This window comes from Streptomyces sp. NPDC127119 (assembly GCF_042677425.1).
Lineage (GTDB): Bacteria > Actinomycetota > Actinomycetes > Streptomycetales > Streptomycetaceae > Streptomyces.
In genome coordinates, this window is the sequence record NZ_JBHXTO010000038.1 from 21,659 (window position 1) to 70,054 (window position 48,396).

Below are 48,396 nucleotides of genomic sequence, written 5' to 3' on the forward strand. Positions count from 1 at the left end.
CCCCTTCTAGGTGCCCCGCCGGCTGGGCACTCCCCCCGGCTCACCCAAGCGGGGCGGCCAGGGGGCGCCCCCGCCCCCCCCCGGCGGAATCTGTGCAAGGGCGGTCGAAACGGTTGCGTAGGCCGCGGCCCATCGAGCACGATGCCTAGAACACCCCGAGTCCTCGAGCGACATCCGTATTGCACCGCCCTACTGCCATTGGTCGAGACCACGCGCACTCCCCGAGTGCGCCGGGCGCAGACCGGCGGACAAGCCATGGAGCGGCGCTACCCCCCGGCGCCGCCTCCCCAGGCACCGGCGCTGCCCTGACGTCGGTGCTGACCACGAAGGGCCCCGTGGATCGTCCCGCGGGGCCCTTCGCCTGTCCCGACGCCCGGTGGCCCGACTCCCGGCTTCCGACTTCCCGCTGCGGGCTCTGGGCTCAGGGCTCAGAGCTTTCGGCGGGCTAGGCGGTCGTCGTCGCCAGTTTGGCCAGCTGCGCCTTGACCAGCTCGGCCGGGACCTCGATCTCGTCCGCGTCGAGCATGTTCATCGAGCTGAAGGCCACCAGCGTCGTACCGTCGCGGACGACCGTGTACGCGGCGGGCACCTGGGCCCCCTCGATCGAGGCGACCAGCCTGAACGCGACGGACTCGTCACCCAGGTCCGGATCGGCCGTCGCCTCGATGTCCTTGTAGTCGTAGTCGGCGTGCCGGTACGCGGTGCACTCCTTGATCGCCGCACGCAGGCCGTCGATCGCCCTGTCCGCCTCGCGGGACTTGTAGGCGAGGAGGGCGAACGTGATCACCGAGGCGTTCATCTCGTCCTTCGGCACGGCACCGCGGCTGACTCCCGCCCGCGAGGCCGGATCGGTGGAGAACAGGAACATGTCGGCGACCGGCTGACACTTCGACGGGGTCGCCGGGACGGTCTGACCCAGGAGGTCCGCCCCTTCCGACGCCTTGACCTCAAAGCCCTTGGCGTCACCCGTCACGAGCGCGGCCTTCTTCAACTGCGCCTCGGTCAGGGGCCGGCCGCCCTTGGACACGCCCCCGCCCGAGGAGTCCTGCGGGTCGCGTGTGTCCTGCGGGGACCCTGTGCCCCGCGAGGCATCGCCGTCCTCGCCGTCCTCGCTCCCCTCGGCGGGTGCCTTCGTCTCCTCGCCACCGTTCGTCGGTCCGCTCGTCTTCGACCGCGACGACTTCCCGTGCCGATCGGCGCCGTCTCCGCCCCCACCGCACGCCGCGACGCAACCGAGGGCGACGACGGCCGACGCGGCCACCAGAGGGCGCGAGATCTTCATCTTCATCCTTGTCGTCATGTGCGCGACACCGACCCGCACGACTCCCCGCCGGAGTCGGTGGAGTCGCCTGCGTCGGTGGAGTCGCCGGAGTCGTCCCCGATGTCCCTGCTGCGGTCGTACGGGTCGACCGCGGGCCCGCTCGGAGGCGCGCCCGTCGGGCCGCCGGAGGACAGCCGCGGGTGCAGGAAGCCGTCGTGGACGTCGCAGGCGGAGTTGGCGATGTCGTCGTCGTACCTGATGACCGCCAGTCTGCCCGGCGTCGCCTTGTACTTCGCGGGGTTGAGCAGCCGCAGGTCGATGACGCGGCGGACGATGGTGCGGGCCACCTCGGTGGAGTCCGGGTCGGCGGGGGCGAGCGCGTACACGAAGGTGTAGTCGGTGTGGATGTCCAGCGCCCCTTCCTCGCCCGCCTCGAACGTCGTACGGCCACGGGTCTTGACCACGTCACCGACGAGCCGTACCTCGTCACGGTCGAAGCGGCTGAAGAAGCGCAGTGGATCGTGGCCCCTGCCGGGCTTGCGCAGCCGGGACTTCAAGTCGTCGATGAGTTCGGGCTGTTCGGGGTCGAGCACCTTGCCGAGCACGGTCTCGGGGGTGTCGCCGAGCAGCGTCCCGCGGTCGACGTTGGCGTCGACGAGCAGGGTCCTGCTCTGCTCCAGGGCCCCGGCGACCTGCTCCTTCGAGAACGCGCCGACCGCTTTCGCCTCCGGCAGCACGATCCCGGCGGCGCCGTCGGCGTACCGCGCGGCCGGGGAACCGGCGAAGGGCTCGTCCAGGGTGGGCGAGCCGGGCGCGGAATCCGGAGCCGCGGTCTCGGGCGCGGTCTCCGCGGGCAGCGGGGAGGTCTGCGCGCCCGGGCCCGAGGTCGAGTCCGTGCCGAAGGGGTCGCCCGGCAGCAGGGACGGTTTCATGGCCACCACGGCCACCGCGAGGGCGAGCGGGATGCCGATGACCGTCCACACCTTGCGGCGCCGGGCTGCGCGCCCGTACGCCCGCTGCCCGACGGGGTCCGCGCGCCAGGCCGGGGGCAGTTCACCGCGTGCCTCCTGCTGCCGCAGGCGCTCGGTCACCATGCGGGCGCGCGCGGACGGCTCCTTGGGCGCCTCCGAGATCCGGATGTCCCGCTCGCTGTCCCGGACGAACCGCTCCCACACGTCGTCGGGTATCGGCTCCCCGGACCCGTCGGGTTCCCTGGGCTCCCCGGGTTCCCCGGGCTCTTCCGGCGCCTTCCCGGACGGCTTCTCACTCACGACGCTCGCGCCTCTCCCCCGTGGCTGACGTGCTGGTCGATGTACCTGTCGACATACCTGTCGACGTACTCGAACAGTCGACCGAGGGTCAGTTCTAAGGCGTGGGTACGGGAGTTCACAAGTCGAGCCCGCGTGTGACCCAGCCCACATAAGAATTCTGTGAGTTTAAGGACAACCCTTCACAGGAGTCACAGGTCTCACTTACGGAACCAATGGCCGTACCCGCGACCGCCACGCGGAGGCCTCCCGAATCTCGTGCCGTGACGCCACGGCACACCGGACTTTCCGAGGTCTTCATGAAGCTTCGCCGTGTCATGGTCGCTGCGGCCACGACGGCTGTCATAGCCCCGCTCGCGCTGCTGTCGGCCCCGGCCGCGTTCGCGACCGACCCCGCGCCCACCGGGACCGAGACCACGACCGCGTCCGTGACGCCGGGTGCGACGGAGACCGAGACCGGGGCCGCCGAGACGACGACGCCCGCCGCGACACCCGCGACGACGCCGCCGGCCTCCACGACCCCCGCGGGTACGCCGACCTCGACCCGGCCGGCGACCACCCCGGCGCCGAGCACCACCCCGCCCGGGGAGTCCGAGACCCCGGACCCCGAGCCGTCGGTGTGCGAGGACACCAAGGTCGACGTCAGCATCACCGGCCTGCCCGGCAAGATCTCCGTGGGCAGCGGCTGGCACAAGTTCTCGCTGAACGTCCTGAACTCCTCCGACTCGACGCTCCAGGACCTCGACTTCCTCGCCGGCGCCTCCTCCGACGTGGACGGCACGGACCTCTTCAAGAGCAAGCAGGTGCAGCTCCAGGCCTGGAACCCGGACGACAAGGTCTGGGAGAACCTCGACGAAGAGGGTTACGCGGTCGGCTTCGTCGGCTACACCGACGAGCTCAAGCCCGACTACGAGGTCCACGTCCCGCTGCGGATCAACGTGAAGTCCACCGCTCCCGTCGGCGCGGGCTTCTCGCTCGGCGCGACGATCTACGGTGACGACGACGCGGAGTGCACCGGCTTCGGCGAGGTCGCGTACAAGTTCCGGATCGTCGCCGCGGGTACGGACACCGGCGGCACGAAGCCGCAGGAAGGCGGCAAGGCGCCGGTCAGCGACCAGAAGCCGGACAAGGCCGATACGCCGCAGGTGACCGGGAACCTTGCCGAGACCGGGTCCAGCTCCGCGCTGCCGACGATCGGGCTCGTGGGTGGGGTTGCGCTCGCCGCTGGGGTGGGGGCCGTTGTCGTTGCGCGGCGTCGTAAGGCTGGCGAGTAGCTCCGCTTGGAGGGCCGGTGTTTGACTGCGGGCCCGGTGGGGGCTTGTCGCGCAGTTCCCCGCGCCCCTCAACAGGGCCCTGACGGGCCCGTTGACGGCGCATAGAACACATGACGCGTCACGCATGACCGACTTGCTGTATGTGCGACAAGACGTAAGGACCTGCGCTCGGAGGGGGGCGCAGGTCCTTCGTCTTTTTCCTTTCCTGCCGCTACTTCTTCTCTTGCCGCTACTTCTTCACTTCTTCGGTGGGATCGTCGGCATGCCGAGGAACGGGAGTTTCAGGGCGCCGAAGGCGTCCGCCGGGACCGCGGGGGTGCGCGGCTCGACCGCTTCGAGGCGCTCGTACGCGGCACCGGGCGCGGGACGCGGGTCCGTCTCGCCCTTGTTGGGCCAGTAAGACATCGCGCGCTCGGCCTGTGCGGTGATCGTCAGCGACGGGTTCACGCCCAGGTTCGCCGAGACCGCGGCGCCGTCGACGACGGAGATGCCCGGGTGCCCGTACAGCCGGTGGTACGGGTCGATGACGCCCTCGTCGGCGGAGGCGCCGATCGGGCAGCCGCCCAGGAAGTGGGCGGTCAGCGGAGTGCCCATCAGCTCGCCGACGTTGGAGCCCGGGAAACCGTTGATCTCGGCGGCTATCGCGGAGGCGCCCTCCGAAGCGGTCCTGATCTGCTTGGGGTTGGGGGCGCCGTGCCCCTGGCGGGCGGTCAGCAGTCCCTTGCCCGCGCCCTTCGGCTTCAGGTACGTCGTCAGGGAGTTGTCGAGGGACTGCATCACCAGGCCGATGATGGTCCGCTCCGACCAGCGGCGGTTGGAGAGCGAACGCGCCACGAGGGTGGGGTGCTTCACCGCGTTGACCAGCCAGGCGAGCGCCCTCGACGAGCCCTCCGTGTACGGCACCTGGAGGATCGACAGGCTGCCCATCGAGTTGGAGCCCTTGCCGTAGCGGACGGGCTCGATGTGCGTGTTGGCGTCCGGGTGGATCGAGGACGTGATGGCGACACCGCGCGTGAAGTCGGCCCTCGCCTCACCGGTGGCCTTGCGGTAGCGGCGGTCGCTGGTCTGCGCGCCGACCAGCGCCTCGGAGTTCGTACGGGTCAGCTCCCCCAGCCGCTTCGACAGGTACGGCAACTGGCCGCCGTCCTTCATCCGGTGCAGCAGGGTCTGCGTACCGTACGTGCCGGCCGCGAGGACGACCCGGCGGGCCTTGAAGACACGCCCCTCACGTCCTGCGCTCTTGCGTCCGCGGTCCGTGGGGAGCGTCGAGACGGCGAACCCGCCCTGCGAGTCGTCCGTGACGGACACGACGGTCGTCAGGGGGTGGACGACCGCGCCCGCCTTCTCGGCGAGGTACAGATAGTTCTCGTTGAGGGTGTTCTTCGCGCCGTGCCGGCAGCCCGTCATGCACTCGCCGCACTCGGCGCACGCCTTGCGGGCAGGCCCGGCACCGCCGAAGTACGGGTCGTCGACCTGCTCCCCCGGCCGCGCCTTCGCGGTTCCGTCGGCATCCTCGCCGTCACCGAAGAAGACACCGACCGGCGCCATGTGGAAGGTGTCGCCCACCCCCATCCGCCGGGCCGCCGCCTTGAGATGGACGTCCGAGGGGGTCATGGTCGGGTTGAGCCGTACGCCGAGCATGCGCTGCGCCTGGTCGTAGTACGGCTTCAGCTCCTCCTGCCAGTCGGTGATGTCCTTCCACTGCGGATCCTCGAAGAACGGCTTCGGCGGTACGTAGAGGGTGTTGGCGTAGTTGAGGGAACCGCCGCCCACGCCCGCGCCGGCGAGCACCATGACGTTGCCGAGCAGGTGGATGCGCTGGAGGCCGTACATGCCGAGCTTCGGCGCCCAGAGGTAGTTCTTCAGGTCCCAGGAGTTCTTGGGGAGCGTGGCCGGGGTGAAGCGGCGGCCCGCTTCCAGGACACCTACACGGTAGCCCTTCTCCGTCAGGCGGAGGGCGGTGACGGATCCGCCGAAGCCGGAGCCCACGACGATGACGTCGTAGTCGTAAGTGTCCTGGGGCACGATGCTCCTCGTTGAGTGTGCGTGCGGGTGGTGCGTGGTTGCTCGCGCTCACGCGGCGGAGCCGCATGTCGATGCGGCCCCGCGCCCCTGACAGGGCGCGAGCCTCTGGCGGGGCGCCCTACCGAAACCGGAATGCCTTCATGAGCCGCAGGCTGCGGCTCATGAACGCTGCGTACTTCTCGTCGTCCATTCCCAGGGACGGGGCCATCGGCAGCAGGCGCTGCTGGGCGACGGTCTGGGCCTCCGTGTACTTGAGGATGCCCTCGGAGCCGTGGCGGCGGCCGAGGCCGGAGTCCTTCATGCCGCCCATCGGCGACTGGACGCTGCCGTACGCGGGCCCGTAGCCCTCGTTGATGTTGACCGTCCCGGTGCGCAGCCGGGCCGCGACCTTGGCGCCGCGGCGGCCGTCCTTCGTCCAGACCGAGGAGTTGAGGCCGTACGCCGTCGCGTTGGCGGAGGCGATCACCTCGTCCTCGCCCTTGAACCGGTAGATCGAGACGACCGGGCCGAAGGTCTCCTCGCCGCAGACCGCCATCGGCGACTCGACGCCGTCGAGGATGGTCGGCTCGAAGAAGTACGGGCCGATGTCCGGGCGCGCGACACCACCGGCGACGACGGTCGCGCCCTTGGCGACGGCCTCCTCGACGTGCCGGGTCACGGTCTCCAGCTGGCGTTCGCCGACCAGGGAGCCCATCTCGGCGCCGTACGCGAGGGACGTACCGAGGCGCATCGCCTTCGTGCGGGCGGCGAACCGCTCCAGGAACGTGTCCGCGATCGACTCGTGGACGTACAGCCGCTCGATGCTGATGCACAGCTGACCGGCCGACGAGAAGCAGGCGCGGACCGCGCCGGCCGCCGCCCGGTCGATGTCGGCGTCCTCAAGGACCAGCATGGCGTTCTTGCCGCCGAGTTCGAGGGAGACGCCGACCAGCCGGGCCGCCGCGCCCTGGGCGACCTCGCGGCCGGTGCGGGTGGAGCCGGTGAAGGAGACGTAGTCGGCGTGCTTGACGACCTCCGGGCCGATGACCGGGCCCTCGCCGAGGACGACCTGGAAGACGTCGGCCGGCAGGCCCGCCTCGATCAGCAGGTCACGGGCCCACAGGGCGGTGAGACACGTCTCGGTGTCGGGCTTCATCACCACGGCGTTGCCCGAGACGAAGGCGGGCAGCGCGTCGCCGACGGAGAGCTCAAGGGGGTAGTTCCAGGGGGCGATCTGGCCGACGACCCCTCGCGGGTGGCGCAGCTCGGTGACCTTGGTGAGGGTCGGCATGGCGCCCGCGTGCCGCTTGGGCCGCAGGTAGAAGGGGGCGCGGCGGCCGTAGTGGCGGGCCGCGACGGCGACCGCCTGGACCTCCTCGTGGGCGTGCAGCCGGGCCTTGCCGGTCTCCAGCTGGATCAGGTCCAGCACCTCGGCCTGGCGGGCGAGCACGAGGTCGTGGAAGCGGAGGAGGACGGCCGCGCGCTCCTTGACGGGGATCTGGCCCCAGAGGAACTGGGCGGCGCGCGCCCGCTCGTAGGCCAGTTCCACGTCCTGCGGGGTGGACTCCGGCAGGTCGGCCAGCTTCTCGCCGGTGAACGGCGTGTGGTTGGCGGTGCGGCCCGAGCCGACCACGCCACGGGTGAGCTGGGCGATCAGCTCGGGCGTGACCACGTCAGCGGCCGTACGGGCGCCTTCGGGGGCGGGCGCGAGAGGGTTGGTATCGGTCTTTTCCGGGGCCTGTGCCGGGGCCTGCGAGTCCGTCATGAGCCGCAGGGTATGCCCGCCCGAGCTCTTTGGGTACCCGTCGGTAACAGGGTTTCACCGAGTACACACAAGGCGCCAGTGATCACTGGCAGTAAATGGCCTGATCAGGGTGTTGTCCGGTGACGATCAGAGAGGATCGGAGCCCTGCGGAGATTTCCGGAGCGGGTCCTCGCGCCTCACGCCCCGGACGTCACGGCTCGATCTCAAGACGGTCCCGGGCCCCCTTGAACACCGCGGTGCCCCTCTTCTCGTCCGCCGTCCCCTTGGGCATGTCCACCCGCAGCTCGTACATCCGGCTGTCGTCGGTGAGGATCATCAGCTCCATGACCCGGGTCAGATTGCCCTCGGTGTCGTAGGTGGTGTCGGCGAGCACGGCCTCGAACCCGTGGAAGGACGTCGGCGTGTACTGGGTCCTCGACTCGCCGTAGCCCGCCCAGGTGTCGCCCTGGTGCCGCGCCCGGGCCATCGGCGAGCTCGGCGCCCTGTCCCACTGGGTGAGCCGGACCTGGACGACCTCGTCGTTGTCGAAGATCGCCATCCGCGGCTGGTCGTCGGCGCCACCCTGCTCGTGGAAGCGCACGAACTGGCGGGGGAGGTGGAGGACCGCCTTCAGGTCCTTCTCCGGACGGGCGGTCCACACCTCGTCGGCCGTGGGTCCGGTCGCGGTCTCGGGAGAGGTCACGGACGAGTTCACGGGGGCCCTGTCCCCCGCGCTCCGGCCACCACCGTTGTCGCCGTCGCCGTTGAGCGAAGTACCGAGCCAGACCCCGCCCGCGAGGAGCAGGGCGCCTACGAGGGTCCCGCCGATGAGACGCGGGGCGTGGCGGCGAGTCGGTGACGGAGGTGGGGATGGTGACGGGGACGGTTTCGGTTGTGGTTCCGGGAGTACGGCGTCGGGGTGGGTGTTGTCCGAGGCGGGGGTGGCGGCTCGGGCGGGAGCCGGGTCCGGGCCGGCGCTTCCGCCCTCCCCCGTCTCCTCTGCCTCCTCCGGCTCTACGGGCTCTACGGGCTGTGCGGGCTCCACGGGCTCGACGGATGCCGCAGGTGTGTGCCCGAGCCGGACCGTTCCCGAGTCGTCCGCGAACTCGCGTAAGAGGGACGCGTCCTGTGGGGTCGTCAGGTCGCCCCTCGGTGTCGGCCAGCCCTCCGCCACCGCCTCCAGCGAGGCGGCGACCTCGTCGGCGTCCGGCCGCTGGTCCGGGTCCTTCGCCAGGAGCCGGACGATCAGCGGCCCGAGCGGTCCCGCGTGCTCGGGTTCCGGCGGCTCGGCGGACAGGATCGCGGCGAGGGTGGACTCCAGCGTCGTACGCCGGAACGGGGACCAGCCCTCGACGGCCGCGTACAGGCAGACGCCAAGGGACCACATGTCCGCGGCCGGGCCCGCGCCCCGGCCGGACATCCGCTCCGGCGCGATGAATTCGAGGGAGCCCACGAACTCCCCGCTCATGGTGAGGGATTCCTCGCCCTGGATGTGCGCGATGCCGAAGTCGGTGAGCACGACGCGGCCGTGCTGTCCGAGGAGGATGTTCGCGGGTTTCACATCGCGGTGCACGATGCCCTTGGCGTGCGCGGCCTTCAGCGCGCCCACCACGGACAGCCCGATCCGCGCCGACTCGGTGGGCGGGAGCGCGCCGCGCTGGAGCACCTCGTGGAGGGACTCGCCGCGGATCAACTCCATGACGATCCAGGGCAGTCCGTCCTCCACGACCACGTCGTGGATCGCCACGGCGCCGGGATGCTCCACACGCGCCGCCGCCCGTGCCTCGCGCTGCAGCCGGTGGTACGCGCGCTGGTGGGCCGCGTCCCGCGGATCGCCGGGCAGCCGGGGCTCCTTGACCGCGACGTCCCGCCCCACGAGTTCGTCCGCGGCCCGCCATACGGTGCCCATACCGCCCGAGCCGATGCGCTCGGTCAGCCGGTAACGGCCGCCGACCAGGCGCCCCCCGTCATCGCTCATGTCCCATCAGTACCGCGCTGGGACGGAGCTTGTCGATGTTCGGGCCGTGTACGCGGTGGATCAACCGTGGGTCAGGCCGTGGGAGGTGTCCGGTTCGCGGGCAGGGGTTCTTCCCGGGGCAGGGCCCGGTGTTTGGGGAGTGCCGTACGGCCCACCGCAGCCGCGAGTTTGCGCAGCCGGCGCCAGTCCATGGGCGGCTTGGTCTCCGGTACGCCCGGCCGGTTCCCGGGGACGCGTACGCGCAGGGCGCCGGGCTCGATCCGGCACCGTACCGGCGTGGGCAGCATGAGGGCCTCGCCGTCCACGCCGACCTCGATCTCGGGGCGGTCGGCGTCGACGACCACCTCGCGGGCGGTCAGCACCGTGAGCCCGGTGGAGTGCCTGCCCAGCAGCAGCCCGGCGGCCTCGGCGGCGTTCTCGACCCTGACGCCGAGAACGCCGAGGACGCCGGACTCCAGCCGCTCGCGGTAGCCGAGACCCGCCGGATCGTCCATGCGGTAGGGGTTGTTGCTCACCAGGAGGGCCTGCGGCCCGTCGACGACGGTCGCCGCGGTGGCGCCCCCCGCCTCCGTACCTGCCGTCCCGCCCGTCTCCTCCACACGGGCGGTCAGCCGCGGCCCCCGCTGGTGCGTGAGCAGTTCGGGCAGCAGCTCCAGCGTCGTACGGACCTTGTCGTCCCGGTACTCGGGGCTCTGCACGACGACCGCGTACGCCCCGAACGAGGCGTTGTTGACGAAGGGGTACGTGTCGGCGAAGCCGAGGTCGACATGGAGTTCGACACCCTCGTCGGTGAGGGCGTCCAAGCTCGCCGCAGGATCGTTCCGGTCGAGTCCGAGGTCCATGGCGAAGTGGTTGCGGGTTCCGGCGGAGACGACGAGGAACGGCATGCCGTGCTCCGCGGCGACGGCGGCGACCAGCGCCTGCGTACCGTCCCCGCCCGCGACGCCGAGCAGATCGGCGCCGTCCGCGACGGCCTGCCGGGCGAGTTCGGTCACGTCCTCGTGCCGTTCGGGGTCGAGGAGGTGGACCCGCGCCCCGAGCTTCTCGGCCTTCTCCTTCAGCCCGAACCGCTCGACCTTTCCGCCGCCGGACCGCGGGTTCATGATGAGGAAGGGGCTGGTGGGCGCCGGAGTCCGGTGCTCCCGCACGCTCACCGTGTGCGACTTGGTGCTGCTGAGCGCGAACTTGCCGGCCCAGACGGCGAATCCCCACAGGGCCAGGGACACGATGACGACCCAGAGCAGGTTCTCGGCGGCGAAGAACCAGACGACGGCTGCGGGTGTCGCGACGGCCAGCGCCACGGCCGCCGCGCGGGACGGTCCGCGGAGGGTCAGCACCCACCACAGGGCGGCCACGGTCACCGCCGTACCGAGCGCTCCCACCACTACGAGCAGCAGGCTCGCGAGTCCCCCGAACGCGAGCGGCAGCAGCACCGCGGTGCCGGCTGCGGTCAGGGCGCTGCGTGCTGCCCAGCGCTGCCGGGCATGTGCCCGCCCGTCAAGATCCAGGCCCACGCCTGCCGCCTCTCGTGTCCAAACCTGCGCCGTTCCCCGCGCCCCTGAAAGCCAAAAGACTGCGCAGTTCCCCGCGCCCCCAAATAAGGGGGCCCGGGCTGCCGTTGTTTTCAGGGGCGCGGGGAACTGCGCGGGCAACCCCCACCGGGCCGCACCCGACGATCGACGACCCGAGGCAGCAGTATGCCGCTACCGACGCCCGCGTGATGCCACGCCGAGTCACCCACTAGGCATCCGCAGAGGTTCACAACCTGTCGATGTCCAGGTTCGCGATGGCCGTCGAAGCGACCACCCGGCCCCGCGCGGTGAAATCCCCCTTGCCCGGGTAACCGATCATGAGCTTGTACATGTCCCCCGACGTCGTCCTGTAGTACAGGACCTGCATCTCCCGAGGCCGCGGATTCTCGGTGTCCGTGCTGCGGTAGGTGACCGTGTTCCGGGCCGCCTTGCGGTCCTTGTACTTGACGTCGTTGGGGTCGCTCGTGGGCGCCGGTTCCGAGTCCATCCCGAGCCCGTACGCGCCGCTCCGCTTGTACGTCGCGTCGTCCTCGTACATCTCCGCCGACGCCGTCCCGGCGATCTCCCCCGAGGTGTCCTCGGACTTCTTCTCCAGCGACAGGCTGATCCACAGCGTGCCGCTCTGGTCGGTGAACTGCACCCAGTGATCGTCCTTGGGCGCGTCGGGCTTGGGCACGCTCTTCTGGTAACCCGCCGGCACCGCCATGGTGGCGCCCAACGCCTTCACGTCGGTCTTCTTCCAGCCGTCCGGCAGCGGCCCGGCGAACGGATCAGCGATCACCAGGTACGCCGCCACCGCCGCCGCGACGACCACGGCCCCGAGGCCGATCCATCCCTTGCGGCCGACGCGGAACGGCCTGCCACCGGGGTGCGCCCCGTCGGACGCGGGCCGCTGGACGACCTGGGTGGGCGCGAGCTGCGGCGGTCGCGCGGTCTGCTCCAGGAGGGCACGTACCCGCGCGGCGTCCGGACGGCGGTTCGGGTCCTTGTCGAGGAGGCCGTTGATGGCCTCGGCGAGCGGTCCCGTGGCCGCGTTGGGCGGGGCGGGCGTGGCGTTGAGGACCGACTGGAGCGTCGCGGGCGTGTTGCTGCGGCGGAACGGCGACACGCCCTCCGTGGCCGCGTACAGGACCACGCCCAGCGACCAGAGGTCGGAGGCCGGGCCGGGGCGCTGTCCCAGCACCCTCTCGGGCGCGATGAACTCGGGCGAGCCGACGAAGCCGCCCGTGTCGGTCAGATTCGTCTCGCCCTCGATCTGGGCGATGCCGAAGTCGGTGAGGACGACCCGGTCTCCCGTGCCGAGCAGGACGTTGTCCGGCTTGACGTCGCGGTGCAGGATGCCCGCCGCGTGCGCGGACTCCAGCGCGCCGAGCACCTCCAGGCCGATTCTCGCCGCCTCGCGCGCGCCGAGCGTGCCCTCCTGGAGCGCGGCGCCGAGCGAGCGTCCCCGGACCAGTTCCATCACGATCCACGGCCGGCCGTCGACCACGGCGACGTCGTGGACGGTGACGACGGCAGGATGGTCGAGCCGGGCCGCGGCGCGCGCCTCGCGGCGCATCCGCTCGGAGACATTGGCTCGTTCACGTTCGGGAAGATGGTCCGGGACGCGCGGCTCCTTGACGGCGACCTCCCGGTCCACCGTCTCGTCCTTGGCCCGCCACACGGTCCCCATGCCCCCGTGGCCGAGCTTGTCGAGCAGCCGGTACCGGTCCGCGATGAGCCGGCCGGAGCCGGGTTCATGCGGCGCCTGTTGCCCGGGGTGCGCCTGAGGTGCCGGGTACGCCTGCGGTGCCGGGTGCGCCTGCTGCTGCGGTACGGCCTCGGGCACGACCTGCGGAGGTGTGGCGTACGGATTCCCGGGGTGGGGCACGGCGACCGGTGGTCGTGGCGGTTGCAGACCGAAACTCGTCGGTTCGTCGGGTCCGTAAGGGGCTCCCCCGTTGCTGCTCATGGGGTCCATCCTTATCGCGGCAGGTGTCTCCGCTCCACCCTGGATGCTTTCCGGTCACAGACCCGTGACGCACAACGCGTGCTTTACGGTGAAATGCGGCTCATGAGCCCGTACGGGCCACGGTGTCCACCGCGACGTCGAAGTACTCCCGTGCCTCGCGCGCCTGGCCGACCGGCGACGACACCAGCACGTCGTACATCCGGCCGCCCTCCTCCCAGCACAGTTCGTAGATGTGCCGCGCGCCCTCCGCCGCGCTGAAGCCGTCCCAGGTGAACTCCCAGAGCGCGGCGGGCCGCCCGGAGCGGGTGGTCTCGGTGACCCGGCCGTCGCGGTACCCGGGGTAGGTGTCGGGCCCCTTCCCGGCCGCGCGCTCCAGCACCGCGAGCGGACCGCCCGGTTCCGGTGCGGACACCTTGACGCCGATGCGGAAGGTCTTCCCGGCCGACATGTAGTAGACGCGCTCGCTCTGCGCCTCGCGCGTGAAGCCCACGGGGACGGCGAGCGAGAAGCCCGCCGCGTCGTGGACGAGCCGGTATCCCGTGGGCACCGTGCGGCCGGCGGAGGCCGTGGGCCGGGAGCCGGTGCCGCTGGAACCCGGCGTCGGGCCGGTGGCCGTACGGGACGAGGACACCGAACCCCCCGGCGGGGTCGGTCCGTTGCCGCCGTCGCCCAGCAGCAGGGCTGCCGCCGACACGCCCGCCACGGCCATCGCCGCGACGAGGGCCGCCGCGATCAGCACGTTGCGCATCGACGAGGAGACGGCGAAGGGGGCTCTCAGCGGATGCGGCACGGCCGGTTCCGGAACCGATGCCGAGGTGCCGGAATCCCGCCCGGACGCGTCCCGCCGCGGAGGCCTGTAGCCGGGCGGGACCTGCGGCATACGGCCCGTGTCCAGGAAGACCCGTAACAGCCGCTCCGCCTCGATCGCGTCGAGCCGCCGCTCCGGATCGCGTTCGAGCAGGCCGCGTACGACGGGCAGCAGGGGCCCGGCGGCGGCGGGCGGAAGTATGTCGTCGACGACCACCGCGTGCAGTGTGCCGCCCAACGAGTCGCGGCGGAACGGGGATTCGCCGCTGAGGACCGTGCAGAGCAGTGCGCCCAGAGACCACAGGTCGGACTCGGGCCCGGTCCTGAGGCCCGCCATCCGCTCGGGTGCGGTGTACTCGGGCGAGCCCACGAACGAGCCGCTCTCGGTGAGCGTCGTCGCGCCCGCGACCTGCGCGACCCCGAAGTCGGTGAGGACGACGATGCCGGACAGGGTGAGGAGTACGTTCGCGGGCTTCAGGTCGCGGTGCAGGACACCGGCGTCGTGCGCCTTGCGCAGCGCGCTCAGGAGGTCGATGCCCATCCGCGCCGCCTCGACCGGGCCGACGGGCCCCGACCGCGAGATCCGCTCGGCGAGCGAACCTCCTTCGAGGAGGTCCATGACGATGTACGGGCGTTCGTCCTGCTCGACGACGTCGTGCACGACGATGATGTGCGGATGGCGCAACTGCGCGATCGCACGCGCCTCGCGCAGGGTGCGTTCCCGCTGCAGCCGGGACTCCGCCGCCGAGAGCGAGGCGTCGACGGCGAGTTCCTTGACCGCCACCTGCCGGGCCAGCAACTGGTCCGTGGCCCGCCACACGACACCCATGCCACCGCGGCCGATTCTGGCTTCCAGGCGGTAACGCCCCGCGATGACGCGGGCGTTGTCCTCCGGTCTTTCCCCCTCGGTCGCCATGGGCCCCATCATGCCGCAACGGACGGAACCCTTCCGGGTCCCGCCAACGCCGATTGGCCGACAACCGACGCTTCAGGGCCGCGGGGAACAGCGCGGCCCTTTGCCTCCAGGGGCACAGGAAACGGCGCAGCCTTTTACCTTCAGGGGCACGGGGAACGGCGCAGTCTTTTGCCTTTACGCGCGCAGGGAACGGCGCGGTCTCCTACCCCTAGGGGCGCGGGGAACGGCGCAGTCTTTCAGGGGCGCGGGGAACGGCGCGACCAGCCCCCACCGGCCCGCAGCCGACGAACTCCGCACCCCCGCCCTCCGTCCCCACCCCCCCCCGGCAGGGGCGAGCGCACGCTAGGACTCCGGCGGCCGCCACCCGCGCAGAACCGTGTCGAACTGCGACCGAGCAGTCTCCCAGTCCTCCGCGGGCGCGGACATGTAGATCACGCACTCCACCCCGTCCCGGCCGAGATACGCCTGTTCGATGGCCCGCCGCGGCCCGGGAAACTCCGTGTCCTTGCCCAGCGCGGTCCAGGTGAATTCCCACAGCGCCCCAGGACGGTCACGGAAGGTGTTGGACTCCAGCCCGACCTGCTGGTACTCGCTCAGCCGCCCCGATATCTGCTGTTCCAGATCGACGAGATGCCGGTACGGATTGTCGAAGTCCGGCGAGTCGTCCACGGCGATGCGTACGAAGTGCTCGCCGGCGTCGGGCGTGTAGTCGACCTGCGTGCCCTCGACCTGCCGCTTCCAGCCCTCGGGCAGGACGAGGCTGAAACCCCCGGGGTCGTCGACCCGCTCCCACCCGGCGGGCACGTCACCGGTCTGGGCCGCCTCGGTCTGCTTTCCACCGCCCTCGCCGCCCGAGCCCGAGGGGGACGGCGTCCCGGGAGACGAGGAGTGGTTGGAGGACTTCGACGCATCGTCGTCCCCCCAGCCGTCCGCGAGCAGCATCGCCGCGACGCCACCGCCGCCGACGAGCGCCGCCGCCAGCACGACCGCGGCGACGGTACGGAACCGTCGCCGGCCGGGCCCGCCGGCCACCGCAGGCTGGTTCGCGGTGGCGACGGCCGGATCGGGGGCGGGCCGGCCGTGGCTGCCGTACGTGTCGCGGCCGTCCGGGCCGCCGTAGGGGCCCGGCGGATACCGGCCGCCCTGGGACCCGTTGAAGCCGTGCGACCCGTGGGCGACGGCGTGGGTGGCGTCCTCTGACCCGGGAGCGGCGGCGCCCTGCCCGGGCCCGTACGCGCCCGGCAGTCCCTGGCCGTACGTTCCCCGGGGGTCCCGCGCGCCGTCCCCGTGCTGCGTCGGCACGTAGGCCTGCGCCGCGTCGGGTGCCCGCCCCTCCGCGGCCTCGGCGAGCATCTGCTCGGCCTCTTCGGGACCGGGCCGCTCGGCGGGGTCCTTGCGCAGCAGGGCGGTGATGACGGAGGTGAGCGGGCCCGCGTTCTCCGGGGCCTCGGGCTCCTCGCCCACGACGGCCTGCATGGTCGTCAGGGGTGTCGTCCGCCGGAACGGCGATCTGCCCTCGACGGCCGTGTAGAGCGTCGCGCCGAGCGCCCACAGGTCGGCGGACGGGCCCGGGTCCTGGCCGCGGATGCGTTCCGGCGCCAGATAGTCGACCGAACCGACGATCTCGCCGGTGCGGGTGATCGTCGTGTCGCCCTCGACCTGGGCGATCCCGAAGTCGGTGAGCAGCACGCGCCGGTCGTGGGAGAGCAGTACGTTGCCGGGTTTGACGTCGCGGTGCAGTACGCCGGCGGAGTGCGCGGCCCGCAGAGCGCGCAGGACCCACAGCCCGACCCGGGCCGCCTCCCTGGGCTCGATGCGTCCCGCGTCCTTGACGGCGTCGGCGAGCGAGCCGCCCTCGACCAGCTCCATGACGATCCACGGGCGGCCGTCGTGTTCCAGTACGTCGTGCACGGTGACGACGGCCGAGTGGTTGATGCGCGCGGCGGCCCTGGCCTCGGCCCGGGTTCTGGCGAGGAGGACGGCCTGCTCGCTCTCGGACACGTAGAGCGCGGCCGTCAGCTCCTTGATCGCCACGGAGCGGTGCAGCACTTCGTCGCGCGCACGCCATACCCGGCCCATGCCGCCACTGCCGATGGAGTCGGCGAGCCGGTAGCGGCCTGCGAGAAGCAGGCCCTGCATCTGATTCACGTTTCCCCGCAATGCTCTTGACAGGGTCAGACTAAGGACCGATACGCAGCCAGGGAACCGGCGGGGTCCTACGGAGACAGCACTGTGACGGTTCCCACGGATATGAACGAACGGTTGCCGCCCGGTGATCGGGCGCTGGCGGCGAACCGATGTCACGGCCCCACAAGGCCCCTGGCTGCACGGTGTGATGACGCCACATCAACCGGTGACCCGGTACGGCATCGACCGGTGCCCCGGTACGGCATCGACGGGTGGCCCGATACGTCGTCAACCGCCGGTCCGGTACGTCGTCAACCGGTGATCTGGTACGTCGACGACGCCTGCTCGTAGAGCCGCGTCACCTCGTCCCGCTCGGCCTCAGGACCGCGCAGCTGCACCACGTGGTACTTCCCGCCGGCGATGATCACGAGGTTCCGTACGTAGACCTCGCTCCCCGTGGAGTCCTGCCAGGTGAACTGCCCCTCGGCCATGGCCCGTCCGCCCACGTCGATCCGCCGCATCCCGCTGGACGTGGCCCAGGTCGAGTCGCGGAACGGCTGCAACTCCCGCTCGTCCTCACGCTGGTAGGACATCGGATCGCTGCCGAACTCCTCGGTCGTGTCGCGTCCGGGCACGACCAGCAGCTCGAACTTGCCGTGCGAGTAGACGACCTGACCGCGTCCGTTCTTGCCGGTCCGCTCCCAGCCGTTGGCGACCGCCACATGGAACCCCGCGGAGTCCTTGCGCAGGGTGAAGCCCTGTGGGAGGTCGGGGCCGGTGGTCTGGGTCGTCGAACTGGACGAGCGCGTCGGACTCGGACTGCTCTTGCCGCTCGACGTCTTCTCGCCCTGCGGATCGGAGCTCGCGTTCCCGTCCGACCCCGCGCCGGTGTCCCCGGAGTGCCCGGGGGTGGGGGCGACGACGTCCCCCGCGGACCCGGTGCGCTCACCGCCGGACCCGGACTTGGGCATGAACGCCATGGCGTACGCGACGGCCGCGGCCATGACGAGCAGGATCAGCAGCAGCAGTGTCCTGCCGAGCCTGCGCGGCTTGGCCTCCTTGCCCTGCTTGCCCCGCTTGTGGCGGCCGTGCGGGGTGGTCGCGGGCAGCCCCGCCCGACGCCTGCGGACCAGCTCGCCCCGACGGCGTACGACAGGGAGCCGGGTGGGGTCCACCGGCGGTGCCGCTATGACGAACGTGCCCGCCTCCGGCTCGGGCGCCGACCGCACCAGCGAGCGCAGCCAGCCCCGCAGCTCCTCGAAGTCCAGTCGCTCGGTGGGGTCCTGGCGCAGCAGCGACTCCACGACCGGCCGCAGCGGACCGCACTCCTCCGCGAACGCGGGCGGCTCCGCGCACACCAGCTGCACCAGCTCGGCGGTGCTCTCCTCGGGGTAGGGCGCATGGCCCTGTACGGCGCGGAAGAGCAGCGCGCCCAGCGCCCACAGGTCGGTGGCGGGCCCGATCGGGGCCGCCAGCTGCCAGTTCTCGTGCACGGGTCCGGCCTGCTCGGGCGCCCAGCGCTCGGTGACGGGCCCCACGACGGCCATCCGGGCCTGCCGGGCGCGCTCCGCCGCCAGCGCGGTCGCCGGGCCCCGCCGGGCGGCGGAGTTGGAGGCGAGCTGGCTCCACTGTGTGGGAGCCCCGCCGGTGCCGGTGCCCGTCCCCGTGCCGGGGTCCGCGCCCGCGTCCGTACCGGGGGCCGCGGAGGTGTGGTCGGCCGACGGCGCGTACCCGGCGCCGTACGCGGCGACCTCCGTCGCGCGGCCGTCGCCGGTCCCGGCGGCCCCGCCGTTGTTTCCATGGCCGCCGGTGCGGCCGTCGGGGAGCGCGGGAGGCCGGACCTGTCCGGGACTTCCGACGGCCGGGGCCCCGCTGCGCGGCGCCGCGCCGTGCCACGCGCCCGGCATCCCCGCTCCGCCCACCCCGTAAGGGTCGGCGATCTGGCCCGGCGGCGAGGTGTGCTCCGTCCCTTGGCCGGCTATCCGGCCGGAGATCGGCCCCGAGGCCTGACCGGCCTCCGTGTCGCTCCCCCCGGGCAGCGACCGCGCGGCGGGCAACGCCGCGTTCCCGCCGCCCCGCTGCTCCTCCTGCACCCGGGCCGCCGCTCGCGCACCCGCGCGGTAGGCCGCGATGGCTCCGGCCCGCGCGGCCCGTACGTCTCCGCCGGCCTCCAGCGCCCGCTGCGCCATCTCGGACGCGTGCGCCTGGGACTGTGACTGCGTCCGGCTCTGTGCCTGGGTCTGGGACTGGGCATGCGCCTGCGGGACGGGCAACGCGCCTGTGCCGCCGCCTCCGCGCACGGCTTCGACCGCTCCGCGACCGCCGTCCAGCCCGCGCGCTCCGGGCACCGCCTGTCCCACGGCGCGGCCCGGAGTACCGGACTGACCGAGCTGCCCGGCCGCACCCCCGGCCCGGCCCGCCTGCCCGGACGAACCGCCCGCACCCGCCGGACCGGCCTGACCCGCATGTCCTGCCTGGCCTGTCGGCCCGCCCGCCGTTCCGGGCGCACCCTGCCGGCCCGTGCCGCCTTCACCTTCGGCGGGCGGCACCGGGTCGTACCCGCACAGCGCCTCTTCCGCGGCCCCCGCGGCAAGGCCCGTGAGCATCACCCGGCCGTCGTCGCAGACGAGCACCGTGCGCTCGGTGATGTTCCGGTGCACCCATCCGTGCGCGTGCAGCACCCGCAGGGCGGTCAGCACGTCGGAGGCCACCTCGGCGGCCCGGTACGGGCTCAGCGGCCCGTCGGCGAGCAGCGCCGCGAGCTGCCGCGCGGGCACCAGCTCGCTCACTATCCACAGCGAGCCGCCCTCGGCGAACACGTCGAAGACCTGGTCGAGCCGGGGGTGGTCGGGTATCTGCGCCGCGGCCTGGGCGGCCTCGATCGCCCGTCGCACGGCGGGCTCGGTGGGCCGCCGTGTGGTCCGCGCGGACGACCGCCGCACCCCGCCGCCGCGCGTCCCGGCGTCCCGCGCCACGAACCCGTCGGGCAGTCCGTCCGCGTCGAGCACCTCCGCCTCGACGACCTCGGGCAACGGCACCTGCCGGACCAGGACTTCCTGTCCGCTGTAGGTGTCCCAGGCCCGGGACTCGGCCGGCTCGTACTCGTCCGTCGGCGGGAGCGGCAAGCGGTAGCGGTCGGCGAGCACCCGTCCCGCATAGTCGTCCACGATGCCTCCCCCGGCCGCCCGGTTGGTCAAATCCGTTCGCCATGCGTCCCGTTGTGGCTGCAGTTGTGGCTGCGTACGGTCCGCAACCACTCACGATACGTGCCGGAGGCAACCCGTCATGAGGAGATACGAGATCTCAATTGACCCGTGACCCTCAGGACTTCGGTTCGAACGACTTTGTCAGCGTGCGCCACGTGTCCTTGCGAAGCCCGGTGTCCCACTTCGAGTCCTTCGCGGTGTACATGAGCGCATATCCCTGACTGTCATTGACGACGAAGCCGCGGTCTATGGACCGGTATTTCGTGCCGCCGTCCACGTAGGTGAATTCCCAGTCGGCCGTGTTCCAGCCGCGGTAGTCCACCTTCTCTATTCGGATCCGCTGATACTGCGACCGCTGCATGAACTGCTCTTGGTTCTTCCAGTCCGCCACCGGGTCGTCCTTGGGCGTCGTGGTCCAGCCGACCAGCAGCTTCTGTCCGTCGGGACCGGCGAACCGGGCGCCGGCCGCACTCGTGGACTGGTATTTCCAGCCCTTGGGCAGGCCGATCTCGAAGCCCTGTCCGTCCTTGTGCGTCGACTCGACCCCGCTGCCCGAACCGCCCTCGGAGTCGTCTTCCGACCCACCCGATCCACTCGACTCCTCGGAAGCGCTCGGACTCGGCGAACTCTCCTTCGTCGCGCCCCCGCCGGAGGAGTCCGTCTTGTCGTCGTCGTCCGAATCGGTGCCGCTGTTCTCGTCCTGTTTGGTGTCGCTTCCCGCGTTCGCGCCACTGGACGTCGACTTGTCGTCGCCGCCCTTGTTCTCCTTGGCGCCCGAGCCGTCGTCGCCACCCAGCGTGACGGCGAGGATCGTGCCGAGCACGGCCAGCGCCACGACGACCGCGATGATCACCATCGTCCGCCGGGACACCACATCGGTGAGCGGCGCCCTGGACGTGGTGCCCCGCGAGTACGCGGGCCCGGAATCGCCCGGACTTCCGCCCACCGCACTGGAGTTCAGTCCTGAAGCGGCAGCGTCCCGGTTCTTCGCGGAAGCGGGCACACCGGTACCCGCGGCGCCACCGGCGGCGGAACCGGACCGCGCGCCGGAAGCAGCACCTGCTCCGGAGGGCGGGGCGGCAGACGCGGGCGCTGCGGCCGACGCGACCCCCGCGGAAGCCAGGGCCGCCGCGGCGGCCTTCTTCTTGCCGCCGCCCGAAGTCCCCTTCTTCGAGGGGCCCGAGGGCTTGTCCGAGGGCAGGTCCGGCAGCGGCACGACCTTCGTCGCGTCCACCGGCTCCGGCTCGTCCTTGGGCTCGGGCGTGTTGATGATGTCGGTGAGCAGCGCCCGTGCCCCGGCGTCGTCGAGCCGCTGTTCGGGGTCCTTGACGAGGAGCCCGTAGATGACGTTCTCCAGCGGGCCCGCGTTCTTCGGCTGCTCCACCGGCTCCGTCATCACCGCGGTGAGCGTCGCGATGGCGGATCCCTTGTCGTACGGGGGCACGCCCTCCACCGCCGCGTACAACAGGCCGCCCAGCGACCAGAGGTCGGCCGCGGGGCCCGGCTTGTGCCCGCGCGCCCGCTCCGGCGAGATGTACGAGGGCGCGCCGACCAGCATGCCGGTCGAGGTGATGGACGGGTCGCCCTCGACCTGGGCGATGCCGAAGTCCGTGAGCACGACCCGGCCGTCCTTGCCGATGAGCACGTTCGACGGCTTCACGTCGCGGTGCAGGATGCCCTCGCGGTGCGCCGAGCGCAGCACGTCGAGGATGGCGAGGCCCACCTCGGCCGCGCGCCTGGACGTGAGCAGCCCGTCCTCACGGATCACCTCGGCGAGGGACTTGCCCTCGACCAGTTCCATCACGATCCACGGCCGGTCGTCCTCGTCGACCACGTCGTAGACGGTCACCGCGCTGTTGTTCCGGATCCGCGCGATCGCCTTGGCCTCACGGAAGGTCCGGGTGATCAGCCGGCGCTTCTCGTCCTCGTCGATGCGCGGCGGCAGCCGCAGTTCCTTCACGGCGACCGTGCGCCCGAGCGTCTCGTCCTCCGCCCGCCACACGGTGCCCATGCCGCCGCGGCCGAGGACCCCTCCCAGCCGGTACCGCCCGGCGAGGAGACGTCCATCATCGTCCTGACGGGATGCTCCCGACTGCTCCGCCTCCGACATGCGTCCCCTCATGCAACCCGCCCTGACAGAGCCTCCATTGTCACCCACCCGGACACCGTCCGATGCCCCGGGTGCCCCTCCTGGAGGCAACGCTTCCCCGAACCGCCCCTCATCCGTTCCCCACCTGCCCCTCGGCCGGGCTTCTCCCCCGTCATGAGCTGCGACAAGGAAGGATTTCGCTGCCACCGCCGGGGGTTCCGCCTCCTTCGACACCTTCAGGCCGGGTACCCACTTCGCCCGGGCGGAAGCCACCACGAAAGGCCCGGTCGCGGACACGGCCGTGCACAAGGCCGCATACACGGCCGCTTCCGGCGGCGGGCACCTGCGGGACACCGGCCCCTGCCCGCCGCCGAGTTGGACCCCTGCGGCGGCTACCGCGGCTACAGCGGCACGATGTCCGGCGCTCCCAGCCGCGCCGCGTCGGCCGTCAGGTCGTCCGGCTGGCGCTGCGACTCCCGTTCCGCCTCGACGCGCTTCTGGTAGTGCTCGACCTCGCGCTCGATCTGGTCCTTGTCCCAGCCGAGCACCGGCGCCATCAGTTCGGCGGCCTCCCGGGCGCTGCGCGTGCCCCGGTCGAAGGTCTCGATCGAGATGCGCGTGCGCCGCGTGAGCACGTCGTCCAGATGCCGCGCGCCCTCGTGGGAGGCGGCGTAGACGATCTCGGCGCGCAGGTAGTCGTCGGCCGCCGGCAGCGGGTCGCCCAGGGTCTGGTCGGCGGCGATGAGGTCGAGGACCTCCTCGGCGAGTGACCCGTACCGGTTCAGCAGGTGCTCCACGCGCACCACGTGCAGGCCGGTCCTGGCGGCGATCCGCGCTCGCGCGTTCCACAGGGCCCGGTAGCCCTCCGCGCCGACCAGCGGGATGTCCTCGGTGACGCACTCGGCGACCCGCTGGTCGAGGCCGTGCACCGCCTCGTCCACCGCGTCCTTGGCCATCACCCGGTAGGTCGTGTACTTGCCGCCCGCCACGACCACGAGCCCGGGGGCCGGGTGGGCCACGGTGTGCTCGCGCGACAGTTTGCTCGTGGCCTCCGACTCACCGGCGAGCAGCGGCCGCAGTCCCGCGTACACGCCCTGTACGTCGTCGCGGGTCAGCGGGACCGCCAGTACCGCGTTCACATGCTCCAGCACGTAGTCGATGTCGGCGCTGGACGCCGCCGGGTGCGCCTTGTCGAGGTCCCACTCGGTGTCCGTGGTGCCCACGATCCAGTGCCGGCCCCAGGGGATCACGAACAGCACGGACTTCTCGGTGCGCAGGATCAGTCCGCTCGACGAGGTGATCCTGTCCTTCGGTACGACCAGATGGATGCCTTTGGAGGCCCGGACGTGGAACTGGCCCCGCTCCCCGACCATCGCCTGGGTGTCGTCCGTCCACACGCCGGTGGCGTTCACGATCTGCTTGGCACGGATCTCGTACTCCCCGCCGCCCTCGACGTCCTGCACCTTGGCACCGACGACCCGTTCGCCCTCGCGCAGGAAGCCGGTCACCCGCGCGCGGTTGGCGACCTTCGCGCCGTACGCGGCCGAGGTGCGCACCAGGGTCGCCACATAGCGGGCGTCGTCCATCTGCGCGTCGTAGTACTGCAGCGCCCCGACCAGGGCGTCCTTCTTCAGCGCGGGGGCGACGCGCAGCGCGTGCCGCCGTGAGAGGTGCCGGTGCACGGGCAGTCCGCGGCCGTGGCCGCGCGCCATCGACATCGCGTCGTAGAGCGCGACGCCCGATCCCGCGTACAGCCGCTCCCAGCCCTTGTGCTGCAAGGGGTACAGGAACGGCACGGGCTTCACGAGATGCGGTGCGAGCCGCTCAAGGAGCAGCCCGCGCTCCTTCAGCGCCTCCCGTACGAGCGCGAAGTCGAGCATCTCCAGATAGCGCAGGCCGCCGTGGATCAGCTTGCTCGACCGGCTCGATGTGCCCGACGCCCAGTCACGCGCCTCGACCAGTCCGGTGGACAGGCCGCGGGTCACGGCGTCCAACGCGGTGCCCGCGCCCACCACGCCCGCTCCTACGACGAGCACGTCCAGTTCGTGCTCGGCCATCGCCGCGAGTGACCCGGCGCGCTCCGCCGGTCCCAGTGTCGCTGTCCGCACAGTTGCCTCCAGCTGTCTGTCGCGCCGGGCTCACCCGTACGGCGAGGCCCTGCTCACATCCCCCATGCCCAAATTCTGACCGTGATGCCCGCCATCGGCCACCACCGGCGGTCCGCCTGTGGACAACTCTCGATGCCCGGCCCGGCGACTTCCGGAGAAACACAACCGAGCAATCCCGCAAATCGGTCATATTTACTCCTAGTCTGACATTGCGCTCGCCCGTTCTGTCCACAGGGCTTGCGCCCTCACCCCACTCCGGCTACCGCCACTCCGGCTACAGGGAAGGACGGCCCACCGCCATGCCCGCAGACCTCGCCGTCATCGGCCTCGGCCAGCTCGGCCTGCCCCTGGCCCGGGCCGCCGCCACCACCGGTATCCCCACCCTCGGCTACGAGTGCGGCGACCCGGCGCCGCTGGCCGCGGCCGACCTGCGCCGGATGCTGTCCACGGGATTCCGGCGGGCCACGGACCCGGCCGAGCTGGGCCGCGTACGCACCGCCGTCATCTGCGCTCCGACCCCGCGCGGCGCGGACGGGACGCTCGACCTGGGACAGGTGGCCTCCGCCGCCCGCACCCTGGCCGCGCATCTGCGCCCGCACACCACGGTGATCCTGGAGTCCCCCGTGTACCCGGGGACGACCGAGGAATTCCTCCGGCCGCTCCTGGAGGAGGGCTCGGGGCTCCGGGCGGGCCGCGACTTCCACCTCGCGTACTCACCCAGCCGGGTGGACCCGGGCAACCGCGACCACGGCCCCGCCAACACCCCGAAGGTCATCGGCGGGCTCACCCCGGCCTGCACGGAGTCGGCCGCCGCGTTCTACGGCCGGCTCACCGACAAGGTCGTACGCGCGCGTGGACCCCGCGAGGCGGAGACCGTGCAGCTCCTGGAGACCAACTACCGGCACGTCAACATCGCCCTGGTCAACGAGATGGCCGTCCTCTGCCACGACCTCGGCGTCGACCTGTGGGACGTCATCCGCTGCGCCGAGACCAAGCCGTTCGGCTTCCAGGCCTTCCGCCCGGGCCCCGGAGTGGGCGGCCACGCCGTCCCCCGCGACCTGGCGGGCCCGCGGACCCGCTCCCTGCGCATGGTCGAACTGGCCCAGCAGGTCAACGACCACATGCCCCGGTACGTCATCCAGCGCGCGGCCACGCTCCTCAACGAACACGGCAAGTCGGCCCGCGGCGCGCGCGTGCTGCTCCTCGGCGTCACCTACAAGGCCGACCACGCCGACCAGCAGGGCTCACCCGCCCAGGAGATCGCGACCCGCCTGATGGAACTGGGCGCCGCCGTCAGCTACCACGACCCGCACGTCCCGTCCTGGTCCATCCTCGACCGCCCGGTCCCCCGGGTGGACTCCCTGTACGAGGCCGCAGCCGACGCGGACCTGACGATCCTGCTCCAGCAACACCGCACCTACGACCTGCAAGGCCTCTCGGTAAAGGCTCAGCTCCTCCTGGACACCCGGGGAGCGACTCCTACGGGGGCGGCGCACAGGTTGTGAAAGGGGGCGCGGGACACATCCGAAGCCCCGGCCGCTGGTGGCGAACGACACCCACCGCCGGTACCGTACGGAATTGGGTGGAGCCCACCGCAGGGGTCACTGCGGCAGGCTCCTAGATGGGTTACGGAGTGTCCGCCCCTAGTTGCTATAGGGGCGGCCGCTCACCATCCTGGAATCCACAGGATCCACCTCCCGCGGTGCCGTGCCGTTCGTCGGCCGTATCCGGTACCGTGCAAAAAAAGGTGGAGCCCACCGCAGGGGGTCTGCGGCAGGCTCCTAGATGGGTTACGGAGTGTCCGCCCCTAGTTGTTGTGGGGGCGGCCGCTCACCATCCGAAAATCCGCAGAATCCACCTCCTCCGGCACTTCACCGTCCGCAGACGGATCCGGTCCCAGCGGGTGGGCTTGCGGTGGCGGCCCATGGGCGGCCCCCTTCCACGACGCCACCCAGAGACCCGGTAGGCGGCTCGGCTGGAACTCGGGCCGGGCCCCGAGGGCCGGGGTCCGGAACGATGTCCTTGGAAGGGGGCGCCCACACAACTGGAGCGCCGAACACGGACGTTATCGCCTCGACACGGTCGTTTCCCGCCCATTCGGCGCAAAGGCAACCGTGCGCCCCCTGAACGCGAAACGCGCCCCACCAGGGCCGTTCGGATGCGCGGGCACGCGAAAGGGCCCGGTCACTCACCCTTGTGAGTGACCGGGCCCCTCGTCGTTCGTCGGCTCAGGCCGAGCGCGGCGTCGCGTCAGCGCTTGTGCTGCGAGTCCGCCACCGTGACCTCGACGCGCTGGAACTCCTTCAGTTCGCTGTAGCCGGTCGTGGCCATCGCGCGGCGCAGGGCGCCGAAGAAGTTCATGGAGCCGTCGGGGGTGTGCGAGGGGCCCAGCAGGACTTCCTCGATCGTGCCGACGGTGCCGAGGTCGACCTTCTTGCCGCGCGGCAGCTCCTCGTTGACGGCCTCCATGCCCCAGTGGTGGCCGCGGCCGGGCGCGTCCGTCGCGCGGGCGAGCGGGGAGCCCATCATCACCGAGTCGGCGCCGCAGGCGATCGCCTTGGGCAGGTCGCCGGACCAGCCGACCCCGCCGTCCGCGATCACGTGCACGTACCGGCCGCCGGACTCGTCCATGTAGTCGCGGCGGGCGGCGGCCACATCCGCGACGGCGGTGGCCATCGGGACCTGGATGCCGAGCACGTTGCGCGTGGTGTGCGCGGCGCCGCCGCCGAAGCCCACCAGGACACCGGCCGCGCCGGTACGCATCAGGTGCAGCGCCGCCGTGTACGTGGCGCAGCCGCCGACGATGACCGGGACGTCCAGCTCGTAGATGAACTGCTTCAGGTTCAGCGGCTCGGAGGCGCCGGAGACGTGCTCCGCCGAGACCGTCGTACCGCGGATGACGAAGATGTCGACGCCCGCGTCCACGACGGCCTTGGAGAACTGCGCGGTGCGCTGCGGCGAGAGCGCGGCGGCGGTGACCACGCCCGAGTCGCGCACCTCCTTGATGCGCAGCCCGATCAGCTCCTCCTTGATGGGAGCCGCGTAGATCTCCTGGAGGCGGCGGGTGGCGGTCTCCGCGTCCAGTTCCACGATCTCGTCGAGGAGCGACTGCGGGTCCTCGTGCCGCGTCCACAGGCCTTCGAGGTTGAGGACGCCGAGACCGCCCAGCTCCCCGATGCGGATGGCGGTCGCCGGGGAGACCACCGAGTCCATGGGAGCCGCCAGGAACGGCAGCTCGAAGCGGTAGGCGTCGATCTGCCAGGCGATCGAGACCTCCTTCGGGTCGCGCGTACGGCGGCTCGGGACGACGGCGATGTCGTCGAAGGCGTACGCCCGGCGGCCGCGCTTGCCGCGCCCGATCTCGATCTCAGTCACGTGTGTGGCCTTTCCCTCTTCGGTTCTGCGCGTTCCAGTATCCCCGACACATACGGCGAGGGCGGTCCCGGAGTCTCCGAGACCGCCCTCGAACGGGTTGCTGCTACTGGCCGCGGCTGTAGTTCGGTGCCTCGACCGTCATCTGGATGTCGTGCGGGTGGCTCTCCTTGAGGCCCGCCGACGTGATCCGTACGAAGCGGCCCTTGGTCTCCATCTCGTCGATGCACGCGGCGCCGACGTAGCCCATGGTCTGGCGCAGTCCGCCGACGAGCTGGTGCAGCACGTTCCCGAGGGGGCCGCGGTAGGGCACCTGGCCCTCGATGCCCTCGGGGACGAGCTTGTCGTCGGAGGCCACCTCCGCCTGGAAGTAGCGGTCCTTCGAGTACGACTTGCCCTGGCCGCGGGACTGCATGGCACCGAGCGAGCCCATGCCGCGGTACGACTTGAACTGCTTGCCGTTGATGAAGAGCAGCTCGCCGGGCGACTCCTCGCAGCCGGCGAGGAGGCTGCCGAGCATCACCGTGTCGGCGCCGGCGGCCAGCGCCTTGCCGATGTCTCCGGAGTACTGCAGTCCGCCGTCCCCGATCACCGGGACACCGGCGGCGCGGGCCGCGAGGGCGGCCTCGTAGATGGCGGTGACCTGCGGTACGCCGATACCGGCGACCACGCGGGTCGTACAGATGGAGCCGGGGCCCACACCCACCTTGACGCCGTCGACACCGGCGTCGATCAGCGCCTGGGCGCCGTCGCGGGTGGCCACGTTGCCGCCGATCACGTCGACGCCGACGCTCGACTTGATCTTCGCCATCCAGTTGAGGGCGTTGCTGTTGTGCCCGTGCGAGGTGTCGACGATCAGGAAGTCCACCCCGGCCTCGGCGAGTGCCTGGGCCCGCTCAAGTGCCTCGGGGCTCGCGCCCACGGCGGCGCCCACGAGGAGGCGGCCCTCGGCGTCCTTCGCCGCGTTCGGGTACTTCTCGGCCTTGACGAAGTCCTTGACCGTGATGAGGCCCTTGAGGATGCCCGCGTCGTCGACCAGCGGAAGCTTCTCGATCTTGTGGCGGCGCAGCAGCTCCATGGCGTCGGTCCCGGAGATGCCGACCTTGCCGGTGACGAGCGGCATCGGGGTCATGACCTCGCGCACCTGACGGGAGCGGTCGGTCTCGAAGGCCATGTCGCGGTTGGTGACGATGCCGAGCAGCTTGCCGTTGCCGTCGGTGACGGGGACACCGCTGATGCGGAACTTGGCGCACAGCGCGTCGGCCTCGCCCAGCGTCGCGTCCGGGTGCACCGTGATCGGGTCGGTGACCATGCCGGACTCGGAGCGCTTCACGAGGTCGACCTGGTTGACCTGGTCCTCGATGGAGAGGTTCCGGTGCAGTACGCCGACGCCGCCCTGGCGGGCCATGGCGATCGCCATCCGGGACTCGGTGACCTTGTCCATGGCCGCCGAGAGCAGCGGGATGTTCACGCGTACGTTGCGGGAGATGCGGGACGAGGTGTCGACCGCGTTGGGCAGCACTTCCGATGCGCCCGGCAGCAGCAGCACGTCGTCGTAGGTCAGCCCGAGCGTCGCGAATTTCTCGGGCACTCCGTCGACGTTTGCAGTCATGACACCTTCCCCAAATGGCCTTGATCGGTGCGGATGTCCATGCTAACGGGAAGCATGGCTCTCTCATTCCACGGTTGCGGCCGCCCCCGGGCCTCGTAGGTTCCTACGGGCCGGGCGACCACCCCGTTCAGCGCGGTGCCGCACACCGGTGCCGGCCGGCGCACGTGGACACGTACCGCCGGGGAATCCGCTCCCGCTTCAAGCCGCACGCCCCGGATCGGCGACGCGGACCGCCGGCCGCCGGTCGTGGGGCGAGCCGCGCCCGGAGGAAAAACGCCTACTGCTCGGCGAGGGCCCGCAGGCGGCTGAGCGCCCGGTGCTGGGCGACCCGGACCGCGCCGGGTGACATTCCCAACATCTGTCCGGTCTCCTCGGCCGTGAGGCCCACCGCGATGCGCAGCAGGAGAAGTTCCCGCTGGTTCTCGGGGAGGTTGGCCATGAGCTTCTTCGCCCACTCGGCGTCGCTGCTGAGGAGCGCGCGCTCCTCGGGGCCGAGCGAGTCGTCCGGCCGCTCGGGCATCTCGTCCGACGGCACGGCCGTCGAACCGGGATGCCGCATCGCGGCCCGCTGCAGGTCGGCCACCTTGTGACCGGCGATGGCGAAGACGAAGGCTTCGAAGGGGCGCCCGGTGTCCTTGTAGCGCGGCAGTGCGAGCAGCACCGCCACGCAGACCTCCTGCGCCAGGTCCTCCACGAAGTGCCGCGCGTCGCCCGGAAGTCGGGACAGCCGCGTACGGCAGTAGCGGATGGCGAGCGGGTGGACATGGGCGAGGAGGTCGTGCGTGGCCTGCTCGTCGCCGTCGACCGCACGATGGACGAGCGCACCAATCACCCCATGGGCATTAGCCGCCTCGTCGTCACGCATCGGTCCATGGTGCCTTGGCGTCGTTCGTTCCGTGGCACCGCGTCCGTAGTTGTGCACCGAAGCGTTATGAGCAGGTGCGCCGGAACTCATCTCCTGCGCCCTCCCCTCACGCTCGACCGACTTGTTCCCGAGGAACTCCACACCTCAAGGATGCGGCATCCGCCGGGAAACGGGGATCGGGTGCCCGAACGGCGTCATTCGATCCCCTGTCGGGCCCGGCCCCGCCCGCCTTTCGGCAGGCGGGGAAACCCGTACCCCCGCGGCGGTCCACCTAACGGACCAGGCCCCATCGGAATCCGAGCGCCACCGCGTGCGCGCGGTCCGAGGCGCCGAGCTTCTTGAAGAGCCGGCGGGCGTGCGTCTTGACCGTGTCCTCGGAGAGGAACAGCTCACGGCCGATCTCCGCGTTCGACCGGCCGTGGCTCATGCCCTCCAGGACCTGGATCTCACGCGCGGTGAGCGTCGGCGCCGCACCCATCTCGGCCGACCGCAGTCTGCGCGGCGCGAGCCGCCAGGTCGGGTCGGCGAGGGCCTGGGTGACAGTCGCCCGCAGCTCCGCGCGGGAGGCGTCCTTGTGGAGATAGCCGCGGGCACCGGCGGCGACCGCGAGTGCGACACCGTCCAGGTCCTCGGCCACGGTGAGCATGATGATGCGCGCACCGGGGTCGGCGGACAGCAGCCGCCGGACCGTCTCCACGCCGCCCAGACCGGGCATGCGTACGTCCATCAGAATCAGGTCCGAACGGTCGGCACCCCAGCGGCGGAGGACTTCCTCGCCGTTGGCCGCCGTGGTCACGCGCTCTACGCCGGGCACGGTCGCCACCGCACGGCGGAGCGCCTCTCGGGCAAGCGGGGAGTCGTCGCAGACGAGGACGGATGTCATGGCCGTCCTCCGCAGCTGATGCGCGTCACCTTGGGCCTCCAGGCTGGTACGAAATCGTCACCTGTGCGGTCGACCGACTCGGACGCTTGCCCGAGCGTTTGTTCCTTCAACCGCCTCGCACACTCAACGACGGTCACTCGAAAGAGTTACGGGGCGGTGAGCCACGTTCGGCACTCTACGTGAGGGCGCGGACACGGTGCAGACACGTGCGGCAGACCCTCAAGGTTTCATCACAACCTATGCCCCATTCGGACGCTTTTCGTTCCATTTGCTGGTGTCTGGGGCTAGATTCGCAAAGAGTCATATTTTCATCTCCTTAGATCGTAGATGTACGGTGATGGGCACGTAACCGACCAAAACGGCTACAAGGGGACAAAGCAATGGCAGATTTCTCCCGCCTTCCCGGACCGAACGCGGATCTGTGGGACTGGCAGCTCCTCGCGGCATGCCGCGGGGTCGACAGCTCGCTCTTCTTCCACCCCGAGGGCGAGCGCGGTGCGGCACGGAGCGCCCGTGAGAACTCGGCCAAAGAGGTCTGCATGCGGTGCCCGGTGCGAGCGGAGTGCGCTGCGCACGCGCTGGCGGTGCGCGAGCCCTACGGCGTGTGGGGCGGCCTGACCGAGGACGAGCGCGAGGAACTCATGGGACGGGCGCGCAACCGCCTGGTCTCGGCGTCGAGCGGGGGCGACCCGTCACACCACTGAAGGAACGTTTCTCCGAACCAACACGCGCGCGTGTGCCCCTTCTTCACGTCCCCCGGGGCATACCCCGCGCCGCCTAGGACGAGGACCCCGCGAAACCGGACCCCGTGGAACCCGGTTCAGCGGGCGGCGGCCCTGGCCAGCTGGTCCAGGGTGGCCGCCACGGCGGGCACCTGGGCCAGATCCGGCAGCGTGAGCGCGACGATCTCGCGTCGCACCGCGGGCTCCACCGTCACTGTGCGTGCACCTTTGGGCCGTACGGATTCGATGGCCAGTTCGGGCAGGACCGCGACCCCGAGCCCCGCCCCGACCAGACCGACCACCGCCGGATAGTCGTCGGTCGCGAAGTCGATGCGCGGGGTGAAGCCCGCGCTCTCACAGACCTCGACCAGCTGGGCCCGGCAGCGCGGGCAGCCGGCGATCCACGGCTCGTCGCCGAGGTCGCTTATGGCGACCGTGCCCGCCCGGGCCAGCCGGTGCCCCTCGGGGACCAGACCGACGAGCCGGTCCGTGAGCAGAGGCCGGATCACCAGGTCGTCCCACTCGTCCGGCCCAGCCGCTCCCGGGGCGCCCACCGCGCCCTCGTACCGGAAGGCGAGTGTCACGTCGCAGTCGCCCTCGCGCAGCATCTCCACGGAGCGCGGCGGTTCGGCCTCCTCCAGGGAGACCCGGGTACCGGGGTGGGCCGCGCGCAGGGCGGCGAGCGCGGTCGGTACGAGCGTGGAGCTTCCACTCGGGAACGAGACCAGGCGCACCCGGCCCGCGCGCAGCCCCGCGATCGCGGCGACCTCCTCCTCGGCGGCCGTCAGACCGGCGATGATGCCCGCCGCGTGCCGTACGAGGGCCTCGCCGGCCTGGGTCAGCCGCATCTCACGGCCGGTGCGGATGAGCAGCGGTGTGCCGACGGAGGCTTCGAGCGCCTTCATCTGCTGGCTGACGGCGGGCTGGGTGCAGCCCAGTTCGCGCCCCGCCGCCGAGAAGGAGCCGGTGGCGGAGACGGCACGCAGGACACGCAGATGACGGGCCTCGATCACCCTTCGAGCATAAGCGAATCTTGGATACGGCGAGGAATATCGCGTCGACGCTTTTGGCCCGGATCGCCTAGCGTGCCTTCATGAAGCTTCTGTCTCTGAATCTGGGGCGGCCCGAGGCCGTCGACTACACGGACCAGGCCGAGGGCGTGACCGGGATCGACAAGCGGCCGGTGGACGGGCCGGTCCGGGTCGCCGCGCCCGGTCCGAAGGGCGTCGGCGGGAGCGGTCTCGCCGGGGACGCGGTGTGCGAGCTGCGGCACCACGGCGGCGACGACCAGGCGGTGTACGCCTTCGCGCGCGAGGACCTCGACGACTGGGAACGCGAGCTGGGGCGCCCGCTGTCCAGCGGGATGTTCGGGGAGAACCTCACGACCGAGGGTCTCGACGTGTCCGGGGCGAAGATCGGGGAGCGCTGGCGCATCGGCTCCGAGGTCGTGCTCGAAGTGACGTCCGGGCGCGTCCCCTGCCTCACCTTCCAGGGCCACCTGGGCGAGAAGGGCTGGGTCAGGCGGTTCACGCAGAAGGGGGTGTCCGGCGCGTATCTGCGGGTGATCGAGCCCGGGGAGATACGGGCGGGCGATCCGATCGAGATCGTGCACCGGCCGGACCACGAGGTCACCGCCGCCCTCCAGTTCCGCGCGGTCACCCTCGAACGGACGTTGCTGCCGCGGGTGCTGGCGGCGGGCGACGCCCTGCACCCGGAGGCACGGGAGAAGGCGCTGAGGTACGTCGAGAAGTACGGCGGTCACTAACCTTGGGCCATGACAACGGCTTTGATTACGGGATCGACAGCGGGCATCGGTGCCGCCTTCGCACGGCGGCTGGCCGCCGACGGGCACAACCTCGTGCTGGTCGCGCGTGACACCAAGCGGCTCGGCGAGCAGGCGACGGAACTGCACGACCGGCACGGCATCGAGGCGGAGGTGCTGGCGGCCGACCTGGCGACGGACGAGGGCATCGAGGCGGTGGCCGCCCGTGTCTCGGACCGCAAACACGCGGTCGACCTGCTCGTCAACAACGCGGGCTTCGGCAACAAGGGCCTCTATCTGGACGTACCGATGGCGGACGAGCTGAAGATGCTCAAGGTGCACTGCGAGGCGGTGCTCCGGCTCACCTCGGCGGCGGCCGAGGCCATGCGGGAGCGCGGGCGCGGCGGAGTCGTCAACGTGGCGTCGATGGCCGCGTTCACCCCCCGCGGTACGTACGGGGCGTCGAAGGCGTGGGTCGTGCAGTTCACCCAGGGCGTGGCGAGGGACCTGGCGGGCAGCGGCGTCCGGCTGATGGTGGTGTGTCCCGGGTTCGTGCGGACCGAGTTCCACGAGCGGGCCGGGATGGGCACGGACAACATCCCCGACTGGATGTGGCTGGACGCCGACAAGGTGGTCACGGCAGGTCTCGCCGACCTGGCGCGGGGCAAGTCCCTGTCCATTCCGGACGCGCGCTACAAGGTACTTGCGGGCCTGGCGAAGGTGACGCCGCGGGGGCTGGCCGGCGGGGTCAGCTCCAAGGCGGGCCGCAAGTACGGCCCGAAGTAAGCGTGTTGGTGCCGTTAGGCGTCAGGCGACGACAGCACGAAGGCCCGGTACCCGTCGAAACGGTTACCGGGCCTTCGTCAGGTACTGGCTCAGTCGCACCGCGCCCCGTCAGGGGCGGGGAACCGCGCGACCAGCCCCCACCGGACCCGCGGTCACATCCCCGCACGTCCGGCGGAGCGCTCGGCGGAGCGCCTAGTGCGAGTGCCCGTGGCCACCGTGACCGGCCTCGGCCTCCTCCTCCGCCGGCTTCTCGACGACCAGGGTCTCGGTCGTGAGGAGCAGGGAGGCGATGGACGCGGCGTTCTCCAGGGCGGAGCGCGTGACCTTGACCGGGTCGATGACGCCGGCCTTGACCAGGTCGCCGTACTCGCCGGTCGCGGCGTTGAAGCCCTGACCCTTGTCGAGGTCGGCGACCTTGGAGGTGATGACGTAACCCTCCAGGCCGGCGTTCTCGGCGATCCAGCGCAGCGGCTCGACGGCGGCCTTGCGGACGACGGCGACACCGGTCGCCTCGTCGCCGGTCTTGCCGAGGTTGCCTTCGAGGACCTTCACGGCGTGGACGAGCGCGGAGCCACCACCGGAGACGATGCCCTCCTCGACCGCGGCGCGGGTCGCGGAGATGGCGTCCTCCAGACGGTGCTTCTTCTCCTTGAGCTCCACCTCGGTGGCGGCGCCGACCTTGATCACGCACACGCCGCCGGCCAGCTTCGCGAGGCGCTCCTGGAGCTTCTCGCGGTCCCAGTCGGAGTCCGTGGACTCGATCTCGGCCTTGATCTGGTTGACACGGCCGGCCACGTCGGCGCTGTTGCCGCCGCCGTCGACGATGGTCGTGTCGTCCTTGGTGACGGTCACGCGGCGGGCGGTGCCCAGCACGTCCAGGCCGACCTGGTCGAGCTTGAGGCCGACCTCCTCGGCGATGACCGTGGCGCCGGTGAGCGTCGCGATGTCACCGAGCATGGCCTTGCGGCGGTCGCCGAAGCCGGGGGCCTTGACGGCCACCGCGTTGAAGGTGCCGCGGATCTTGTTCACGACCAGGGTCGACAGGGCTTCGCCCTCGACGTCCTCGGCGATGATCAGCAGCGGCTTCGACGCGTTGGTCTGGATGACCTTCTCAAGCAGGGGAAGCAGGTCCTGGATGGAGGAGACCTTGCCCTGGTGGATCAGGATGTACGGGTCGTCGAGGACGGCCTCCATACGCTCCTGGTCGGACACCATGTACGGGGACAGGTAGCCCTTGTCGAAGGCCATGCCCTCGGTGAAGTCCAGCTCCAGACCGAAGGTGTTGGACTCCTCGACGGTGATGACACCGTCCTTGCCGACCTTGTCCATCGCCTCGGCGATGAGCTCGCCGACCTGGCTGTCCTGCGCGGACAGACCGGCGACGGCCGCGATGTCGGACTTCTCGTCGATCGGGCGCGCGGTCGCGAGGAGCTCCTCGGAGACCGCGGCGACGGCCGCGTCGATGCCCTTCTTGAGGAGGGCGGGGGACGCGCCGGCGGCGACGTTCTTCAGGCCCTCGCGGACGAGCGCCTGGGCCAGCACGGTGGCGGTGGTCGTACCGTCACCCGCGATGTCGTTGGTCTTGGTCGCCACCTCCTTCACCAGCTGGGCGCCGAGGTTCTCGTACGGGTCGTCGAGCTCGACCTCGCGGGCGATGGTGACGCCGTCGTTGGTGATGGTGGGGGCGCCGAACTTCTTGTCGATGACGACGTTGCGGCCCTTGGGGCCGATCGTCACCTTCACGGTGTCGGCAAGCTTGTTGACGCCGCGCTCAAGGGCGCGACGGGCGTCCTCGTCGAACTTCAGGATCTTCGCCATGGAGCTGATTCAGTCCTCTCAAAAAACGAACGGCGCCCCCGGCACCCGGCGCTTTTTAGTACTCGTGTTCAGTACTCGCTGGGGCCAGGGGCGCAGTTCAAAGCAAACCTGGGTGAATTACTTCTCGATGATCGCGAGTACGTCGCGGGCCGAGAGGACGAGGTACTCCTCGCCGCTGTACTTCACTTCGGTGCCGCCGTACTTGCTGTAAAGCACGATGTCGCCGGTCTTCACGTCGAGCGGAAGCCGCTCGCCGTTCTCGAAGCGGCCCGGACCAACGGCCAGGACGACGCCCTCCTGGGGCTTCTCCTTCGCCGTGTCCGGAATGACCAGGCCAGAGGCGGTGGTCTGCTCGGCGTCGAGCGGCTGGACCACAATGCGGTCCTCGAGCGGCTTGATGGCAACCTTGGAGCTGGTGGTCGTCACGATCCGACCTCCCCCTTCGGAGATCTCACGGGGTTAACTGTCTGAGGTGGCGACCAGGTGGATCCGTCGTCGCGGGTGCCGGACCTGCCCGTCGCTATTGGCACTCTCCTGCGGTGAGTGCCAGAGCCGAGACTATGACTGCGATTAGCACTCGGTCAAGCGGAGTGCCAGTTGCCTCCGGCGGTTGGCGGTATCCGGGCGGGTCGGAATCGGGGGTTGCCGCCCCTGGGCCTGCGCCCCCGGCCCCCTGTTGTCCTCAAGCGCCGGATGGGCTGGAGCGTGGTCGGCTGCGACCTGGTGGGGGCGCACCCAAAGGATTGCGCAGTTCCCCGCGCCCCTGAAAAACGCCCGCGCCCGCCCTTCCCCCGCCCACCTTCCGCACTCTCCCCTCTACCCCCACCCCCCCAGGGGCGCGGGGAACTGCGCAAAGGGGGGCGAGGGGGCGCAGCCCCCATGCGTGAACGGGACGGGTAGGGGCGGCGGGGGCGAGAAAAAGCCGGCGCCCCTACAGGTAGTCCTCCAGGCGCCCCACAGCGAACCCCTGCTCCTGGACGCGGCGCAGCATCCCGACGGTCGCCCCCGTCAACGCCCCACCCCCCTCAGGACAGTGAAGAATGTCCCCCGCCCGCAACCGCGCAGGATCCCGCCAGAGAACAACCGCAGCGATCCCACAATCCCCCGCGGCCCGCAACGTGTCGCCGTTGTATTCGCCGTACGGCGGCCGGAACAGCCGGGGCCGAATCCCGAACCGCCGCTTCAGCTTCTCCTGCTGCCCGCAGATCTCCGCCCGCTGCCCCTCGTACGGCAGCCCCGGCAGATACGGATGATCGAGCGTGTGGTTCTGCACGCTCGCACCGACCGCCCGCAGCCGGCCGAAGTGCGCGTACCCCGGCCCCACGACGCTGTCCGTGAGGAACACGCTCACCGGCAGCCGCAGCTCCCGCACCATGTCGACGAACCGCGGATCCCTCTCCGCGCCGTCGTCGAAAGTCAGGAAGACGACCTTGTCGCGGGTCGGGACGCGGTCCACCACGGGCGGCAGGCCGGGCCCCGCGGCCCGTAAGGCGGGCCGCGGGACGGACGGGCCCGGCGCGCGGGCGAGCGGGGCGCTCAGCCCCCAGCGGCGGTACGCGTCCACCGGGGGCCCGTGTGTGCGTACCTTCTCCGCCGCCTTCTTGCCCAGCCGTTCGATGGGGTCGACGGACTGGGCGCAGCCGGCGAGACAGAGCACGCCTGCCAGAAGTGCGGCGGTGGCCCCCCGGCGCCTCACAGGTAGTCCTCCAGGCGTGCCACCGCGTACCCCTTGTCGGTGATCAGCTTCAGGAAGCGGCGGACCATGTCGGGCATCGTGCCCTGCCAGTCCTCCTTGCCGCGGAAGTGGCTGAGAACGATGTCTCCGGGGCGCAGGTCGCGGTCCCACTCCCGGTACTCCCAGTGGTCGACGAAGACCTCCTCGTTCCAGAGGGGCGCCGCCTTGATGCCGCAGGCCTTGGCGGCCCGCAGGGTGTCCTCGTTGTAGTTGCCGAAAGGCGGGCGGAAGAGCGTCGGCCGCTTTCCGTACCGCTTCTCGATCACGTCCTGCATCCCGCAGATCTCACGCTTCTGCGCGGCGTACGACAGTCCGGGCATATAGCGGTGGTGGAGGGTGTGGTTGTTCAGGGAGACGCCCGTGGCCTGCATCTTCTTGAAGTACCCGTAGTCCTCCTTGACCAGGTAGTCACTGAGGAAGGCGGTGTACGGGATCTTCAGCTCACTCATCATCCGCAGGAACGCCGGGTCCTTCTCGGCGCCGTCGTCGATGGTGAGGAAGACGACCTTGTCCTTGGTGGGGATCGTCGTGAAGACGGGGGGCAGCCCTTCGTGGTCGTCCACCTCGAAGCCGTCACGGGTGTCGATGTGCGGCTTCTTCGCCGGGGCGAGCGGGGCGGGCAGGGGGGCCTTGTGGAGGCCCCATCTCTTCACCGCAGCGGCGTGGGCGCGTTGTTCCTGGCGGAGTTTGGCCGCTGCCTGTTGGCCTGCGGCCGGCTTGATGTCCTTGTGGGTGCGGTCGGGGCCCACGCAGCCTGTTGCCATCGCGGTGGCTGCCAGCAGGGTCAGGGCCGTGCGTGCCGTGCGGGACCGACGGACAGTCGACCGCGGGCCGGTGGGGGCCGGCCGCGCAGTTCCCCGCGCCCCTGACGGGGCACCGGCGGTGGCTGCCAGCAGGGTCAGGGCCGTGCGTGCCGCTGCCCGGGACGGGTGGGCGGTCGACTGCGGGCCGGTGGGGGCGGGCCGCGCAGTTCCCCGCGCCCCTGACGGGGCACCGGCCGTGGCTGCGAGCAGGGTCAGGGCCGTGCGTGCCGCGCGGGACCGACGGACAGTCGTCCGCAGGCCGGTGGGGGCCGGTCGCGGAGTTCCCCGCGCCCCTTTCGGGGCGCTCGTCCGGACCCCGTTTGCGGCGTTGATGTGGGATTGTCTTACAAGTCGCATGGGGTCGGATACTCCCAGGTCAAGGGGCCTTCTCCGGGGCGACACCGCCGTCGCGCGCGTGCCGTCCACCGACTGGCCCACAATGGGGCGGTGAACGACCTCGATCCGCCGGACTCCCCGCTCGCCTCCTTCGCCGCTCTGCGTACGTCCGAGGGGCGTGCCCTGCTCGACGAGGTGCGCGGTACCGAACCGGCCCAGGAACTGGCCGTGGCGACGCGGCTGCGGCGTGATCATCCCGTCGGGCTCGTGTCGGCCGCGCTCGGACAGGCGCGGCTGCGGCAGCGGGCCGTCGCGAAGTTCGGGGCGGCGGACGCGGCGGAGATGTTCTTCACGCCGAACGGGGTCGAGCAGTCGACCCGGGCGAGCGTCGCCGCGTACCGTGCCGCGCGGTTCAGGGACCTCGGGGTGCGGTCCGTGGCCGACCTGTGCTGCGGCATCGGCGGTGACGCGATCGCGCTCGCCCGTGCCGGGATCCGGGTCCTCGCCGTCGACCGGGACCCGCTGACCGCGGCCGTGGCCCGCGCGAACGCCGAGGCGCTCGGACTGGCGGAGCTGATCGAGGTGCGCGAGGCCGATGTCACCGAGGTCGACACCGCCGGGTACGACGCCGTGTTCGTGGATCCGGGGCGCCGGGGCGGGCGCGGGCGGATCTTCGACCCCGAGGCCTACTCACCGCCCTTGTCGTGGGCCGTCCGGGCGGCCCTCAAGGCGCCTCTCGCCGCGCTGAAGATCGCCCCCGGCATTCCGCACGAGGCCGTGCCCGCCGAGGCCGGGGCCGAGTGGATCTCGGACGCCGGGGACGTGAAGGAGGCCGTGCTGTGGTTCGGCACCGGGGAGGCGGGCACGGTCCGCGCGACCCTGCTGCCCGCCGCGCGGACCCTCCTCGGCCGCGGACTGCCCGATCCCGCGGTACGCCCCGTGGGGCGTTTCCTGTACGAGCCCGACGGCGCCGTCATCCGCGCGCATCTGGTCGCCGAGGTGGCCGCGGAGCTGGACGGCGGAGGGCTGGTCGACGAGACCATCGCCTACGTCACCGCGGACTCCGCGACGGCCACCCCGTACGCGACCGCCTACGAGATCACCGACCAGCTGCCCTTCGGCGTCAAGAAGCTCAAGGCACTGCTGCGGCAGCGCGAGGTGGGCGTCCTGACCGTGAAGAAGCGCGGGTCGGCCGTCGAGCCGGAGGAGCTGCGGCGCAAGGTGAAGCCGCAGGGGCCGCACTCCGCGACCGTGTTCCTGACGCGGGTGCAGGGCGCCCCGGCCATGCTCCTGGGGCACCCCCTCACCACACCCGGAAACTAACCGTCCAGCTGCTCCAGGGTCGCGTTCGACGGGCCCCTGCGGGACTGCTCGTCGCGCGCCACGTCCTCGGCGGCGGCCAGCACCCGTACCGAGTTCTGCCAGGTCAGCTTGGCGAGGTCCGGCTTCGACCAGCCGCGGTCCAGGAGCTCCGCGATCAGGTTCGGGTAGCCGGAGACGTCACCGAGGCCGTCCGGGGTGAACGCCGTACCGTCGTAGTCCCCGCCGATGCCCAGGTGGTCGACGCCCGCCACCTCACGCATGTGGTCGAGGTGGTCGGCGACCGTCGAGACGGTCGCGACCGGGCGGGGGGTGGACTCCTCGAAGGCCTGGTGGACCTTCATGGCCTCGGCGGTCGAGTCGAGGTGGTGGAAGCCCTTCTCACGCATGTTCTCGTCGGCGGCCTCCGTCCAGTCGACGGCGGCCTGGAGCACGAACTTCGGCACGAACGTCACCATCGCCACACCGCCGTTGGCGGGCAGGCGCTCCAGGACGTCGTCCGGGATGTTGCGCGGGTGGTCGCAGATCGCGCGCGAGGACGAGTGGGAGAAGATCACCGGCGCGGTGGAGGTGTCCAGCGCGTCCCGCATGGTCGTGGCGGCCACATGGGAGAGGTCCACCAGCATGCCCAGGCGGTTCATCTCGCGTACGACCTCGTGGCCGAACGGCGACAGGCCGTCGACGACCGGCTCGTCGGTCGCCGAGTCCGCCCAGGCGATGTTGTCGTTGTGGGTGAGGGTCATGTAGCGGACCCCCAGCTCGAACAGGCCGCGCAGGGTGGCGAGGGAGTTGTCGATGGAGTGGCCGCCCTCGGCGCCCGTCAGCGAGGCGATCCGGCCCTCGGCGCGCGCCGCCTCCATGTCGGCGGCGGTCAGGGCCGCGCGCAGATCGGCGGGGTAGCGCTCGATCAGCTGCCGTACGCAGTCGATCTGTTCGAGGGTCGCCGTGACCGCGCCGGGCAGGTCCGAGCGCACGTACACCGACCAGTACTGCGCGCCGACGCCGCCCGCGCGCAGCCGCGCCAGGTCGGTGTGCAGGTGCGCGCTCTGGTCGGCGGCGATGTCGCGGGCGCCGATGTCGTAGCGGACCTGCTCGCGCAGCGCCCAGGGAAGGTCGTTGTGGCCGTCGACCACGGGGAAGTCGGCGAGGAACGCGCGGGCTTCTTCCAGAGAAGGCATGGTGGTCACGTCCGTCACTTTCCGAAGCCGAAGCCGCTGCCCGTGCCCGCGCCGCTCTCGACCTTGGAGCGCAGCCGCTTGCCCTTCTCGGTGGCCTGGTCGTTCAGCTCCTGCTGGAAGTCACGCATCCGGGCGAGGAGTTCCTCGTCGTGCGTGGCCAGGATGCGGGCGGCGAGCAGGCCCGCGTTGCGCGCGCCGCCCACCGAGACCGTGGCGACCGGGACACCGGCCGGCATCTGGACGATCGACAGCAGCGAGTCCATGCCGTCGAGGTACTTCAGCGGGACCGGTACGCCGATCACGGGCAGCGGGCTGACCGAGGCGAGCATGCCGGGCAGATGGGCCGCGCCGCCCGCGCCCGCGATGATCGCTTTCAGGCCGCGGCCGGCCGCCTCCTCGCCGTACGTGATCATCTCGCGGGGCATCCGGTGGGCGGAGACCACGTCGACCTCGTACGCGATCTCGAACTCGTCGAGGGCCTTCGCGGCGGCCTCCATGACGGGCCAGTCGGAGTCCGACCCCATGACAATGCCTACGACAGGACTCATTCGGTGATCGTTCCTCTGAGGTAGCCGGCTGCGTGACGGGCGCGCTCCAGCACGTCGTCGAGGTCGTCGCCGTAGGTGTTGACGTGGCCCACCTTGCGGCCGGGCTTCACGTCCTTTCCGTACATGTGGATCTTGAGCTGGGGGTCGCGTGCCATGCAGTGCAGGTACGCGGAGTACATGTCGGGGTAGTCGCCGCCCAGGACGTTCACCATGACCGTCCACTTCGCGCGCGGGCGCGGGTCGCCCAGGGGCAGGTCCAGGACCGCGCGGACGTGGTTGGCGAACTGGGAGGTGATCGCGCCGTCCTGCGTCCAGTGGCCGGAGTTGTGCGGGCGCATGGCCAGTTCGTTGACGAGGATGCGGCCGTCACGGGTCTCGAACAGCTCGACGGCGAGATGGCCGACGACGCCGAGTTCCTTCGCGATGCGCAGGGCCAGTTCCTCGGCCTTCAGCGCCAGCTCCTCGGAGATGCCGGGCGCGGGCGCGATCACCGTGTCGCAGACCCCGTCGACCTGCTGGGACTCGACCACCGGGTACGCCACGGCCTGGCCGTGCGGCGACCGTACGACGTTGGCGGCCAGCTCGCGGACGAAGTCGACCTTCTCCTCCGCGAGGACCGGGACGCCGGCCCGGAAGGGGTCCTCGGCGTCGGCCGCGGACCGCACGACCCACACGCCCTTGCCGTCGTACCCGCCGCGGACGGTCTTGAGGACGACCGGGAAGCCGTCCCCCTCGGCCCCTTCGGGGAGCCCTTCCGCCGCGAACGCGGCCACGTCGGCGGGATCGCTCACGATCCGGTGCCGTGGGCACGGCACCCCGATCTCGACGAGCTTCGCGCGCATCACGCCCTTGTCCTGGGCGTGCACGAGCGCGTCGGGGCCGGGGCGCACGGGGATGCCGTCCGCCTCCAGTGCCCGCAGATGCTCGGTGGGTACATGTTCGTGATCGAACGTGATCACGTCGCAGCCCCGCGCGAAGGCCCGCAGCGTGCCGAGGTCGCGATGGTCGCCTACGACGACCTCGCTGACCACCTGCGCCGCAGAGTCCTGGGGGGTGTCACTGAGGAGCTTGAACCTGATGCCGAGCGGGATGCCAGCCTCGTGCGTCATACGAGCGAGCTGACCGCCGCCGACCATGCCGACTACCGGGAACGTCACACCCCCAGGGTATCGGCCGTTTCGAGCCACCCCGTCGCGCGCCCGTTCATCGGAAATTGTGCGGGTTCATCACATCCGGGCCACATCTTCGAGTCCGGGCCGGGCACCCGGGGGAACCGCTGGTTAGCATGGCTGAGTCGACGAAGGTTGACGAAAATGACGGATCCGACGAGACGGGGGCTGGGCGACACCATGGGCACAGCTGGTAAACGCGGGGCTCATGCCGGGCAGGCCAGCGTTGTGCGCCTCCGGATCGAGCGCCTGACCAGGGAGATCGCCAAGTTCGGCGCGGTCGGCGGAGCCGGTCTTCTCGTCAACCTGATCGTCTTCAACCTGGTACGCCACACGACCGACCTGCAGGTCGTACGGGCCAGTGTGATCGCCACGGTCGTCGCCATCGTCTCGAACTACATCGGTTTCCGCTACTTCACGTACCGCGATCGCGACAAGAGCGGCCGTACGAAGGAGCTGACGCTGTTCGTGCTGTTCAGCGCGGTCGGGCTCGTCATCGAGAACGGGTTCCTCTTCGCCGCGACGTACGGCCTGGGCTTCGACAGCCCGCTGGCGAGCAACGTCTTCAAGTTCGTCGGCATCGGCATCGCGACCCTCTTCCGCTTCTGGTCGTACCGCACGTGGGTCTTCCGGGTCGCCCCGATCCACACCCCGGCACCCGACGCGGACCCGTTCCCGGAGCCCCCGACCCCGTACCTGGCAGAAGGCCACCCGCCCCGGCCCGTCCGCCAGGTCCAAAGGGTCCGCTGACCCCCATGAGCCCCTAAGGGGCGCGGGGAACGGCGCAGTCTTTTGGTTTTTCGCCCTTCAGGGGCGCGGGGAACTGCGCAGTCTTTCGCTTTCAGCTTTTAAGGGGCGCGGGGAACGGCGCAATCCTTTGCCTTGAGGGGCGCGGGGAACTGCGCGACCGGCCGCCCACGGCGCCGCACCTCTCCACCACGCGACGCCACCCGAACACAAGCCGAACCGAGGGCCCCTAACGGACCGTGGGTTCGTCGCCGTCCCGCCGTTTCAACGGCGTACGAGACAAGAACAACCCGAACACCGGCGGCTGAGCCTGAAGCATCTCCAGCCGCCCCCCGTCCGCCTCCGCGAGGTCACGGGCGACAGCGAGCCCGATCCCCGTGGAGTTGCGCCCACTGATCGCCCGCTCGAAGATCCGCGCACCCAGATCGGCCGGCACCCCCGCCCCCTCGTCGGTGACCTCGATCACGGCCTGGTTGCCGGTGACCCGTGTCCGCAGCGCGACCGTCCCACCGCCGTGCATCAGCGAGTTCTCGATCAGCGCGGCGAGGACCTGGGCCACGGCCCCCGGCGTCCCGACGGCCTGCAGATGGTGCTTGCCCGAGCTGACGATCGCGCGGCCCGCGTTGCGGTAGGCCGGGCGCCACTCGGCGAGCTGCTGCTTGATGACCTCGTCGAGGTCGAACGTGACGGCGGAGCCGGTACGCGGGTCACGGGCGTTGGTCAGCAGCCGCTCCACCACGTCGGTGAGCCGCTCGACCTGCGCCAGCGCGATGGTCGCCTCCTCCTTGACCGTGCTCGGGTCGTCGGTGAGGGTGATCTCCTCCAGCCGCATGGACAGCGCGGTCAGCGGCGTACGCAGCTGGTGCGAGGCGTCGGCCGCGAGGCGCCGCTCGGCCGTCAGCATGCGGGCGATGCGCTCGGCCGAGCCGTCCAGCACATCGGCGACCCGGTCCAGTTCCGGCACCCCGTACCGCTTGTGGCGCGGGCGCGGGTCCCCCGAGCCGAGCCGTTCCGCGGTCTCCGCGAGGTCGGTCAGCGGGGAGGTGAGCCGGTTGGCCTGGCGTACCGCGAGGAGGACGGCGGCGATCACCGCGAGCAGGGCCACCGCGGCGATGATCAGCAGCGTCCGGCCGACCTCACGGGTGACCGCCGAGCGCGCCTCCTCCACCGTGACGGTCTCGCCCTCCTCGCCCTCGCGGGTGGAGGTGATGACGTCACCGGTGGGCGGCGTGCCGATGTGGATGGAGTCGCGGCCCGGGATCTCGATGCGCGCGTACCGGTCGCCCGTGACCTGGTCCTTGAGGACCCGGGCGTTGACCTGCTCGTCGCCGAGGATGCGGCTGTCGACGATGCTGACCAGCCGTACCGCCTCGGAGTCCACCCGTTCCTGGGCGCTGTTGCTGATCGTGCGGGTCTCGACGATGACGAGCGAGACCCCGAACACGGCGATCACCACCAGCACGACGGCCAGCGTGGAATTGATGAGACGGCGACGCACAGGTCCCTCCGGGCTACTGATGATCCGGGCTGGGCCCACGCCCCGTCAGGGGCGCGGGGAACTGGGCGACCAGCCACGCACGGCCCGCTGCCGCGCACCCACCGACGACACGACGGCGAGGGGGCGCGGCCGACAGCAACGGGTCAACTCTTCTCGAAGCGGAAGCCCACTCCTCGTACCGTCGCGATGTACCGCGGATTCGCCGCGTCGTCCCCCAGCTTCTTCCGCAGCCAGGAGATGTGCATGTCGAGCGTCTTGGTGGACGACCACCACGTGGTGTCCCAGACCTCGCGCATCAGCTGGTCGCGCGTGACGACCCGGCCGGCGTCCCTGACGAGCACCCGGAGCAGGTCGAACTCCTTGGCCGTCAGCTGCAGCTCCTCGTCGCCCATCCACGCCCGGTGCGACTCGACGTCGATCCGCACCCCGTGGGTGGCGGGCGGCTGCTGGGGCTCGGCCGCGCCGCGCCGCAGCAGGGCCCGTACGCGGGCCAGCAGTTCGGCGAGGCGGAAGGGCTTGGTCACGTAGTCGTCGGCGCCCGCGTCCAGGCCCACGACGGTGTCCACCTCGTCGGCGCGCGCGGTCAGGATGAGGACCGGCACGGTCATCCCCTCGGCGCGCAGCCGCCGGGCCACCTCCAGGCCGTCCATTCCGGGCAGCCCGAGGTCGAGCACGACCAGATCGATACCGCCCTGGATGCCCGCGTCGAGCGCGGTGGGTCCGTCCTCGCGTACCTCAACCTCGTACCCCTCGCGGCGCAGGGCGCGAGCCAGGGGTTCCGAGATGGACGCGTCGTCCTCGGCGAGCAGTACTCGGGTCATGAACTGATGGTAGTCCGCCGTGGAGCGGCGCAGTGAGGGTGATCGACATCCGTGTTGGCCGGGCCCCCTCCGCACCGTGCGACCCTGGGGTTGAGGATGTAAATCTGTGAACGGCCTTCGAATCAGGCGCATGGTTCCATCCACACCTGTGATCCATCTCTCAAGTCATGCCATATGCGGCATTGATGTGGCGTAGGGCCTTATGGTGACCAGACGCCTGTAGCAGCACACAGGGACCTTTGGCGAAAGCTTCACGCTGAAGGTCTCTTTTGTGTGCGGGCTGGTGTCTACCAGCCTTGGAAGGAATGACCTGTGGCCGGGCCCGGCGCGTGAGAACGCGCGACGGGCGTGGATCCCGGTGGTCGTCGTCCACCGCTCCGACCTCGTCGACCGAGGACGGAACGGACTCCCCGTGGGCGTGGGGCGGGACGGCCGACCCGCCGGTGCCGGCCGCCTCCCCCACCGGGCGCGCAACCCCATTCCGCTCGAAACGGCCTCCGCTGCGGCGGTGTCCGCCTCGGCGGCGCGTCCCGACCAGCAAGGAACGACCATGGCGTCCAGCCTGACGAAGGACTCGGTCTCTCCGGGCACCCCCGGTTCCGGACACGAGAAGACCTTCTTCGGCCACCCCCGCGGACTGGCCACACTCTTCATGACCGAGATGTGGGAGAGGTTCTCCTACTACGGCATGAGGGCACTGCTCCCGCTCTACCTGGTCGCGCCCGGCGGCCTGCACCTGAGCGCGACCACCGCGACCGCGATCTACTCCGTGTACCTGTCGCTCGTGTACCTGCTCGCCCTCCCCGGCGGCTGGTTCGCGGACCGGGTGCTCGGCCCCCGCAAGACCGTCGCCGTCGCGGGACTGGTCATCATGCTGGGCCATCTGACGCTGGCGCTGCCCTCGTCCGGCACCTTCTTCGCCGGCCTCGGCCTCGTCGCGATCGGCTCGGGTCTGCTGAAGGCCAACATCTCGACGATGGTCGGCCACCTCTACAAGGGCCCGGACGACCCGCGCCGCGACGGCGGCTTCACCGTCTTCTACATCGGCATCAACCTGGGTGCCTTCGCCGCTCCGCTGGTGATCGGCACCATCGGCGAGAAGGTGAACTGGCACCTGGGCTTCGCGCTCGCCGCGCTCGGCATGGCACTGGGCCTGGCGCAGTTCCTGATGGGCCGCCGCCACCTCGACGCGCGGTCCGACGTCGTCCCGACGCCGATGTCCGCCGAGGAGAAGTCCTCGACCCTGCGCAAGGGTCTGCTGTGGCTGGCCGTCGCCGCGGTCTTCTACGCCGTCGTCGGCCTCTCCGGCCACTACACGCTGAACTGGATCATGGTCCCGCTCGCGCTCATCGGCCTGATCATCCCGGTCTGGGTGATCGCCAGGATCAAGCGCGACAAGTCGCTCGACCGGGTCGAGCAGTCGCGGATGTCCGCGTACATCTGGTTCTTCGTCGCCGCGGCCGTCTTCTGGATGATCTACGACCAGGGCGGCTCCACGCTGTCGATCTTCGCCGAGTCGTCGGCCGAGAACAGCGTCTTCGGCTGGGACTTCCCGGTCTCCTGGTACCAGTCGGTCAACCCGGTCATGATCATGGCGCTCGCCCCGGTCTTCGCCTGGGCGTGGCTGGCGCTGAACCGGGCCGGCCGCGAGCCGAGCACGATCGTCAAGTTCGCGTCCGGTCTCGTCCTGGTCGGTGCCTCGTTCTTCCTCTTCCTGGCCCCGCTGACGATCGCCGACGGCGGCCACAAGGCCGCCGCGATGTGGCTGGTCGCCATCTACTTCGTACAGACCGTCGGTGAACTGGCCCTCTCCCCGGTCGGCCTCTCCGTCACCACGAAGATGGCCCCCGCGAAGTACGCCTCGCAGATGATGGGCGTCTGGTTCCTGGCGGTCACCGCCGGCGACGCGACGACCGCGCTGCTCTCCATCGCGGGCGTCGGCCTGAACGGGATGGGGATCGTGGCGTTGGAGGCGACCCTCGCGGTCGTGGCGGGCGCGGCGATCTTCATGTACCGCAACAAGGTCAAGTCCTTGATGGGCAACGTGAACTAGTCGCCCGCCAAAGACAAAAAGATTGCGCAGTTCCCCGCGCCCCCAGGTATCTGGGGGCGCGGGGAACTGCGCAGTCTTTTAGGGGCGCGGGGAACTGCGCGAC

The 48,396-nt window shown here is 71.0% G+C and carries 34 protein-coding genes; 8 read left to right on the plus strand and 26 right to left on the minus strand.

Translation table 11 applies throughout. The annotated features are described in order from the left end of the window. Positions 1 to 445: 445 nt before the first annotated feature. Together ACFVH5_RS18765 and ACFVH5_RS18770 are read right to left on the minus strand one after the other, a co-directional pair. Positions 446 to 1,282 (minus strand): hypothetical protein, encoded by an 837-nt coding sequence (locus tag ACFVH5_RS18765; RefSeq protein ID WP_385834780.1) that lies wholly within the window; start codon positions 1,280 to 1,282, stop codon positions 446 to 448. Between the two features lie 14 nt (positions 1,283 to 1,296). Further along, on the minus strand, positions 1,297 to 2,532 hold the full coding sequence (locus ACFVH5_RS18770) for a hypothetical protein (protein ID WP_385834781.1): 1,236 nt from the start codon (positions 2,530 to 2,532) through the stop codon (positions 1,297 to 1,299). A gap of 296 nt (positions 2,533 to 2,828) precedes the next feature. Here ACFVH5_RS18770 and ACFVH5_RS18775 point away from each other — a divergent pair, with 296 nt between their 5' ends. Further along, positions 2,829 to 3,803: an LAETG motif-containing sortase-dependent surface protein gene (locus ACFVH5_RS18775; protein ID WP_385834782.1), complete on the plus strand. Its 975-nt coding sequence runs from the start codon at positions 2,829 to 2,831 to the stop codon at positions 3,801 to 3,803. Positions 3,804 to 4,040: 237 nt separating this feature from the next. Here ACFVH5_RS18775 and ACFVH5_RS18780 read toward each other — a convergent pair whose 3' ends face one another. From ACFVH5_RS18780 to ACFVH5_RS18825, 10 genes are all read right to left on the minus strand, one after another. After that, positions 4,041 to 5,828, minus strand: a complete 1,788-nt coding sequence (locus ACFVH5_RS18780) for a GMC oxidoreductase (RefSeq protein ID WP_385834783.1) — start codon at positions 5,826 to 5,828, stop codon at positions 4,041 to 4,043. Positions 5,829 to 5,946: 118 nt separating this feature from the next. Next, a complete protein-coding gene (locus ACFVH5_RS18785; RefSeq protein WP_385834784.1) occupies positions 5,947 to 7,572 on the minus strand; it encodes a succinic semialdehyde dehydrogenase in 1,626 nt (541 codons plus the stop codon). Between the two features lie 190 nt (positions 7,573 to 7,762). After that, positions 7,763 to 9,529, minus strand: coding sequence for a serine/threonine-protein kinase (locus tag ACFVH5_RS18790; RefSeq protein ID WP_385834786.1), 1,767 nt, complete (start codon positions 9,527 to 9,529; stop codon positions 7,763 to 7,765). 71 nt (positions 9,530 to 9,600) lie between these two features. Further along, the gene (locus ACFVH5_RS18795; protein ID WP_385834787.1) at positions 9,601 to 11,043 is read right to left on the minus strand and encodes a diacylglycerol/lipid kinase family protein; all 1,443 of its coding nucleotides are present in this window, start codon (positions 11,041 to 11,043) and stop codon (positions 9,601 to 9,603) included. A gap of 244 nt (positions 11,044 to 11,287) precedes the next feature. Then, positions 11,288 to 13,012: a protein kinase gene (locus tag ACFVH5_RS18800; protein ID WP_385834788.1), complete on the minus strand. Its 1,725-nt coding sequence runs from the start codon at positions 13,010 to 13,012 to the stop codon at positions 11,288 to 11,290. 100 nt (positions 13,013 to 13,112) lie between these two features. Then, the gene (locus tag ACFVH5_RS18805) at positions 13,113 to 14,735 is read right to left on the minus strand and encodes a serine/threonine-protein kinase (RefSeq protein ID WP_385834789.1); all 1,623 of its coding nucleotides are present in this window, start codon (positions 14,733 to 14,735) and stop codon (positions 13,113 to 13,115) included. 342 nt (positions 14,736 to 15,077) lie between these two features. Continuing rightward, on the minus strand, positions 15,078 to 16,874 hold the full coding sequence (locus tag ACFVH5_RS18810; protein ID WP_385834790.1) for a serine/threonine-protein kinase: 1,797 nt from the start codon (positions 16,872 to 16,874) through the stop codon (positions 15,078 to 15,080). Between the two features lie 299 nt (positions 16,875 to 17,173). Then, a complete protein-coding gene (locus ACFVH5_RS18815; protein ID WP_385834791.1) occupies positions 17,174 to 20,029 on the minus strand; it encodes a protein kinase in 2,856 nt (951 codons plus the stop codon). 154 nt (positions 20,030 to 20,183) lie between these two features. Then, positions 20,184 to 22,178 carry a serine/threonine-protein kinase gene (locus tag ACFVH5_RS18820; RefSeq protein ID WP_385834792.1) on the minus strand — a complete coding sequence of 665 codons (1,995 nt, stop codon included), beginning with the start codon at positions 22,176 to 22,178 and terminating at the stop codon, positions 20,184 to 20,186. Between the two features lie 380 nt (positions 22,179 to 22,558). Then, positions 22,559 to 24,265, minus strand: coding sequence for a glycerol-3-phosphate dehydrogenase/oxidase (locus ACFVH5_RS18825; protein ID WP_384813016.1), 1,707 nt, complete (start codon positions 24,263 to 24,265; stop codon positions 22,559 to 22,561). 299 nt (positions 24,266 to 24,564) lie between these two features. Here ACFVH5_RS18825 and ACFVH5_RS18830 point away from each other — a divergent pair, with 299 nt between their 5' ends. Further along, positions 24,565 to 25,770, plus strand: coding sequence for a nucleotide sugar dehydrogenase (locus ACFVH5_RS18830; RefSeq protein WP_107015690.1), 1,206 nt, complete (start codon positions 24,565 to 24,567; stop codon positions 25,768 to 25,770). A gap of 745 nt (positions 25,771 to 26,515) precedes the next feature. Here ACFVH5_RS18830 and ACFVH5_RS18835 read toward each other — a convergent pair. The 4 genes from ACFVH5_RS18835 to ACFVH5_RS18850 form a co-directional block, all read right to left on the minus strand. After that, positions 26,516 to 27,640 (minus strand): GuaB3 family IMP dehydrogenase-related protein, encoded by a 1,125-nt coding sequence (locus tag ACFVH5_RS18835; RefSeq protein ID WP_107015689.1) that lies wholly within the window; start codon positions 27,638 to 27,640, stop codon positions 26,516 to 26,518. Between the two features lie 103 nt (positions 27,641 to 27,743). Continuing rightward, positions 27,744 to 29,249 (minus strand): IMP dehydrogenase, encoded by a 1,506-nt coding sequence (gene guaB / locus ACFVH5_RS18840; RefSeq protein WP_385834793.1) that lies wholly within the window; start codon positions 29,247 to 29,249, stop codon positions 27,744 to 27,746. A gap of 277 nt (positions 29,250 to 29,526) precedes the next feature. Further along, on the minus strand, positions 29,527 to 30,114 hold the full coding sequence (locus tag ACFVH5_RS18845; RefSeq protein ID WP_384813020.1) for a sigma-70 family RNA polymerase sigma factor: 588 nt from the start codon (positions 30,112 to 30,114) through the stop codon (positions 29,527 to 29,529). A 271-nt stretch (positions 30,115 to 30,385) separates the two neighbouring features. Next, entirely contained in the window at positions 30,386 to 30,997 is a 612-nt protein-coding gene (locus ACFVH5_RS18850; protein WP_003948568.1) for a response regulator transcription factor, read from the minus strand. 380 nt (positions 30,998 to 31,377) lie between these two features. Between ACFVH5_RS18850 and ACFVH5_RS18855 the strand changes: the two genes are divergently transcribed. Then, on the plus strand, positions 31,378 to 31,701 hold the full coding sequence (locus tag ACFVH5_RS18855; RefSeq protein ID WP_107015686.1) for a WhiB family transcriptional regulator: 324 nt from the start codon (positions 31,378 to 31,380) through the stop codon (positions 31,699 to 31,701). 116 nt (positions 31,702 to 31,817) lie between these two features. Here the strand turns inward: ACFVH5_RS18855 and ACFVH5_RS18860 are convergent, their stop codons facing one another. After that, the gene (locus ACFVH5_RS18860) at positions 31,818 to 32,732 is read right to left on the minus strand and encodes a LysR family transcriptional regulator (protein ID WP_385834795.1); all 915 of its coding nucleotides are present in this window, start codon (positions 32,730 to 32,732) and stop codon (positions 31,818 to 31,820) included. An 80-nt stretch (positions 32,733 to 32,812) separates the two neighbouring features. Here ACFVH5_RS18860 and ACFVH5_RS18865 point away from each other — a divergent pair, with 80 nt between their 5' ends. Both ACFVH5_RS18865 and ACFVH5_RS18870 read left to right on the plus strand, forming a co-directional pair. Next, on the plus strand, positions 32,813 to 33,484 hold the full coding sequence (locus tag ACFVH5_RS18865) for an MOSC domain-containing protein (protein ID WP_384813026.1): 672 nt from the start codon (positions 32,813 to 32,815) through the stop codon (positions 33,482 to 33,484). A 9-nt stretch (positions 33,485 to 33,493) separates the two neighbouring features. Beyond that, positions 33,494 to 34,267, plus strand: coding sequence for an SDR family NAD(P)-dependent oxidoreductase (locus tag ACFVH5_RS18870; protein WP_385834796.1), 774 nt, complete (start codon positions 33,494 to 33,496; stop codon positions 34,265 to 34,267). A gap of 192 nt (positions 34,268 to 34,459) precedes the next feature. Here the strand turns inward: ACFVH5_RS18870 and groL are convergent, their stop codons facing one another. The 4 genes from groL to ACFVH5_RS18890 form a co-directional block, all read right to left on the minus strand. Continuing rightward, positions 34,460 to 36,085 carry a chaperonin GroEL gene (gene groL / locus ACFVH5_RS18875; RefSeq protein WP_385834797.1) on the minus strand — a complete coding sequence of 542 codons (1,626 nt, stop codon included), beginning with the start codon at positions 36,083 to 36,085 and terminating at the stop codon, positions 34,460 to 34,462. A 117-nt stretch (positions 36,086 to 36,202) separates the two neighbouring features. Continuing rightward, positions 36,203 to 36,511, minus strand: coding sequence for a co-chaperone GroES (gene groES / locus ACFVH5_RS18880; RefSeq protein ID WP_019066754.1), 309 nt, complete (start codon positions 36,509 to 36,511; stop codon positions 36,203 to 36,205). A 505-nt stretch (positions 36,512 to 37,016) separates the two neighbouring features. Beyond that, a complete protein-coding gene (locus tag ACFVH5_RS18885) occupies positions 37,017 to 37,781 on the minus strand; it encodes a polysaccharide deacetylase family protein (RefSeq protein WP_385834798.1) in 765 nt (254 codons plus the stop codon). After that, positions 37,778 to 38,584, minus strand: a complete 807-nt coding sequence (locus ACFVH5_RS18890) for a polysaccharide deacetylase family protein (protein ID WP_385834800.1) — start codon at positions 38,582 to 38,584, stop codon at positions 37,778 to 37,780. Before ACFVH5_RS18890 ends, ACFVH5_RS18885 begins: the two co-directional genes overlap by 4 nt. A 486-nt stretch (positions 38,585 to 39,070) precedes the next feature. Here ACFVH5_RS18890 and ACFVH5_RS18895 point away from each other — a divergent pair, with 486 nt between their 5' ends. Then, complete coding sequence (locus ACFVH5_RS18895) at positions 39,071 to 40,282, plus strand: methyltransferase domain-containing protein (RefSeq protein WP_385834801.1); 1,212 nt, start codon at positions 39,071 to 39,073, stop codon at positions 40,280 to 40,282. On the opposite strand, the gene ACFVH5_RS18900 is transcribed toward ACFVH5_RS18895, so the two are convergent. The 3 genes from ACFVH5_RS18900 to ACFVH5_RS18910 are packed head-to-tail and all read right to left on the minus strand — an operon-like array spanning position 40,279 to position 43,162. Further along, positions 40,279 to 41,457, minus strand: coding sequence for a dipeptidase (locus ACFVH5_RS18900; protein ID WP_385834803.1), 1,179 nt, complete (start codon positions 41,455 to 41,457; stop codon positions 40,279 to 40,281). The genes ACFVH5_RS18895 and ACFVH5_RS18900 overlap by 4 nt on opposite strands. 14 nt (positions 41,458 to 41,471) lie before the next feature. Beyond that, positions 41,472 to 42,005, minus strand: a complete 534-nt coding sequence (gene purE / locus ACFVH5_RS18905; RefSeq protein ID WP_107015678.1) for a 5-(carboxyamino)imidazole ribonucleotide mutase — start codon at positions 42,003 to 42,005, stop codon at positions 41,472 to 41,474. Beyond that, on the minus strand, positions 42,002 to 43,162 hold the full coding sequence (locus ACFVH5_RS18910) for a 5-(carboxyamino)imidazole ribonucleotide synthase (protein WP_384813041.1): 1,161 nt from the start codon (positions 43,160 to 43,162) through the stop codon (positions 42,002 to 42,004). The genes purE and ACFVH5_RS18910 overlap by 4 nt, the downstream gene beginning before the upstream one ends. A gap of 192 nt (positions 43,163 to 43,354) precedes the next feature. On the opposite strand from ACFVH5_RS18910, the gene ACFVH5_RS18915 reads away from it, so the two are divergent. Further along, the gene (locus tag ACFVH5_RS18915) at positions 43,355 to 43,924 is read left to right on the plus strand and encodes a GtrA family protein (RefSeq protein WP_385834804.1); all 570 of its coding nucleotides are present in this window, start codon (positions 43,355 to 43,357) and stop codon (positions 43,922 to 43,924) included. 226 nt (positions 43,925 to 44,150) lie between these two features. Here the strand turns inward: ACFVH5_RS18915 and ACFVH5_RS18920 are convergent, their stop codons facing one another. Both ACFVH5_RS18920 and ACFVH5_RS18925 read right to left on the minus strand, forming a co-directional pair. After that, entirely contained in the window at positions 44,151 to 45,419 is a 1,269-nt protein-coding gene (locus tag ACFVH5_RS18920) for an ATP-binding protein (protein ID WP_384813044.1), read from the minus strand. Between the two features lie 143 nt (positions 45,420 to 45,562). Further along, entirely contained in the window at positions 45,563 to 46,240 is a 678-nt protein-coding gene (locus ACFVH5_RS18925; protein WP_107015675.1) for a response regulator transcription factor, read from the minus strand. Positions 46,241 to 46,790: 550 nt separating this feature from the next. Here ACFVH5_RS18925 and ACFVH5_RS18930 point away from each other — a divergent pair. Then, complete coding sequence (locus ACFVH5_RS18930) at positions 46,791 to 48,293, plus strand: oligopeptide:H+ symporter (protein ID WP_385834802.1); 1,503 nt, start codon at positions 46,791 to 46,793, stop codon at positions 48,291 to 48,293. Positions 48,294 to 48,396 lie beyond the last annotated feature (103 nt).

Excerpts from the sequence above, each read along its gene's own strand:
- ACFVH5_RS18765 (WP_385834780.1), bottom strand. The coding sequence starts at position 1,282 with ATGAAGATCTCGCGCCCTCTGGTGGCCGCGTCGGCCGTCGTCGCCCTC.
- ACFVH5_RS18775 (WP_385834782.1), top strand. The coding sequence starts at position 2,829 with ATGAAGCTTCGCCGTGTCATGGTCGCTGCGGCCACGACGGCTGTCATA.
- ACFVH5_RS18785 (WP_385834784.1), bottom strand. The coding sequence starts at position 7,572 with ATGACGGACTCGCAGGCCCCGGCACAGGCCCCGGAAAAGACCGATACC.
- ACFVH5_RS18790 (WP_385834786.1), bottom strand. The coding sequence starts at position 9,529 with ATGAGCGATGACGGGGGGCGCCTGGTCGGCGGCCGTTACCGGCTGACC.
- ACFVH5_RS18800 (WP_385834788.1), bottom strand. The coding sequence starts at position 13,012 with ATGAGCAGCAACGGGGGAGCCCCTTACGGACCCGACGAACCGACGAGT.
- ACFVH5_RS18805 (WP_385834789.1), bottom strand. The coding sequence starts at position 14,735 with ATGGCGACCGAGGGGGAAAGACCGGAGGACAACGCCCGCGTCATCGCG.
- ACFVH5_RS18810 (WP_385834790.1), bottom strand. The coding sequence starts at position 16,874 with ATGCAGGGCCTGCTTCTCGCAGGCCGCTACCGGCTCGCCGACTCCATC.
- ACFVH5_RS18820 (WP_385834792.1), bottom strand. The coding sequence starts at position 22,178 with ATGTCGGAGGCGGAGCAGTCGGGAGCATCCCGTCAGGACGATGATGGA.
- ACFVH5_RS18830 (WP_107015690.1), top strand. The coding sequence starts at position 24,565 with ATGCCCGCAGACCTCGCCGTCATCGGCCTCGGCCAGCTCGGCCTGCCC.
- guaB (WP_385834793.1), bottom strand. The coding sequence starts at position 29,249 with ATGACTGCAAACGTCGACGGAGTGCCCGAGAAATTCGCGACGCTCGGG.
- ACFVH5_RS18845 (WP_384813020.1), bottom strand. The coding sequence starts at position 30,114 with ATGCGTGACGACGAGGCGGCTAATGCCCATGGGGTGATTGGTGCGCTC.
- ACFVH5_RS18850 (WP_003948568.1), bottom strand. The coding sequence starts at position 30,997 with ATGACATCCGTCCTCGTCTGCGACGACTCCCCGCTTGCCCGAGAGGCG.
- ACFVH5_RS18855 (WP_107015686.1), top strand. The coding sequence starts at position 31,378 with ATGGCAGATTTCTCCCGCCTTCCCGGACCGAACGCGGATCTGTGGGAC.
- ACFVH5_RS18865 (WP_384813026.1), top strand. The coding sequence starts at position 32,813 with ATGAAGCTTCTGTCTCTGAATCTGGGGCGGCCCGAGGCCGTCGACTAC.
- ACFVH5_RS18870 (WP_385834796.1), top strand. The coding sequence starts at position 33,494 with ATGACAACGGCTTTGATTACGGGATCGACAGCGGGCATCGGTGCCGCC.
- groL (WP_385834797.1), bottom strand. The coding sequence starts at position 36,085 with ATGGCGAAGATCCTGAAGTTCGACGAGGACGCCCGTCGCGCCCTTGAG.
- ACFVH5_RS18890 (WP_385834800.1), bottom strand. The coding sequence starts at position 38,584 with ATGGCAACAGGCTGCGTGGGCCCCGACCGCACCCACAAGGACATCAAG.
- ACFVH5_RS18900 (WP_385834803.1), bottom strand. The coding sequence starts at position 41,457 with ATGCCTTCTCTGGAAGAAGCCCGCGCGTTCCTCGCCGACTTCCCCGTG.
- purE (WP_107015678.1), bottom strand. The coding sequence starts at position 42,005 with ATGAGTCCTGTCGTAGGCATTGTCATGGGGTCGGACTCCGACTGGCCC.
- ACFVH5_RS18915 (WP_385834804.1), top strand. The coding sequence starts at position 43,355 with ATGGGCACAGCTGGTAAACGCGGGGCTCATGCCGGGCAGGCCAGCGTT.
- ACFVH5_RS18925 (WP_107015675.1), bottom strand. The coding sequence starts at position 46,240 with ATGACCCGAGTACTGCTCGCCGAGGACGACGCGTCCATCTCGGAACCC.
- ACFVH5_RS18930 (WP_385834802.1), top strand. The coding sequence starts at position 46,791 with ATGGCGTCCAGCCTGACGAAGGACTCGGTCTCTCCGGGCACCCCCGGT.